This is a genomic window from Streptomyces neyagawaensis (genome assembly GCF_023516595.1).
GTDB lineage: Bacteria > Actinomycetota > Actinomycetes > Streptomycetales > Streptomycetaceae > Streptomyces > Streptomyces neyagawaensis.
In genome coordinates, this window is record NZ_JAMGBG010000109.1 from 1 (window position 1) to 44,802 (window position 44,802).

The window sequence follows — 44,802 nt, forward strand, 5'->3', positions numbered from 1 at the left end:
GCGGCCGGGGTAGCCCTCGGCGTACTTGTTGGTGAGGACGGAGCCCTGGGCCTCGATGACGGCGAGCGGAGCGAAGTTCTCCGACGCGATCATCTCCAGGGTGGACTGCTGGCGGTGCAGCTCGGCGTCGACCGCGGCCGCGACCTCCGGGTCCAGCTCGTGCAGGGGCGTGTTCAGAAGCGACATGGTGCTACGACCTCTCAGCCGGCGATGAAGGCGGTGTACTCGTCGGCGGAGAGCAGCTCGCCCGGCTCGTCCGTGATCCGCACCTTGAACAGCCAGCCACCCTCGAAGGGGGCGGTGTTCACCAGCGACGGGTCGTTCACCACGTCCTCGTTGACCTCGGTGATCTCACCGCTCACCGGGGAGTACAGGTCGCTGACGGACTTCGTCGACTCCAGCTCGCCGCAGGACTCGCCCGCGGTCACCGTGGAGCCCACCTCGGGAAGCTGGGTGTAGACGACATCGCCGAGCGCGTTGGCCGCGTGCTCCGTGATGCCCACCGTCGAGACGCCGTCCTCGGCGGCCGACAGCCACTCGTGCTCCTTGCTGTAGCGCAGCTGCTGGGGGTTGCTCATGGCCTGAATTCTCCTGTACGCGGGGGAGTGGTGATGAATGAGGGACTGCTGGAACCGCTGTTGAACAGGGCGGATGTGCCCTTTGTCACGCTCGGGCGCACTGCCGTGCCGTTCCGCACGACGACGCCATGCCGCTTCTGAACGACGGTGAGCCGACTACGACGGTGTCACCTGGGCCGCTTGTAGAACGGCAGCGCCACGACCTCGAACGGCTCGTGGCTGCCGCGGATGTCCACAGCGACCCCGGTGGTGCCCGGGGCGGCGTACAGGGCGTCGACGTACGCCATCGCGATCGGCTTGCCCAGGGTGGGGGAGGGGGCGCCGGAGGTGACCTCGCCGATCACCTTGCCCTCGGCGACGACGGGGTACCCGGCGCGGGGGACCCGACGGCCCTCGGCGATCAGGCCGACGAGGACCGACGGGTCGTGGTGGGCGTTCTCGGCGGCCTCGCGCAGGGCCGCGCGGCCCACGAAGTCGCCCTCCTTCTCGAACTTCACCACCCGGCCGAGCCCGGCGTCGAACGGCGTCAGTTCGGTGGTCAGCTCGTGCCCGTACAGGGGCATGCCCGCCTCCAGGCGCAGCGTGTCCCGGCAGGACAGGCCGCACGGCACCAGGCCGACGCCCTCGCCCGCCTCGGTCAGCGCCTGCCACAGTTCCACGGCGTGCTCCGGCTTCACGAACAGCTCGAAGCCGTCCTCGCCGGTGTACCCGGTCCGCGCGATCAGCGCCGGGACGCCGGCGACCGTGCCGGGCAGGCCCGCGTAGTACTTCAGGCCGTCCAGGTCGGCGTCGGTCAGCCCCTTCACGATGCCGGGAGACTCGGGTCCCTGGACCGCGATCAGCGCATACGCGTCCCGGTCGTCGCGGACCTCGGCGTCGAACCCGGCCGCCCGCTCGACCAGGGCGTCCAGCACCACCTGGGCGTTGGAGGCGTTCGCGACGACCATGTACTCGGTGTCCCCGAGGCGGTAGACGATCAGGTCGTCGAGGATGCCGCCGTCCTCGCGGCAGATCATGGTGTAGCGGGCGCGGCCCGTCTTCACGCCGCCGATGTTCCCGACGAGGGCGTAGTCGAGGAGCGCGGCCGCCTGGGGGCCGGTGACGGTGATCTCGCCCATGTGGGAGAGGTCGAACAGCCCGGCACGGGTCCGTACGGCGTTGTGCTCGTCGCGCTCGGAGCCGTAGCGCAGGGGCATGTCCCAGCCCGCGAAATCGGTCATCGTCGCGCCGAGCGAGCGATGCAGGGCATCGAGCGCGGTACGGCGCGGTCCGGCGGTGGGGCTACTGCTCATCGGTTCTGCTCCCAGGGCGATGGGGTCCCTCTCGCGCGGGCGAAGCCGGGCGTGGGGGAAGGCGAGGACGTTCCTCCCCATCTGTCATCGGAACCTGAGAGGTTCACCACGACCGTACGTCCTGATGACGCGGCGATGGTCGCGGTTTGCACCTTGGGTGGAGCCACTGGCACAGCGGCTCGCTTTTCAGATGTGCCTCGCCCGCGCGGTATCTGGGCCTGAGAGATTCAAGGGAGGGACTTGCTCCTTCGGCGCCCCAGCGAAGACTGCTGGGAGCTCTCCCGCGCGGATTCAAGCGGCCGGTATGCAGTTGGCGCGCACATCATTGCACGCATCGGCGCGGCACGGCAGGGGGAGGTTCCGGGGCGGGGGAGGTGTCGGGCCGGGCGCCCCGGTCCCGGGCGGTGCATCAATTCGGGGGACAGACACAGCGGTCCGTTGCACTCTTGTGGCAATACGAGGACTGAATCAGGAGGGATCGGGCATTACCTTCTCTTTACAGTCTGTGGGGATGGGTCTCCCGACCCCTGGGGAGGACGATCACGGTGAACAGGACCACGGCGTACGCGACGACCTCGGGCCTCGCCCTGCCCGAGCAGCCCGCCGGCCCGGCCGCCGCGGCCTGCGGCCCCTTCCCGAGGGCGGTCGTCCGCGACCTCAGGGAGCGCTCCGGACGCAGTCCGCGCGTGCTCTCGTTCGCGCCGGTCGACCTCGTGGTCGTCACCGGGCTCCCGGGCAGCGGCAAGTCGACCCTGATGCGGCGCACGGTGCCGGGACCGCGGATCGACTCCCAGGACACGCGTGACCGCTTCGACGCGCGTCTGGCGCGCGTCCTGCCGTACGCCGTGTACCGGCCGTTCGTGCGCCTCGCGCACTACGCCGGGCTCCGGCGTGCGCTGCGCTCCGGCGAGGGCGTCGTCGTGCACGACTGCGGGGCCCAGGCGTGGGTGCGGCGCTGGCTCGCCCGGGAGGCCGTCCGCAGGGGCGGCACCCTCCATCTGCTGCTGCTCGACGTCACCCCCGGCGAGGCGCGGGACGGACAGCGGGAGCGGGGACGCGGGGTGTCCCGGTACGCCTTCGCCCGGCACCGGGGGGCGATGACCCGGCTGCTGCGGTCCGTGGAGGAGGGGCGCCTGCCGGAGGGCTGCGGTTCGGCGGTGCTGATCGACCGGGCCGCGGCGGACGCGCTCAGCCGGATCGGCTTCGACGGCTGAGAATCGGCTTTCCACGGCTGGGAGCGGGCCCGCCCGCGGAGGCGGGCAGGGCCGTGACCCGAGGGCGGCCGCCGGGCCGTCCCCTTTGTCGGCGGGGGGCATTAAGGTGCAGGGACAACAGCATCACGGAGTAAAGCGGTAGGCGGCAGATGGACTTCCCGGCGGACTTCCCGGCACAGGCACACCCCCATGGACACGGCGGGTGGCCCGGCAATGAGCTGGAGGAGGTGCTGTCCGCCTCCCTCGGGGTGCCGGGGGCCGGCCCGCGCATCGTCGAGGTGCTGGCCCGCAGCTTCGTGTGGGTGCCGCTGCCCGAGGGCGGGGGACGGCACAGCCGCGAGCTGGATCTGCCGACGATGGAGCTGGACGGCCAGGTGTACGTGCCGGTGTTCAGCTCCGAGGAGCAGTTCCGCCAGGTCGTCGGCAGCCACATGTCGTTCACGATCGCCCCGGCCGTCGAGTTCGCCCGCGGGCTGCCCCCGCAGGTCGGCCTCGCCCTGAACCCGGACGGCGTCGTGGGCATCCCGCTGCCGCCGCCCGCCGTGGCCGAGCTGTGCCGGGCCGCCCGGACCCCGCTGGACGGGTCGGCGAGCGGCGCCCGGGTCCGCCTGTTCGAACCGGACTGGCAGGACGACCCGGTGGACTTCCTCGCCGCGGCCTCCGCCGAGTTCGCCGCGACCGGCGTCGTCCTCAGCGCCCGCCGCTGCCTCGCCGCCATCGAGACCGCCGACCCCGTCATGTTCATCGGCGTCGACCTGGTCTCCTGGGAGGCGGACCGGACCCTCCCGCTGGACGCCCTCGGCCGCGCCCTCGGCAAACAACCGGTGGCCTGGCCGGTCAACATGGTCTTCCTGGACGTGGCCCAGGACCCGGTGGGCGACTGGCTCCGCGAGAAGGTCCGCCCCTTCTACCAACAGGGCTACTGACACCCGCCCCCGACAGGGCGCGGGGCGGCGGCGTCGGCGGCTCCGCCGCGGGGCGCGACCAGCCACGACGACACCGGGGCCCGCGACGTACAGCAAGCCCCGAGCCCTGACCGGCTCGACCCGCACACCACCTAAGCTGGTTTTCCACAACCAGGGTCCGACACCACCAGCTCCAAACCGAAGGGCGGCTGACGTGAGCGCGAGCGGCACGGCGACCGGGCAGGTCGAGCACATGCTGCGCCAGGTGACGCCGGGGCGTTACGACGCCTACGAGGCGTTGCTGCGTGCCCTCGCGACCCCCGCCACCGGCCAGGTCTGGATGCTCCTGTGGCACGGCCAGGCCGGCTCCCCCGACGCCCAGTACGGGAACATGGAGGTGGACGGGTTCAACTACGCGCCCTGCGTCACCTCCGCCCAGGAGCTCTCCGCCAGCGGCTGGAACCGCAGTTACGAGGTCGTCGACGGCCTCGACGTGGCCCGCACGCTCTACCCCGACCACTACGGACTCTGGCTCAACCCGCACGCCCCGGGCGGCGGGGTCGGCATTCCCTGGCTGGATCTGCGCCGGATCGCGACGGGTCTGGAGCGGCAGCCCGCGGGCCCGCTGCGGCTGTCCGAGCCGGGCATCGAGCTCCCGCAGTTCTACGCCCTGCTCACGCAGAACGCCCACCGCACCCCGGCCGTGCGCTCGCTGCGCCGCGCCTGGGTGCAGCCCTCGCTCGGCGCGCCCTATCTGGCGATCGGCCTCGACGTGTACGACACCTCACCGCCCGCCGTCGACTCGGTGCGCGCGATGATGCAGCAGTCCATCGGTGCCGTCCCGGACGGGCTGCCCGTCTCCACGGTCGCCATGTCCGACGAGTACGACCCGGTCGCGATGTGGCTGCGGGCCGCCGCCCGCCCCTTCTACGACCGCGAGGCCCACGGCGCCCCGGCCCAGGCCCCGGCCGCCGGCGGCTACGGCTACCCGGGCGGCTACTGACCCGGTACGGCGGGAGCCCCCGGCCCCGGTCCGGTTCGAACACGAACCTTCCCGGAGCCGGGGGCTCCGTCATGCGCTCACCTGCCCCCGTGCCGGTGAACGCCGCTCATTTATTCTTTTGCGCGTTTTCCTTGGTGGCGCACTTTCGTTCACGGGCCCGGGAACGGAGGCGCGCTTTTCCGGAAAGCCGCCGGAATTACGGCTTCGGCGTGCAGGAGGCCTGCCGCGTCTGGCATTCCGCGAAGTGCAGGGAAGAAGTGATTCCCTTCAGAATGCCGACGATCTCGATACGGTCGTGCTTGCAGTTGCCGAGCTCGCGCCAGCGCTCGACCTGGAACTTCTGGTACTCGACCATCGGCTGGGTGTAACCCCGCTTGCCCGGGTCGACCGTCATACGGTTGGTGACGGTGCGGCCCTTGGCGACGGACTTGGCCACCTCGTACTTGGTCTTGGCCTCGACCTGGGCGATGCCCCAGCCCACGCTGGCGCTGGCCTCGCCGCCCCAGGTCGTCGTACGGGTCTTGGTGGTCTTGACCGAGTAGACCAGGGTGGACTTGCTGGAGCTGCTGTTGCGCTTGCTGACCACCGGTCCGCGGGAGGCGTACCACGGCGTGCCGAGCTTGATCACCTTGGAGTAGGTGTAGCCCTCGCAGCGCATGGGGGCCTGGTCGGCGGCGCTCGCCGTGGCCGGCAGGGCCGTGAACGCACCGGTGACGAGCGCGGTCGTCGCGAACGTCGCGGAAAGAGCACGCTTGTTGCGCAGATTCATTTGTATCCCCGTTTTCCCCGTTGACCCGGTCAATTCATTTCGATGTCCGGGGGAGTGGGTCGGTCCGCCCCGGCGGATATGAAGTTAGTGGGCCGTCGAGACGGCTCGCAATGGGCCGGGGATTCTGTTACGAAGCAACACTCAGACGAACCTCAAATACCTGGAAAATGATCGGTCGAGTGGCCGACGGCATGTGTTCTTCGCCCGAATTGCCACACACTCGAAGGGGGTGATTGCGGGTGATCTGGACATGGCGAACTCGTTCTGTGACCTGGGTCACTTGTAACAGTCCGTCCGGTGTCGCTCACCCGCATGCGATGTTCGGATTCCGGAACCCTGCTGGCCACATCACGGTTACGCATACATTCGCCGCCGGGTCTGGTGCCTGATCGCGCCACCGTTGAAGACTCCCCCAGAGCGGTGGGGGGTCGGCCGAACGTGCTGTTCATATGGTGGGGTTCAGTGTCGTATTCGCCTCTCCCCCCGAACGGCCCGACGAGACAGCGACGTTGACACCGGGTCATGGGCAGGAACCAACGCGAGAGAACGACGGCAGTAGTGGCAACGGACCGCACCGCAGACCCGGGCGGCCGCCAAGCACAGTCGGCAACCACCGGCACGGGCAAGCACGAGGGACGATGACCGCACCCATTGAGACGACCGGATCGCAGGCCGAGGCACAGCCCGAGGCCGTGCTGGAAGGTGTCGAGGCCAAGAGGATCGAGGGCCGTTCGCTCGGCCAGATCGCCTGGACCCGCTTCAAGCGCGACAAGGTGGCGGTGGCCGGCGGAGTCGTCGTGGTCCTGCTGATCCTGATCGCGGCCCTCTCCCGGCCGCTGCAGTCGCTGCTCGGACTCGACCCCAACGCCTTCAACCAGGACCTGATCGACCCCAACACCTCCCTGCCGAAGGGTGACTTCGGCGGGATGAGCTGGGACCACCCGCTCGGTGTCGAGCCGAAGTTCGGCCGCGACATCCTTGCGCGCATCCTGGAGGGCTCCTGGGTCTCCCTGGTCGTCGCCTTCGGCGCGACGGTTCTCTCCAACGCCATCGGCACCGTGCTCGGCCTCCTCGCCGGCTACTACGGCGGCCGGGTCGACTCGATCATCAGCCGGCTGATGGACACCTTCCTGGCGTTCCCGCTGCTGCTGTTCGCCATCGCCATCTCCGCCACGCTCCAGGGCGGCGCCTTCGGCCTCGAAGGACTCCCCCTGCACATCTCGGTGCTCATCTTCGTGATCGGCTTCTTCAACTGGCCGTACATGGGGCGCATCGTCCGTGCCCAGACCTTGGCGCTGAGGGAACGTGAGTTCGTCGACGCCTCCCGGGGGATGGGGGCCGCCGGGCCGTACATCCTCTTCAAGGAACTGCTGCCGAACCTCGTCGCGCCGATCATCGTCTACTCGACGCTGCTGATCCCGACCAACATCATCTTCGAGGCCTCCCTGAGCTTCCTCGGTGTCGGTATCCGCCCGCCTCAGGCCTCCTGGGGCGGAATGCTCGACGACGCGAAGGACTTCTTCGAAGTCGACCCGCAGTTCATGGTCGTTCCCGGCCTCGCGATCTTCATCACGGTGCTGGCCTTCAACCTCCTCGGTGACGGCCTCAGGGACGCCCTCGACCCCCGCAGCCGCTGACGTCCGCGGTCGCGGGCACCCGTCGCGTCCTGCTCAACTGTCCAACTACGAAGGGGAAACAGACCATCATGCGAAGGTCAGCAATGGCCGCGATCGCGGCCGTCAGCAGTGCCGGCTTGCTCCTGTCGGCCTGCAGCAAGGCCGATGACAGCTCGGACGACACCACCAAGAGCGCGGGTGCCAACGCCGCGACCAAGGAGGTCGTGAACGCGTCCACCAAGAAGGGCGGCACGGTCACCTACGCGAGCTCCGACGCTCCCGAGTCCCTCGACCCGGGCAACATGTACTACGCGTACGGGTTCAACTTCAGCCGCCTCTACGCGCGTCCGCTGATGACCTTCAAGCCCGGCCCCGGCGAGAAGGGCAACGAGCTCGTCCCGGACCTCGCCGAGGCCGCGGGCGTGCCCAGCGACGGCGGCAAGACCTGGACGTACAAGATCCGCCAGGGCGTGAAGTTCGAGGACGGCACGGTCGTCACCTCGAAGGACGTCAAGTACGCGGTCGAGCGCTCCAACTTCGCGCGTGACGTGCTCTCCTCCGGCCCCAACTACTTCCAGCAGCTGCTGGACGGCGGGGACAAGTACAAGGGCCCGTACAAGGACAAGAGCGAGAAGGGCATAGCGTCCATCGAGACGCCGGACGACAACACCATCGTCTTCAAGCTCAACAAGCCCTTCGCCGACTTCGACTTCCTGGCGAGCCAGCCCCAGACGGCCCCGGTGCCGCGCGCCAAGGACACCGGCGTCGACTACACCAAGAAGGTCGTGTCGACCGGCTCGTACAAGTTCGAGAAGTACGACGAGGGCAGGCAGATCGTCCTGACCCGCAACCCCGAGTGGGACGCGAAGACGGACCCGCTGCGCAAGCAGTACCCGGACAAGATCGTCGTGAACCTGAAGGTCAACAAGGCCACCATCGACAAGGATGTGATGGCCGGCGACACGATGATCGACATCCAGGGCACGGGTGTCGACGCCCAGACCCAGGCGCAGCTCGTCAACGACAAGGACAAGCTCGCCAACACGGACAACGCGCTCGGTGGCCGCCTCATCTACACGGCGATCAACACGCAGCAGAAGCCGTTCGACAACGTCGAGTGCCGCAAGGCCGTGCAGTACGCGATCAACAAGGTCGCCGTGCAGACCGCCATGGGCGGCCCGATCCGCGGTGACATCGCCTCCACGGTCCTGCCGACCGACGTCCCGGGCTACGAGAAGTACGACCTCTACGCCACCAAGGGCAACAAGGGCGACGAGGCCAAGGCCAAGGAGCACCTGAAGGCCTGTGGCCAGGAGAAGGGCTTCAAGACCGCCATCTCCGCCCGTACCGACCGCCAGGGTGAGGTCGACGCGGCCACCGCGATCGTCGGCGCGCTGAAGAAGGTCGGCATCGACGCCGAGATCAAGCAGTTCCCGTCGGGCAAGTACTTCTCCGACTACGCGGGCGTGCCGAAGTTCAACAAGAAGCAGAACATCGGCCTGATCATGATGCAGTGGGGCTCCGACTGGCCGACCGGCTACGGCTTCCTGCAGCAGATCGTCCACGGCAAGGCCATCGGCCAGTCCGGCAACACCAACCTGTCGGAGCTGAACGACCCGGAGATCAACAAGCTGCTCGACGACGCGATCGGCAACACCGACGAGGCCGCCCGCACCGCCGCGTACACCCAGGTCGACAAGAAGGTCATGGAGCAGGCCGCCATCGTGCCGCTGACCTACTTCAAGGTCCTGCTGTACCGCTCGCCGTACGCCACCAACGTGGTGTCGTCGTCCGCCTTCAGCGGCCAGTACGACTACCTCAACATCGGTACCACCAAGCAGTAGCCCCGGAAGGCAGGTGAAGGCATTGGCGCCCGCGGGTTCGTCACCCGCGGGCGCCGGCGCCGGTCCTCGTGATCTCGTACATCATCCGCCGGACGATCGCAGCGGTGATCCTGCTGCTGGTCGTCACCGCGGTCACCTTCGGCATCTTCTTCATCCTGCCGAAGCTCGCAGGGCAGACCGCCGACCAGCTGGCGCAGCAGTACATCGGCAAGAACCCCACGCCCGCGGACATCGCCGCCGTCAAGGCGAACCTGGGCCTGGACCAGCCGGTGTACGTCCAGTACTGGGAGTTCATCAAGGGGATCGTCTCCGGCGCCACCTACGACCTCGGTCCGACCACGGTCCAGTGCAACGCCCCCTGCTTCGGCTACTCCTTCAAGGACCACCTGGAGGTCTGGCCCCAACTGACCCAGCGGCTTCCGGTCACCCTGTCGCTGGCCGTCGGCGCCGCCGTGCTGTGGCTGCTGGGCGGTATCGCCGCCGGTGTGGTCTCCGCGCTCAAACCGGGCTCGTTCTTCGACCGCTCCGCCATGGGCGTGGCGCTCGCGGGCGTGTCCCTGCCCATGTTCTTCACCGGTCAGCTGGCGCTGCTGCTGTTCAGCTACAAGCTGGAGATCTTCGGCAGGACGTACGTCCCCTTCACGGAGAACCCCTCGCAGTGGGCCAACACCCTCTTCCTCCCCTGGTGTTCGCTGGCCCTCCTCTACTCCGCCATCTACGCCCGGCTCACCCGCTCGGGCATGCTGGAGACGATGAACGAGGACTTCATCCGCACCGCGCGGGCCAAGGGCCTGCGGGAGCGCAAGGTGGTCGTCCGGCACGGTCTGCGGGCCGCGCTGACCCCGCTGGTGACGGTCTTCGGCATGGACATCGGTCTGCTGCTCGGCGGTGCCGTCATCACCGAGACCGTGTTCTCCCTGCACGGCATCGGCGAGTACGCGGTCCAGTCGATCACCACCAACGACCTGCCCCCGATCCTCGGGGTGACCCTGCTCGCGGCGTTCTTCGTCGTCTTCATGAACCTTGTGGTGGACCTGCTGTACGCCACGATCGACCCGCGGGTGAGGCTCTCGTGACCGAACTGTCCAAGACCGGGGCCGCCGTCGGCGAGCCCGTACGCAGCGGGGACGCCCCCGACGCGTTCCTCGAGGTGCGCGACCTCAAGGTGCACTTCCCGACCGACGACGGCCTGGTCAAGTCCGTCGACGGCCTCTCCTTCCAGCTGGAGAAGGGCAAGACCCTCGGCATCGTGGGCGAGTCCGGCTCCGGCAAGTCGGTGACCTCGCTGGCCATCATGGGTCTGCACCGGCTCGGCGCGCGCGGCAAGAACGTGCGGATGTCCGGCGAGATCTGGCTCGACGGCAAGGAACTGGTCTCCGCCTCACCCGACGAGGTCCGCCGGCTGCGCGGCCGCGAGATGGCGATGATCTTCCAGGACCCGCTGTCCGCGATGCACCCGTACTACACGGTCGGCAACCAGATCGTGGAGGCGTACCGCGTCCACCACGACGTCGACAAGAAGACCGCCCGCAGGCGCGCCGTCGAACTCCTCGACCGCGTCGGCATCCCGGAGCCGCACAAGCGGGTCAACGCCTACCCGCACGAGTTCTCCGGCGGTATGCGCCAGCGCGCCATGATCGCCATGGCCCTGGTCAACAACCCCGAACTGCTGATCGCCGACGAGCCCACCACCGCCCTGGACGTGACCGTCCAGGCGCAGATCCTGGACCTCATCCGCGACCTGCAGAAGGAGTTCGGCTCCGCGGTCATCATCATCACGCACGACCTCGGCGTGGTCGCCGAGATCGCCGACGACATCCTCGTGATGTACGGCGGCCGCTGCGTCGAGCGCGGACCGGTCGACGACATCTTCTACCAGCCGCAGCACCCCTACACCTGGGGCCTGCTCGGCTCGATGCCCCGCATCGACCGCGAGCAGACCGACCGGCTCATCCCGGTCAAGGGCCAGCCGCCCAGCCTCATCAATGTCCCCTCGGGCTGCGCCTTCAACCCGCGCTGCCCCTACGCGGACGTCCCCAAGGACAACGTCACCCGCACCGAGCGCCCCGAACTGCGTGAGGTCGGCGGCAGGCACTTCACCGCCTGCCACCTGTCGCAGGAGGACCGCACGCGGATCTGGAACGAAGAGATTGCGCCGAAGCTGTGAGCGAGACTGAGACCCGGGCCGCCGTGCCGGCCCCGCGCGCCGAAGAGAAGCCGCTGCTCAAGGTCGAGGGCCTGGTCAAGCACTTCCCCCTCAAGAAGGGCCTGCTCCAGCGGCAGGTCGGGGCGGTCAAGGCCGTCGACGGCATCGACTTCGAGGTGCGCCGGGGCGAGACCCTCGGTGTCGTCGGCGAGTCCGGCTGCGGCAAGTCGACCATGGGCCGGCTCATCACCCGGCTCCTGGAGCCCTCCGGCGGGCGGATCGAGTTCGACGGCCAGGACATCACGCACCTCAACACGTCGGGCATGCGTCCGCTGCGCCGCGACGTGCAGATGATCTTCCAGGACCCGTACGGCTCGCTGAACCCCCGGCACACCATCGGCACGATCGTCTCGGCGCCGTTCAAGCTCCAGGGCGTCGAGCCCGAGGGCGGTGTGAAGAAGGAGGTCCAGCGCCTCCTGGAGCTGGTGGGCCTCAGCCCCGAGCACTACAACCGCTACCCGCACGAGTTCTCCGGCGGTCAGCGCCAGCGCATCGGCATCGCCCGCGCCCTCGCTCTCAAGCCCCGTATGGTCGTGGCCGACGAGCCGGTCTCCGCACTCGACGTGTCCATCCAGGCACAGGTCGTCAACCTCATGGACGACCTCCAGGACGAGCTGGGTCTCACGTACGTGATCATCGCGCACGACCTCTCCGTCGTCCGCCATGTCTCGGACCGCATCGCGGTGATGTACCTCGGCAAGATCGTCGAGCTCGCCGACCGGGACGCGCTCTACCAGTCGCCGATGCACCCGTACACCAAGGCCCTGCTGTCGGCGGTGCCGATCCCGGACCCGAGGCGGCGCGGCGCCAAGAGCGAGCGCATCCTGCTCAAGGGCGATGTGCCCTCGCCCATCTCGCCGCCGAGCGGCTGCCGCTTCCACACCCGGTGCTGGAAGGCCACGGAGGTCTGCCGGACCACCGAGCCGCCGCTCGCCGAGCTGAAGCCGGGCCAGCGGGTCGCCTGCCACCACCCGGAGAACTTCGACGACCAGCAGCCCCAGGACGTCGTCCTGCTGGCCGCCGCCAAGGAGGCGGGCGAGCTGGTGCCCGACGAGGTACTGGCCCAGTCGGCGGAGACGTCCGCGGCGGTCGCGGCGGAGGTGGAGGCCGCGGCCGGCGCTGAGGCCGCAGCCGGCGGGGAGGCCGCAGCCGGCGCTGAGGCCACGGAGACGGCTGAGGCTCCGGCTGAGGGGCCCGCTGAGACCGAGGTCGCCAAGGAGCCCGGCGACAAGTAGCAAGTAAGAAGTAAGACCAGATCGAGCCCCCGCCTTGCAATGTAAGGCGGGGGCTCGTTGTTGCGTCACAATATATGGGTGCTCCAGCAACTGTTCACCCCGTCCGTCCAGCATGCGCTCGATCTGATCGGCATCTTCGTCTTCGCGATCTCCGGCGCGCTGTTGGCCGTGCGCAAGAACTTCGACGTCTTCGGCATCGCCGTCCTCGCCGAGGTCACCGCGCTCGGCGGCGGTCTCTTCCGGGACCTGGTCATCGGGGCCGTGCCGCCGGCCGCCTTCACCGACCTCGGCTACTTCATCACCCCGCTGTTCGCCGCCCTGCTGGTGTTCTTCCTCCATCCGGAGGTCGAGCGCATCCAGAACGGGGTGAACGTCTTCGACGCGGCCGGTCTCGGCCTGTTCTGTGTCACCGGCACGACGAAGGCGTACGAGTACGGGCTGGGTCTCACCGCCTCGGCGGCCCTCGGCCTCGCCACGGCGGTCGGCGGCGGTGTGCTGCGGGACGTGCTCGCCAACGAGGTGCCCTCGCTGCTGCGCTGGGACCGTGATCTGTACGCGGTGCCCGCGATGGTCGGCGCCTGCCTGGTCGTCCTCTGCATCCGCTATGACGCGCTCAACCCCTTCACCTCCGGCTTCGCGGTGGTCACGGCCTTCGTGCTGCGGCTGCTGGCGATGCGGTACCACTGGCGGGCGCCGCGCGCGTGGAACCGGCGCTCGGCGGCGGTGGAGGAGGGATGAGCGGAAACGTCGCCGCAACAAGAAAAGCTACCGCTTAGTAATGGGCTGTTGTACGGTTCACCCATGCCCGAAGCAGCTTCCGTACAGGCCACCGTCGGCGACAGCGAGTTCGACCGCGACACCGCGGTCCGCCGACGGGAACCCGGCGTCTACGACGCGGACCTCTCCGCCGGCTGGACGATCATCAGTGCCGTCAACGGCGGCTACCTGCTGGCCATGCTGGGCCGCGCCCTCGCGGACACGCTCCCGCACGCCGACCCGTTCACGGTCTCCGCGCACTACCTGACCGCCTCCCAGCCCGGCCCCGCCGTCATCCGCACGGACGTCGTCCGCACCGGCCGGACCCTGTCGACCGGCCAGGCGTCCCTCCTCCAGTACGACGACGAGGGCCGCGAGATCGAGCGGATCCGCGTCCTCGCCTCCTACGGCGACCTCGGCTCCCTCCCGGACGACGTCCGTACGACGGCGAAGCCGCCCGCGATCCCGCCGATCGAGCAGTGCTTCGGCCCGGACGACGCGCCCGCCCCGGTCCCCGGCAGCTCCGCCATCACCGACCGGCTGTTCCTCAAGCTGGACCCGTCGACCCTCGGCTGGGCCCTCGGCGCACCGTCGGGGAACGGCGAGATGCGTGCCTGGTTCGGACTCGCCGACGGTCGTGACCCGGACCCCCTGTCGCTGCTCCTCGCGGTGGACGCGCTGCCGCCGACCGCCTTCGAGCTGGGCATCTCCGGCTGGGTCCCGACGGTCGAACTGACCGTGCACGTGCGGTGCCGCCCGGCGCCCGGACCGCTGCGGGTCTCCATCACCACCCGCAATCTCGCCGGTGGCTTCCTGGAGGAGGACGCCGAGGTCTGGGACAGCGCCGACCGCCTGGTAGCGCAGTCACGGCAACTGGCCCGCGCACGGCTCACGGGCTGAGCGCGCGGCTCACGGGCTGAGCGCGCGGCCGGTCGGGGGGCCGGCCGCGCGCAAAGGGCCGGGGCCCCGTCGGAAGCCCTTTCGGCGCGTCCAAGGGCGCGCCCGGCGGCTGTGGCGGACCGGCGGCTGTAGCGGCCCCCCGGCGGCGCCTCGTCCGTTCCTCAGTCGAGCCAGTGGCGGCAGCCGATGCTGATCAGCCGCATCCGGCGGCCCGCGAGGCGGGTCACGCGTTCACGCTCCGCCTCGGGGCCGTCGTGGGTCTCCAGGAACAGGGAGGCCGTCGCCAGCATCTGATCGACGTACAGACCGGCGAGCATCAACCGGTCGTCGTCGCTCCAGCCGGCGGTCTCGGGCCGCTTGGCCAGATCGTCGCCCACCTCCTCGGCGAACCGGGCCAGTTGCCCCTGGATCGCCTCCCGCACCGGCTGGACACCTCCGTGCCGCTCGCGCGCGATAAAGCGGACGTGAGCGGGGTACGCGTCCACATGACGGGCGATCAGCTCGACGGCGCGCCGGATCAGTTCGTCACTGTCGCCGACCGCCGACATCAGATCCCCGAGGACGAGGTGCAGGCTCCCCAGCGCCTCCTCGACCAGCGCGACACCGAGGTCCGCGGTCGAGCGGAAGTGCCGGTAGAACGCGGTCGGCGCCACCCCCACGGCCCGGGTGACCTCGCGAAGGCCCAGGCTGCTGAGGCTCTGCTCCTCCAGCAGGGCGAGCGCGGCGTCCATGAGCGCCTGCCGGGTCCGCTGTTTCTGCGCCTGCCGGACGCCGAAAGTGTGACTCATGCCATGCAGTTAACAACTGTTCTCTGTAATTGCAAAGCCGGGCAACGCGTTAGACTTTGGAGTCAGTGAACAATTGTAACCACAACCGTTCACCGAAATGTCACGTCGAACCGCCCCACCCGAAACGAGAGGCACTCAAGCCATGTTGTTCCTCGTCGCCGCACTTCTGCTGCTGGGGATCGTCCTGGGCACCGTGGCCCACGTTCCGCTCTCCGTCTCCCTGGCCGCCGCGGTCGTCATCGGCGCCTGGCTGGCGGTCTTCGCCTACCGCGAGCGCCACGCCCGCCGTGGCCGGACCACCGACTGACCATCTGCGGACTTCCGTTGGAGCCCGTCCATCCCTAGGGAGCTGACCGCACCATGCAACTGACCGCCGCACCTCACACCCGTCCCGCCGCCCGCCGCCGGGGCCGCGACGCCGACGGCATGGCCGTCGCGTCCTTCGTCCTCGGCCTGCTCGGCCTCCTCGTGCTCAACCTCTTCCTCGGCCCCATCGCCATCGTCCTCGCCGCCCTCGCCCTGAAGCGCGGCACCACGAGGCGGGGCCGGGCGTTCCTCGGCCTCGGCCTGGGCGTGGCCGACCTGGTGATCCTGGCCGTTCTCACCCAGACGACGAACACGGTGTCCTGGAGCTTCTGAGCCGCACAGGACCGCCCGGACCGGGAGGGGCACCCCACACCCCGACCGCCGCGGCACCGTCGCCGTGAACGCCCTCATGGCCGGAGGTCGACCCCACCGTCGGAGCGGCCGAGGCCGGCGCGCGGCGCCCCCGTAGAATCGGGCACACCATGGCTTACCTCGACCACGCGGCGACGACCCCGATGCTCCCGGAGGCGGCGGAGGCGCTGACCGCCCAGCTGAGCGTCACCGGCAACGCCTCCTCGCTGCACGCATCCGGCCGCAGAGCCCGCCGCACCGTCGAGGAGGCCCGCGAGACCCTCGCGGAGGCCCTCGGAGCCCGCCCCAGCGAGGTCGTGTTCACCTCCGGCGGCACCGAGGCCGACAACCTCGCCGTGAAGGGGCTGTACTGGTCCCGCCGCGCCGCCGACCCCGCCCGCACCCGGGTCCTCGCGAGCCCCGTCGAGCACCACGCCGTCCTCGACGCCGTCCACTGGCTCGGCGAACACGAGGGTGCCACCGTCGAGTACCTCCCCGTCGACACCTACGGCCGCGTCCACCCCGACGCCCTGCGCGAGGCCATCGCCCGCGACCCCGACGACGTGGCGCTCGCCACCGTGATGTGGGCCAACAACGAGATCGGCACCCTCATGCCGGTCCGTGAACTCGCCGACGTCGCCGCGGAGTTCGGTGTCCCCCTGCACGCCGACGCCGTCCAGGCCTTCGGTCAGGTCCCCGTCGGCTTCGGGGACTCCGGGCTCGCCGCGATGACCGTCTCCGGCCACAAGATCGGCGGCCCGTACGGCATCGGCGCGCTCCTGCTGGGCCGCGAGTACAGCCCCGTACCGGTGCTGCACGGCGGCGGCCAGGAACGCCATGTCCGCTCCGGCACCCTCGACGTCCCGGCCGTCGCCTCCTTCGCCGTCGCCGGCCGGCTCGCCGCCGAACAACAGGAGTGGTTCGCCCGGGAGATCGGCTCCCTGCGCGACGGTCTGGTCGACGCGATCCGTACGGCCGTCCCGGACGCCCTCCTCGGCGGTGACCCGGTGGACCGCCTGCCCGCCAACGCGCACTTCTCCTTCCCCGGCTGCGAGGGCGACTCCCTGCTGCTGCTCCTCGACGCCCAGGGCATCGAGTGCTCCACCGGTTCGGCCTGCACCGCCGGTATCGCCCAGCCCAGCCATGTCCTCCTCGCCACCGGCGCCGACCCGGACCTCGCCCGCGGCACCCTCCGCTTCTCTCTCGGCCACACCTCCACGGAGGCCGACGTCGAGGCGGTCGCCAAGGCGATCGGCCCCGCGGTGGAACGAGCCCGCAACGCGGGCCTGACCTGAGGCCCGAGCCCGCGACGAGGAAGGGACGGTCACGGGTCAGGCCGGCGCCGCGCCCGAGCCCTTCGCCGCCGCGGCGCGCACCAGCTTCATGTAGCGGTCCCAGTCCCAGTGCTCGCCGGGGTCGGTGTGGTCGGTGCCCGGCACCTCGACATGGCCGATGATGTGCTCGCGGTCGAGCGGGATGTCGTAGCGCGCGCAGATCCGGGCCGTGAGACGGGCGGACGCCTCGTACATCTCGTCCGTGAAGTCCTGCGGACGGTCGACGAAGCCCTCGTGCTCGATGCCGACGCTCCGCTCGTTGTAGTCGCGGTTGCCCGCGTGGTACGCCACGTCCAGCTCGCGGATCATCTGGGTGACATGGCCGTCCTTGCGGACGATGTAGTGCGCCGCCGCCCCGTGCTTCGGATCCTGGAAGACCTTCACGGCACTGGCGAAGCTCCCCTGGGTGACATGGATGACCACCATGTCTATCCCGAAGTCGTCCGGCCGGTCCGCCAGCCGCCAGTTCGCGTCCGAGGCCGCCACCCACCTCGCGCCCGCGTAGTCGACCTCGCCCTCCTTGCGCGGCTTCGAGACGCCCGGCAACCGCCACCACGCGCGCGTCAACTCGTCACGTGCCACGACGGCCGTACCCACGGCGGCCACCGCCGTGCCGATCAGCAGGGCCCGGCGGCCCACGCGCCGGTCCCCGTCCTTGCTCCTGCTCCGGGAAGCACCGCCCCCGGACGCCGCTCTGGTGCCCACGAGCCGACAACGGATACTCGCGGGCTCCGGTTCCCGGCGCCCCGTACCCTGGATGCGTTATGACTGACACCTCGCAGCGCCCCCGCCCCCTCCGTGTCCTCGCCGCCATGTCCGGCGGGGTCGACTCCGCCGTGGCCGCCGCCCGAGCCGCGGAAGCCGGGCACGACGTGACGGGCGTCCACCTGGCGCTCTCCGCGAACCCGCAGTCGTTCCGCACGGGCGCCCGGGGCTGCTGCACCATCGAGGACTCCCGCGACGCCCGCCGCGCCGCCGACGTCATCGGCATCCCGTTCTACGTGTGGGACCTCGCCGACCGCTTCCGCGAGGACGTGGTCGAGGACTTCATCGCCGAGTACGAGGCCGGCCGCACCCCCAACCCGTGCCTGCGCTGCAACGAGAAGATCAAGTTCGCGGCCCTGCTCGACAAGGCGCTCGCCCTCGGCTTCGACGCCGTCTGCACGGGCCACTACGCCAAGGTGATCGTCCACGACGACGGCACGCGCGAGCTGCACCGCGCCTCCGACATGGCCAAGGACCAGTCGTACGTCCTCGGCGTGCTCGACGAGAAGCAGCTCGCCCACGCCCTGTTCCCGCTGGGCGACACGGTCACGACCAAGGACGAGATCCGCGCGGAGGCCGAGCGCCGGGGCCTGTCCGTCGCCAAGAAGCCCGACTCGCACGACATCTGCTTCATCGCCGACGGCGACACCCAGGGCTTCCTCGCGAGCCGCCTCGGCAAGGCGGAGGGCGACATCGTCGACGAGTCCGGCACCGTCCTCGGCACTCACGAGGGCGCGTACGGCTACACCATCGGTCAGCGCAAGGGGCTCCGCATCGGCACCCCGGCGCCCGACGGCAAGCCGCGCTACGTCCTCGACATCTCCCCGGTGAACAACACCGTCACCGTCGGCCCCGCGGCCGCCCTCGACGTCGACGGCCTCACCGCGATCAAGCCCCGCTGGTGCGGCGCCGCGCCCACCGGCCCCGGCACCTACACCGCCCAGCTGCGCGCCCACGGCGGCGAGACCGAGGTGACGGCGGAGCTGGTGGACGGCGAGCTTCGGGTCCTGTTCGGGGAGCCGGTGCGCGGCGTCGCCCCCGGCCAGGCGATCGTCCTGTACGACGGCACGCGCGTGGTGGGCTCGGCGACGATCGCGACGACCACACGCGCGAAGGCGGGCGCCGTCTGAGGGACGCCGGTGCCGTGCCGGGTGTCGCGAGCCGGTGAACCTCTCCAGCCACGGCACTGGCCTCGGCCCGGGCGTCCGCCCGTCACGAACGACTCCCTCCGGGTAGCCATCCGTCCGCGGACGGCGCAGGCTGCTGGTGAGTTCTCCCTACGGGCCGCAGGAGGCCCAGGAGGTCGCCGTGACAGCCACAGACCCGGCCGGAAGGCCGTCCGGGAAGCCGACGGCGGATCCGTCGAGGAACCGCCGCAGCCTCACCCACCGGGTCCGCTACGCCCTGCGTCACCCCAAGCGCGTGCCGGCGCACGCCCGTCGGGTGGCGCGCGACACCTGGCTGCGGCTCAAACACCGCGACCACGTCGCCTACTACCGGGCCGTGATGGCCGCCGACACCGCCCGCAGCCCCGAGGCCGCCGTCGGGCACAACCCCTCGGTCGAGAAGTGGGAACGCGTCGGCCGCATGCAGTTCGACTACCTCCTGCGGCACGGTCTGGAGCCCCGGCACCGGATGCTGGAGATCGGCTGCGGGAACCTGCGCGCCGGGCGGCTGTTCATCGACCACCTGGACGCCGGGAACTACTACGGGATCGACATCTCACCGGCCATCCTCCTGGAGGCCCAGCGCACCCTCGTCCGACAGGGCCTCCAGGCCAAACTGCCCCATCTGACGCTCGTCGCCGACCTGACCTTCGAGTTCCTGCCCGAGGCCCACTTCGACGTCGTCCACGCGCACAGCGTCTTCTCGCACTCACCGGCGCACGTCATAGAGCAGTGCTTCGCCCATGTCGGCCGCGTCCTCGCCCCCGGCGGCTTCTTCGACTTCACCTACGGCCGCACCGAGGGCAAGGAGCACCAGGTGCTGCACGAGGACTTCTACTACCGCACCGACACCCTGGTGGACCTCGCCGCGCAGTACGGCCTGACCGCCCGCTTCATGGACGACTGGGAGGAGCTCCCGCACCGCCAGTCCAAGATCCGCCTGAGCCGCCCCGCGGAGCCCGGTGACCGTCCGGGCCCCGATGTCGGTGGCACGTCCTAACGTGGAGCCATGAACATCTGCGTCTTCCTCTCCGCCGCCGACCTCGACGACCGCTACACCCGCCCCGCTCGGGAGTTCGCGAAGCTCATCGGCAAGGGGGGCCACACCCTCGTGTGGGGCGGCTCGGACGTCGGACTGATGAAGGTGGTCGCCGACGGCGTGCAGGAGGCGGGCGGCAGACTCCTCGGCGTCTCCGTGGAGTTCTTGGCGGCCAAGGCGCGGCCCGGCACCGACGAGATGGTCATCGCCCACGACCTCGCCGAGCGCAAGCGGCTCCTCCTGGAGAAGGCCGACGCGGTCGTGATCATGGTGGGCGGCACCGGCACGCTCGACGAGGCCACCGAGATCCTGGAACTGAAGAAGCACGGCCACACCGACAAGCCGGTGGTCCTCCTCAACACGGCGGGCTTCTACGACGGCCTCAAGGAGCAGTTCCGCCGCATGGAGGACGAGGGCTTCCTGCCCCGCCCCCTCACCGACCTGGTGTTCTTCGCGGAGGAGCCGGTGGGGGCGCTGGCGTACCTGGAGGAGAGCCAGGGAGTGGAGTAAGCGGGGGACGGACACCGGCCGCCCCGGGGTGATGCGAGCATGACCGCATGGCTACTCATGTGATCACCGGAGCGGGTTCCGGCATCGGCGAGGCCGTGGCCCGCCGTCTGCACGAGCGCGGCGACGAACTCGTGCTGCACGCGCGCGACGCGGGCCGCGCGAAGGAACTGGCGGCGCGGTTCCCGGGGGCGAAAACCCTGGTCGGCGATCTCGCGGACCCCGACAAGCTCTCCTGGGCGTTCTCCCACCAGACCCTGCCCGACCGGGTGGACTCCCTGCTGCACATCGCCGGGGTGATCGACCTCGGCCGGGTCGGCGACCTCACTCCCAAGTCCTGGCGCCACCAGCTCAACGTCAACCTCATCGCCCCCGCCGAGCTGACCCGGCACTTCCTGCCGCAGCTGCGCGCCGCCCGGGGCCAGGTGGTGTTCGTCAACTCCGGCTCGGGACTGCACGCCTACGCCGACTGGTCGGCCTACGCCGCCTCCAAGCACGGCCTGAAGGCCCTCGCCGACTCCCTGCGCCACGAGGAGCACGGCAACGGGGTCCGGGTCACCACGGTCTATCCCGGCCGCACGGCCAGCCCCATGCAGGCGAAGGTCCACCAGCAGGAGGGCAAGGAGTACGACCCGTCCCGGTGGATCGCGCCCGAGTCCGTCGCGACGACGATCCTCATGGCGCTGGACCTCCCCCGGGACGCCGAGGTCAACGACCTGACGGTCCGCCCCGGCCGCTGACGTGTTGCCGCCGGGCGCCCAGCGCTCGGGGGTGCGGCTTCGTCGGCGGGTGCGGGTCCTTTGTGGCTGGTCGCGCAGTTCCCCGCGCCCCTGAAAAGCACCCGGGGCTGCGCCCCGTGCTCTTCAACGGCGCCACGGGGGACGAGGGCCGGGCCGCAGGCCCAAGCCCTTCAGGGGCGCGGGGAACTGCGCGACCAGCCCCCACTCACCCGCACGAACCCACACAGCCGAAGCAGCCCTCGCCCCCCGCGGGGGTCTGGGGGCGGCAGCCCCCAGAGAACCTCGGCCCACGAACACCTACGCTTCGACGTGTGAACGAACTCTTCGACTTCGGCCCCGCCACCGGTATCGGCTCCATGCCCGGCGGCGACGCCAGAGAGGCCGCCAAGACCGTCACCGGCACCTTCGCGTGGCCGGACACGGGCATGCCGTTCCTGCCCGAACTCCCCGCCCGCGGCCCCGGCGCGGACATGATCGGCCGCACCGCCGGTCTGCTCGTCGAGCTGTACGCGCGCGTGGAGCCCAGCGGCTGGCGGCTCGGCGACCGGCCCGGACGGGACACCAGGCGGGCCGTCTCCTGGCTCGGCGAGGACCTGGACGCGCTGGAGGAGTTCACACAGGGCTACGAAGGCCCGCTCAAGGTGCAGGCCGTCGGCCCGTGGACCCTCGCCGCCGCGCTGGAGCTGAAGAACGGCGAGGCGGCCCTCTCCGACCCCGGCGCCTGCCGCGACCTCGCCGGCTCGCTCGCCGAGGGCCTGCGTCTGCACCTCGCGGAGATACGGCGCCGCGTACCCGGCGCCCGCGTCGTCCTCCAACTCGACGAGCCCTCCCTGATCGCCGTCCTGCGCGGCCAGGTGAAGACCGCCAGCGGCTACCGCACCCACCGCGCCGTCGACCGCCAGCTCATCGAGGCCACCCTCCGTGACGTCATCGGCGTCCACACCGAACCCGGGGCGGTCGTCGTGCACTCCTGCGCCCCCGACGTACCGTTCGCGCTCCTCCGCAGGGCCGGCGCCGCCGCGATCTCCTTCGACTTCTCACTGCTCACCGAGCGTGACGACGACGCGATCGGGGAAGCCGTGGAGGGCGGCACCAGGCTGCTGGCCGGTGTCGTGCCGACCACGGAGGGCCCATTGTCGGACCCTGCCGGTAGCGTCATGGGGGTCAGGACGTTGTGGCGCAGGCTGGGGCTGCATCCGGGGCTTCTCGCGGACGCCGTCACGGTCACTCCGTCGTGCGGCCTCGCCGGGGTCTCCCCGGCGTACGCGCGCCGGGCGCTCGCCCACTGCGCCCAGGCGGCGAGATCCCTCGCGGACAACCCAGAGTAACGGGAGGACAACACGGTGGCCGGCGACAAGGACGCTCAGACTGCCCCGACCGCAGCATCCGTACCCAGCGAGGCACCGGTGCCGGCCGAGGCACGGGAGAAGCACGCGCGCCTCGCCGAAGAGATCGAGGAGCACCGCTTCCGGTACTACGTGAAGGACGCCCCCGTCGTCAGCGACGCGGAGTTCGACCGGCTGCTGCGCTCCCTGGAGGCACTGGAGGAGGAACACCCCGAGCTGCGCACCCCCGACTCGCCGACCCAGAAGGTCGCGGGCGCGTACGCCACGGAGTTCACCGCCGTCCAGCACCGCGAGCGCATGCTCTCCCTGGACAACGCCTTCACCGACGAGGAGCTGGCGGCCTGGGCCGAGCGCGTCGCCAAGGACGTCGGCACCTCCGACTACCACCTGCTGTGCGAGCTCAAGGTGGACGGCCTCGCCGTCAACCTCACCTACGAGCACGGCCGTCTCACCCGCGCCGCCACCCGCGGCGACGGCCGCACCGGCGAGGACATCACGCCGAACGTCCGCACGATCGCCGAGATCCCGGACCGGCTGAAGGGCGACCGGGTCCCCGACCTCGTGGAGATCCGCGGCGAGGTCTACTTCCCGATGGACAAGTTCGCCGAGCTCAACGAGCGGCTGCTGGCGGCCGGGGACAAGCCCTTCGCCAACCCGCGCAACGCGGCCGCCGGTTCGCTGCGCCAGAAGGACCCGCGCGTCACCGCCACCCGCCCCCTGCACATGGTGGTGCACGGAATCGGCGCCCTGGAGGGCTTCGAGGGCGGCCTCAGCCGCCTCTCCCAGGCCTACGACCTGCTCAAGTCCTGGGGCCTGCCCACCGCCCGCCACAACCGTGTGGTCGACGACCTCGACGGCGTACGGGAGTTCATCGCCCACTTCGGCGAGAACCGCCACTCCGTGGAGCACGAGATCGACGGCGCGGTCGTCAAGCTCGACGAGATCCCCCTCCAGGGCCGCCTCGGCTCCACCTCCCGCGCCCCCCGCTGGGCCATCGCGTACAAGTACGCGCCGGAGGAGGTCAACACCAAGCTCGTCAACATCCGTGTGGGTGTGGGACGTACGGGCCGGGTGACGCCGTACGCCCAGGTCGAGCCGGTGACGGTCGCGGGCTCCGAGGTCGAGTTCGCCACCCTCCACAACCAGGACGTCGTCAAGGCCAAGGGCGTCCTCATCGGCGACACGGTCGTGCTGCGCAAGGCCGGTGACGTCATCCCCGAGATCCTCGGCCCGGTCGTCGACCTGCGCGACGGCACCGAGCGCGCGTTCGTGATGCCCGCCGAGTGCCCCGAGTGCGGTACGCCCCTGGCGCCCGCCAAGGAGGGCGACGTCGACCTGCGCTGCCCCAACTCCCGCAGCTGCCCGGCCCAGTTGCGTGAGCGGCTGTTCTATCTCGCCGGACGCAAGTGCCTGGACATCGAGCACTTCGGCTATGTCGCCGCCGCCGCGCTCACCAAGCCGCTGGAGCCGTCAGACCCGCCGCTGATCGACGAGGGCGACCTGTTCGACCTCACCGTCGAGCAGTTGCTGCCCATCAAGGCGTACGTCCTCGACCAGGACAGCGGTCTGCCCAAGCGCGACCCGAAGACCGGCGAGGAGAAGGTCGCCACGGTCTTCGCCAACCAGGAGGGCGCGCCCCGGAAGAACGCGGTCGCGATGCTGGAGAACATCCAGGCGGCCAAGGAGCGCCCGCTCGCGAGAATCCTCACCGGGCTGTCCATCCGGCATGTCGGACCGGTGGCCGCCGAGGCGCTCGCCCGCGCGTTCCGTTCGATCGACCGCATCGAGCAGGCCACCGAGGAGGAACTGAAGAACACCGACGGCGTCGGCCCGATCGTCGCCGCCGCGGTCAAGCAGTGGTTCGCCGAGGACTGGCACCGCGAGATCATTCGCAAATGGAAGGCGGCCGGCGTCCGGATGGAGGACGAGGGCGCCGGCGAGGACCAAGGACCCCGCCCCCTCGAAGGGCTCACCGTCGTCGTGACAGGCACGCTCGAACACCACACGCGGGACGGCGCGAAGGAGGCCCTGCAGAGCCGGGGAGCGAAAGTGACCGGCTCGGTTTCGAAGAAGACTTCGTTCGTCGTGGTCGGCGACAACCCGGGGTCCAAGTACGACAAGGCGATGCAGCTCAAGGTTCCGGTCCTGAACGAGGACGGTTTCGCGGTTCTGCTCGAACAGGGACCGGAAGCGGCGTCGGAAGTGGCGCTTTCGACCGAGGAGTAGGGGTTGAAGGCCACCCGTTCGGCGCATACCAGATGCATATGGGTGGCCGGTCGCATTCGGGCAACCGTCGTCGACCGCTGCCCGTGAAAGCCTTGTGCGGCCTACTGTTGAGGTGTGCGCCTGCCGTGCCCGGACGCGTGGCGGGTTCTCGGACGCGGTGCCGCCCCGGGGTTGTCGGGAGCAACGGGCCGCGTGGCGTGGGCACCGCCGGCTGTGAGAGGGACGGGAATGGAACCGACCGAGAGCGTCGCCCCGGACTCGCGGCTGCGCCTGCGCCGGGTGTCCGGGGCCTGGCGATGGGGGCGCTCCCTGCTCATGGGGGGACGCCCGATCGAGGGAACCCGGGAGCGGATCGGTGACCAGGAACCGACGGCGGACCCCCGATCGGAGCAGCGGCCGGGCCCAACGGCCACCCCCGGCCTTCTCGTTCCCGCCCCGGCACAGCTCACCACCGGCATCGGCACCGCCCCACCCGTCACGGGCACGCTCGGTGACAGCCGCGGCCACGGCCTGCCGGGCCACGACAGCGAACGCCACGCGTCCTGGCCCGCCCTGCCCGCCGCGATCGTGGGCCTCGCCGGAGCGATCCTGGGCGCCGGGTTCTACCGGGCGTTCGCCGGACAGCACGCGCTCTTCCCGTCCGGCGCGGTCGGCTGGGCCCTCGCCCTGCTCACCGGCATCATCGTCGGCCACCTCGTCGCCATGGGCCGCGCCCGGTGGTGGGGCGGCACCGGCTCCGGCGCGGCCCTCACCCTCGCCGTCCTGATCCTCTACGGCTGGCTGCCGGCCGGCATGGTCAGCCTCACCGTCGTCGTCCTCGTCGGCATCGCCCGCCGGGGCCGCTGGCGGCAGGGCGTGCTGCACGGCGCGGTCGACATCCTCGGCATCGGCGCCGGAGCCCTCGTCCTGCGCGTCTTCGGCCGCGTCCCCTCGGTCGAGCAGCCCTGGGACCCGGAGACCTGGAACCTGTACGCGGCGCCCCAAGTGGCGCTCGTCGCCGTCGCCTACCTCGCCGTCACCCGCGCCCTGCTCTGGTACCTGGCAGCGCCGCGCGGCGGCGTCCCCACGGTCGCCCGCACCGCCCTGGTCCGGCAGGGCCTCGTCGCCGTCGCACTGTTCGGCATCGCGCCCCTGATCTGCGTCGTCGCCACGGCCCAGCCCCTGCTGCTGCCGCTGTTCGCCATCCCGCTCATCGCGCTCGACTCCACCCTGTGGATCGCCCGCGCCCGGGCGGAGGAGCAGCTCCGCGACCCGCTCACCGGCCTGCCCAACCGCCAGTGGCTGCTGGAACGGACCTGGACCGCCCTGGACGACGCCGAGCGCATCGGCGCGCGCTCCGCCCTGATGCTGATCGACCTCGACCGCTTCCGGTCCGTCAACGACACCCTCGGGCACCTCGCGGGCGACCGGCTGCTGCTGCAGATAGCCGACCGGCTGCGGGTCGCGCTGCCGCGCGGAGCGGAGGCCGCACGGCTCGGCGGCGACGAGTTCGCCGTCCTGCTGCCCGTCGCCGACTCCACGACCTCCGCCTCACGGGTCGCCCGCAACCTCGTCGCCGCGCTCGGCTCCCCGCTCGACCTCGACGGGCTCACCCTCGTCCTGGAGGCCAGCGCCGGGCTCGCCGTCTTCCCCGACCACGCGCTCGACGCGGAGGGGCTGCTCAGGCGGGCGGACGTCGCGATGTACCAGGCGAAGCGGGACCGCACCGGCGTCGAGGTCTACGAGTCCAAGCGGGACTCCAACACCCCGGACCGGCTCGGCCTCCTCGGCGACCTGCGGCGCGCGCTCGACGCGCAGGAGGTCGAACTGCACTACCAGCCGAAGGTCCGCTTCGACGGACAGGTGGCCGGGCTGGAGGCGCTCGTACGGTGGGTGCACCCCGAACGGGGGAAGGTGCCGCCGGACGAGTTCATAGCGATCGCCGAGTCGTCCGGGCTGATGCCGCACCTCACCGAGTACGTCCTGGAGACGGCCCTCGGGCAGGTGGCCCGCTGGCGCGCCCAGGGACTGTACGTACCGGTCGCGGTGAACGTGTCGCCCCGCGACGTCCACACCCCCGGCTTCGCGGGCGCGGTGGCCGCGCGGCTGGCCCGTCACGGAGTTCCCGCGGGAGCGCTCCAACTGGAGATAACGGAACACGTCCTCCTGGAGGACCCGCAGCGGGCCGCGGACACGCTGGCCGGGCTGACCGGGCACGGCGTGAAGATGTCCCTCGACGACTTCGGGACCGGGTACTCCTCACTGGTCCACCTGCGGCGGCTGCCCGTGAGCGAGCTGAAGATCGACCGTTCGTTCGTGGCACGGCTCGCCGTCGACACGGAGGACGCGGAGATCGTGCGCTGCACCGTCGACCTCGCGCACTCCCTGGGTCTGCTCGTCGTGGCCGAAGGGGTCGAGGACGACGAGACGTGGGAGCGGTTGCGCGACCTGGGCTGCGACGCCGTCCAGGGGTGGCTGGTCGCCGCGGCGATGCCGCCGGAGGAGACCACGGCGTGGCTCCGGGCCCGTGGCTCCCGAGGCTGGCAGCGCCCCGCGGCGGCCCTGCCGGCGGCGACGGCGGACGAAAAGTAGCGGGCCGGGCGCGCACGGGGGAGGGGCCGAGGGCGCGTAGGCGACTGCGGGTGGGTGGGGGTTGTTCGCGCAGTTCCCCGCGCCCCTGAAAAGCGACCGGGGCTGCGCCCCGTGCTTTTCAGGCTGAAGGCCGGGCCGCAGGCCCAAGCCTTCAGGGGCGGGGAACTGCGCGAGAAACCACAACCCACCCGCACCCGCCGACGCACCCGTACCCCCACCCCCATAGGCGCCCGGCCAAGCCCGCGCAGCAAACCCGTGCACGGTCACACCGGCCCGCCCCATAGGATTGGCGCCAAACCACATCGCACTCACCCCAGAGGATCGCTGCATGCCTGGCATCACGCGCGAGGAGGTCGCCCACCTCGCCCGGCTGGCGCGTCTGGAGCTGAAGCCCGAAGAGCTCGACCACTTCGCGGGCCAGCTGGACGACATCATCGGCGCGGTCGCCCGCGTCAGCGAGGTCGCCGACCAAGACGTCCCGCCGACCTCGCACCCGCTGCCGCTGACGAACGTCATGCGCGCGGACGAGGTCCGTCCGTCGCTCACCCCCGAGCAGGCGCTGTCCGGCGCCCCGGCCCAGGAGCAGCAGCGTTTCAAGGTGCCGCAGATCCTGGGGGAGGACTGATCACGTCATGACCGACGCCATCATCAAGCTCACTGCGGCCGAGATCGCCGCGAAGATCGCCTCCGGCGAACTCACCGCCGTGCAGGTCACCGAGGCCCATCTGGCCCGGATCGAGGCCGTCGACGAGAAGGTGCACGCCTTCCTGCACGTCGACCGCGAGGGCGCGCTCGCCCAGGCCCGTGCCGTCGACGAGAAGCGGGAGCGGGGCGAGAAGCTCGGCCCCCTCGCCGGTGTGCCCCTCGCGCTGAAGGACATCTTCACCACGGTCGGCGTTCCGACCACCGTGGGCTCGAAGATCCTCGAAGGGTGGATCCCGCCCTACGACGCCACCCTCACCAAGCGGCTGAAGGACGCGGACGTCGTCATCCTCGGCAAGACCAACATGGACGAGTTCGCCATGGGGTCCAGCACCGAGAACAGCGCGTACGGCCCGACCGGCAACCCCTGGGACCTCACCCGGATCCCCGGCGGCTCCGGCGGTGGTTCCTCCGCCTCCCTCGCCTCCTTCCAGGCGCCCCTCGCCATCGGCACCGACACCGGCGGCTCCATCCGCCAGCCGGCCGCCGTCACCGGCACGGTCGGTGTGAAGCCGACGTACGGGGCCGTCTCCCGGTACGGCATGGTCGCCTTCTCGTCCTCCCTCGACCAGGGCGGGCCCTGCGCCCGTACGGTCCTGGACGCGGCGCTCCTGCACGAGGTCATCGCCGGTCACGACCCGATGGACTCCACGTCCATCGACGCGCCGGTCCCGCCGGTCGTCGAGGCCGCCCGCAACGGCTCGGTCGCCGGGATGCGCGTGGGCGTCGTCAAGCAGTTCCGCGGCGAGGGCTACCAGGCCGGTGTGATCCAGCGGTTCGACGAGTCCGTCGAGCTGCTGCGGGAGCTGGGCGCCGAGATCGTCGAGCTGGACTGCCCGTCGTTCGACCTGGCGCTGGCCGCGTACTACCTGATCGCGCCGAGCGAGTGCTCGTCGAACCTCGCCCGTTTCGACGGCCTCCGCTACGGCCTGCGGACCGGCGACGACGGCTCGCACTCCGCCGAGGAGGTCACCTCCCTCACCCGTGAGGCGGGCTTCGGCCCCGAGGTGAAGCGCCGCATCATGCTCGGCACGTACGCGCTCAGCTCCGGCTACTACGACGCGTACTACGGCAGCGCCCAGAAGGTCCGGACGCTCATCACCCGCGACTTCGAGAAGTCGTTCGAGAAGGTGGATGTCATCGTCTCCCCGACGACGCCGACCACCGCCTTCCCGATCGGTGAGCGCGCCGACGACCCGATGGCGATGTACCTCGCCGACCTGTGCACCATCCCGACCAACCTCGCGGGCAACGCCGCGATGTCCCTGCCCTGCGGTCTCGCGCCGGAGGACGGGCTGCCGGTCGGACTCCAGATCATCGCCCCGGCCCTGAAGGACGACCGTCTCTACAAGGTCGGCGCCGCTGTCGAGGCCGCCTTCGTGGAAAGGTGGGGGCACCCGCTGCTCGAGGAGGCTCCGTCGCTGTGAGTGCACTGACCAAGGCCAAGGGCTTCAAGAAGTCCAAGTCCGGCACGTATCTGTCCATGGCCGCCACGGCGTTCGGCGCGATCGGTGTCGCCAAGCGGCTCAAGAGCGCCCGTGCCGAGAAGGACACCCTGGTCCTGATCGACGCCACCGTGTCCGCCGTAGCCATCGTCACCGGCCTCGCCATCCTCTACCGCGAGCTGAAGCGGCTGGGCGACGACGACGTCCTGCTGGGCTGAGAGGGAAGTTTCACCGTGACCACCACGACCGACCTGGTGTCGTACGAGGACGCACTCGCGTCGTACGACCCCGTCATGGGCCTTGAGGTCCATGTCGAACTCGGCACCAAGACGAAGATGTTCTGCGGCTGCTCGACCGAACTCGGTCAGGGCCCCAACACGCAGACCTGCCCCGTCTGCCTCGGCCTGCCCGGCGCGCTCCCCGTCGTCAACGCGACCGGCGTGGAGTCCGCCATCAAGATCGGTCTCGCGCTGAACTGCGAGATCGCCGAGTGGTGTCGTTTCGCCCGGAAGAACTACTTCTATCCGGACATGCCGAAGAACTTCCAGACCTCCCAGTACGACGAGCCGATCGCCTTCAACGGTTACCTCGACGTGCAGCTGGAGGACGGCGAGGTCTTCCGCGTGGAGATCGAGCGCGCCCACATGGAGGAGGACACCGGCAAGTCGACCCACGTCGGCGGTGCCACCGGCCGTATCCACGGCGCCTCCCACTCGCTCCTCGACTACAACCGCGCCGGCATCCCGCTCATCGAGATCGTCACCAAGCCGATCGTCGGTGCCGGGGAGCGCGCGCCGGAGGTCGCCAAGGCGTACGTCCGTGAGCTGCGCGAGGTCATCAGGGCGCTCGGCGTCTCCGAGGCCCGTATGGAGATGGGCCAGATGCGCTGCGACGTGAACCTGTCGCTGCGCCCGAACGGCACCGAGAAGTTCGGCACCCGTTCGGAGACGAAGAACGTGAACTCGCTGCGGTCCGTGGAGCGCGCGGCCCGCTTCGAGATCCAGCGGCACGCGGCCGTGCTGAGCAGTGGCGGGACGATCATTCAGGAGACCCGGCACTTCCACGAGGACACGGGGTCCACGACCTCGGGCCGGGTGAAGGAGGAGGCCGAGGACTACCGGTACTTCCCGGAGCCCGACCTGGTGCCGGTGGCGCCCTCGCGCGAGTGGGTCGAGGAGATCCGGTCCGCGCTGCCCGAGCTGCCGCTGGTCCGCCGTACCCGGCTCCTCGCGGAGTGGGGCATCTCGGGCACCGAGATGCAGGCGATCCTCAACGCCGGCGCGCTGGACCTCATCGTCGCCACCATCGAGGCCGGGGCGGACGCCGCCTCCGCCCGCAAGTGGTGGATGGGCGAGCTGGCCCGCAGCGCCAACGAGTCGGGCAAGGCGCTCGACGAGCTGGCGATCACGCCGGCGGAGGTCGCCCGGGTCACCGAGCTGGTCGCGAAGGGTGACCTGAACGACAAGCTGGCACGTCAGGTCATCGAGGGCGTCCTCGCGGGCGAAGGCACCCCGGACGAGGTCGTCGACAAGCGCGGTCTGAAGGTCGTCTCCGACGAGGGCGCCCTGACCACCGCCGTCGAGGAGGCCATCGCCGGCAACCCGGCCATCGCGGACAAGATCCGCGGCGGCAAGGTCGCCGCGGCCGGTGCGCTGGTCGGCGCGGTCATGAAGGCCACCCGCGGCCAGGCCGACGCGGCCCGCGTCAAGGAGCTGATCCTGGAGAAGCTGGGCGTCAGCGAGGGCTGAACGAGCACACGGCGAAGGGCGGTGCGTCGCTCCGACGCACCGCCCTTCGCCGTGTGCACGGCCGTGACGCAGGGCGACAGAGTGCCGTCATCTGTCCTGTGAGGTGCCTCGCATCTCGTGTGAGGAGACCCTCAAACGTCCCAAACGATCAAATTCGGGTGCAACAGTTGCCAGGGATTGCTCATGCGTTCTTTGCATGGTGTTCAGTTCGAAAAGGCTGTACACGGTCAAAGATCCCCAAATCCCCCCAGGAGCATGATCCGTGGCAGCCCTAGCACGTTGGTGCGTCCGGCACCGTCTCGTCGCCGTCCTTCTGTGGCTCCTCGCCTTCGCCGGCACCGCCGCCGGCGCCGTGGCGGCGGGCGCCGCGTACTCGAACGACTACAAGACGCCCGGCACCGAGTCCAGCCGCGCCACGGAACTCCTGAGCGAAGGCTTCCCCGGCCTGAGCGGTGACAACGCCACCGTCGTCTGGCACACCGACGACGGCACCGTACGGTCCGCCGCCGTCGAACAGACGATGACCCGGACCCTCGACGAGATCGCCGGCCTGCCGGGTGTCGCCGCCGTGACCGACCCGTACGACGGGGCGGGCGCCGGCCGGATCAGCCAGGACGGGCACACTGCGTACGCGAGCGTGACCTTCGACAAGCCGGCCGGTGACGTGGACAAGGCGCAGGCCGAGGCCGTCGTCGACACCGCCAAGGCCGCCGAGTCGCACGGGCTCCAGGTGGAGCTGGGCGGCGAGACGATCGGGCTCACCGAGACCTCCGGGGGCCACCTCGCCGAGATCGTCGGCGTGCTCGTCGCCGCCGTGGTGCTCTTCCTCGCCTTCGGCTCGCTCGCCGCCAGCGTCCTGCCGATCGCCACCGCCCTGGTCAGCGTCGGCACCGCCTACGCGGGCATCACGCTGCTCGGCCACGTCATGACCGTCGCCGACTTCGCCCCCATGCTGGGCACCCTCATCGGCCTCGGCGTCGGCATCGACTACGCGCTGTTCATCGTCACCCGGCACCGACGCGGGCTGAAACGCGGACTGCCCGTCGAGGAGGCCGCGCGGAACGCGGTCGCCACCACCGGGCGGGCCGTGGTGTTCGCGGGTGCCACCGTGTGCATAGCCCTCCTGGGCATGCTGATCCTGCGGCTCGGCTTCCTCAACGGTGTCGCGATCGCCGCCTCGCTGACCGTGGTCCTCACTGTCGCCGCCTCCGTGACGCTGCTGCCGGCCCTGCTGTCCTTCATCGGCATGCGGGCGCTCAGCCGCCGCGAACGCCGCCGACTGGCGGAGCACGGGCCCGAGCCCGAACTGCCCACGGGCTTCGCCGCCCGCTGGTCCGCGTTCGTCGAACGGCACCCCAAGAAGCTCGGCGCGATCGCCCTCGTCGTCATGACCCTGCTGGCCCTGCCCACCCTGGGCCTGCGGCTGGGCACCTCCGACCAGGGCAACGACCCGAAGGCGACGACCACCCGCGCGGCCTACGACCTCCTCGCCGACGGATTCGGGCCCGGTGTGAACGGCCCGCTCACCCTGGTCACCCAGGTCGACGGCGCCGCCGACAAGCTGGCCCTCGACAACCTCGACACCACCCTCCGCACCACCGAGGGTGTCTCCGCGGTCACCCCGGTCACCTACAACACCGGCGGCGACACCGCGTACCTCACCGTCGTCCCCGACTCCTCCCCACAGTCCGAGAAAACGAGCGACCTGGTCGAACGGCTGCGCGACGAGGTGCTGCCGCGGGCCGAGAGCGGTACCTCCCTCGATCTGCACGTCGGCGGGGTGACCGCCGGTTACGACGACTTCGCCGACGTCATCGTCGGCAAGCTCCCGCTGTTCGTGGGTGCCGTGATCGGCCTCGGCTGTCTGCTGCTCCTGCTCGCCTTCCGGTCGATCGGCATCCCGCTGAAGGCCGCCGCGATGAACGTGGCCGCCGTCGCCGCCGCGTTCGGCGTGGTCGTCGCGATCTTCCAGTGGGGCTGGGGGAGCGAACTGCTCGGCCTCGGCCGGGCGGGCCCCATCGAGCCCTTCCTGCCGGTGATCATGGTCTCGGTCCTCTTCGGGCTCTCCATGGACTACCAGGTCTTCCTGGTCAGCCGGATGTACGAGGAGTGGCTGGAGACCGGCGACAACCGGCGCGCGGTCCGTGTCGGCCTCGCCGAGACCAGCCGGGTGATCAACTCCGCGGCGGTCATCATGATCTCCGTCTTCCTCGCCTTCGTGCTCAGCGGCGACCGGGTGATCGCCATGTTCGGCATCGCGCTCGCCGCCGCCGTCGCCCTCGACGCGTTCGTCCTCCGCACGCTCCTCGTCCCCGCCCTGATGCACCTGCTCGGCGGCGCCAACTGGTGGCTGCCCCGCTGGCTCGACCGGCGCATGCCCCGCATCAGCATCGAGCCGCCCGAGTCCCGCGCCGCCCATGAGAGGCTGGCCGCCGCGACGGACGCCGAGGCGGCGGACGTACTGGCGGGGGACGCCGGAGAGGTACCGGGGCCACGGGCCGCCGACGCGACGGACGTACGGGTGAAGGAGCGACCGCAGGATGTACGCGATATCCCTGGGTGACGACGGGGCCGAACTGCGCCCGCTGGACCCCTGGCACGCCGAGGAGTTCCTCGCGCACCTGGAGCGGGGGCGGGAGTTCATCAACCAGTACGTCCCCTTCGGCTCGACCGCCACGGACGTCCCCTCCGCGCGTGCCGTCCTCCAGCGGTACGCCGACATGCGTGCCGCCGACACGGGCTCCCTGCACGGCATCTGGCTCGACGGGAAGCTCGTCGGCGGGGTCCTGTTCCTCAACTTCGACGCCGACAACGCCAACTGCGAGGTCGGCTGCTGGCTCGAACCCGCCGGCACGGGGCGCGGGCTCGTCACCCGCGCCATGCGCGTCCTCATCGACTGGGCGGTCGATGTCCGCGGCATCCACCGGGTGGAGTGGATCGCCGCCTCCGGGAACGAACCGAGCCTGAACGTGGCCCGGCGGCTGGGAATGTCGCGGGACGGCGTGCAGCGCGAGCGCTATCCCCACCGGGGGGTCCGGCACGACCTGGAGATATGGTCCGTCCTGGCGCCCGAGTGGCGCACGGCACGCGCGCGTGGCGTTCACAGGGATCGTTAAGAGACCTCTCAGACAACATTCGTACGGTGCGAGGTATGGGAACCAAGACAGTGGACGAGGCCGGAGCCGGGACGGGCACCGAGACGAAGACCGACGAGAAGTCGGTGGACGTGACCAAGCACGACCCCGCGGCGGAGGCCGAGGAGCGGGACGCCGACCTCGACGAGACCGGCGAGACCGAGGAGACCGGTCAGGCCGGTGACTCCGGTGCGGCGGACGAGAAGCTCTTGCCGGTCGCCGCCAGGGCACAACCGGGCGTCGGACAGGGCGCCGCGGGCATCGTCGCCGTGGTGCTCGGCCTCGTCTCGCTGACCGGCAGCTGGGTCGGCACCGTGGCCCAGGCCCGCAACCAGATGTTCGGGCAGCTGGAGACCGCGCAGAACGCCGACGTCGCCACGATGCTCCAGCAGTACTACGGCGACTCGTGGAACGCCAACGCGCTCGTGTCCGGGATCTTCGCCCTGATCGCGATGCTCGTCGGCGTCGCCGTCCTGGTCCGGCCCGCGTTCGGCGACCCCGACCAGGTGCAGGCGCCGTGGATCAAGTCGGTCGCGTGGGCCGGTGTCTCGGTCGGCTTCATCGGACTGGTCCTCGCCGCCCTGAAGTACTCCGACATCCTGCTGGGCCTGCCGAACACCTGACGTACCCGCCCGAAGAGGGCGGCATCCTGAGGGGCCTTAGACCCGTCGTGGGGATCCTTACGACGGACCTGAGGCCCCTCACCCGTTCCGGGCGCCGATCTAAGGCCCCCGGCCCGGCGAAGATGCGGAACTCTCCCGATGTGGCGGACCCACCTCGGAGACGAAGGTTGAGGCATCGCACCAAGCGAACCCGACCGACTCTCATGAGGGGCACGACATGTTCGAGTACGAGCAGCGGATCCGCACCGAGGAACTGATCCGTGACGCGGAGACCTACCGCAGGGCGCGCGACGCCCGCCGCGCCGGCCGCGAGGCCGCACGCGACGCCCGGACGACACGGAGATCCGCGTCCCGGCCGGGCCCCGAGGAAGCCGAGATCGAGGACCACGGCACGCGCCACCGCGCACGCCGGTTCCGGCTGCCGCGCACCGCGTGAGCCGCGGACCCCGGACGCCCGGCACCGAACCCCGCGAGGTGCGGATATTCGGTGCCGGAGCGCCGGACACGCGTGCGATGCTCGGCGGTGTGGAGACCAGGTCCGTCAGTCCGGTGTTCGTCGGCCGCGCCGAGGAGTTGGAGGTGCTGCGCGACGCCCTCGCCCGCGCCGCCGGCCATGCCTCACGCACACCCAGGAGCGGGGGTGGGGGAGCGGGCGAACCGCAGGCACTGCTGCTGTGCGGCGAGGCCGGCGTCGGCAAGACCCGGCTGGTGGAGGAGTTCGCCACCGAGGCGGCACGCGGGGGCGCGGTCGTCGCGCTCGGCGGCTGCGTCGAGATCGGCGCCGACGGACTGCCCTACGCGCCCTTCTCCACCGCCCTGCGCGCCCTGCACCGCCGACTCCCCGCCGAACTGATCTCCGCGGCCGCCGGCCAGGAACCCGAACTGGCCCGCCTGCTGCCCGAACTGGGGGAGACACCCCCCACCCGGCACGACGAGGAGGGCACCGCCCGCCTCTTCGAGCTCACCGCCCGCCTCCTGGAACGCCTCGCCGCCGACCGCACCGTCGTCCTCGTCCTGGAGGACCTGCACTGGGCCGACGCCTCCACCCGCCACCTCCTCGCCTACCTGCTGCGCACCCTGCGCACCGGCCGCCTCGTCGTCCTCGCCACCTACCGCTCCGACGACATCCACCGCCGTCACCCCCTGCGCCCCCTCCTCGCCGAACTCGACCGCCTCCGCACGGTCCGCCGCATCGAACTGCGCCGCTTCAACCGAGCCGAGGTCGGCCACCAGCTCACCGGGATCCTCGCCGCCGAACCCGACCAGGCCCAGGCCGACGAGATCTTCGAACGCTCCGACGGCAACGCCTTCTTCGTCGAGGAACTCGCCGTGGCCGCGCACGACGGTGGCTGCGCCTCCCTCACCGACTCCCTGCGGGACCTCCTCCTCGTCCGCGTCGAACGGCTTCCCGAGGACGCCCAGCGGGTCGCCCGCATCGTCGCCGAGGGCGGCTCCACCGTGGAGTACGCCCTGCTCGCGGCCGTCGCCGGACTCCCCGAGGACGACCTCATCGAGGCCCTGCGCGCAGCCGTCGGCGCCAACATCCTGCTCGCCGCGCCCGGCGGCGACGGCTACCGCTTCCGCCACTCCCTCGTCCGCGAGGCCGTCAGCGACGACCTCCTCCCCGGTGAACGCTCCCGCCTCAACCGCCGCTTCGCCGAAGCCCTGGAGGCCGACCCGACGCTCGTCCCCGCCGACGGGCGCGCCACCCGCCTGGCCACCTACTGGTACCACGCCCATGACGCGGCCAAGGCCCTGCCCGCCGTCCTCGACGCCGCCGTCGAGGCCCGCTCCCGCCACGCCCACTCAGAGCAACTGCGGCTCCTGGAGCGGGCCATGGAGCTGTGGGACGCCGCCCCCGACACCGTGCGCTCCGCGCTGCGCCCCATCGACTACACCGAGGTCTACCCGCCCTGCGGCTGCGACCCCGCCACCACCCCCCTGCGCTACCTCGACCTCATGGCAGAGGCGGCCGTCGCCGGCCGGCTCTGCGGCGAGCGGGAACGGGCCATGCGCATCACCCGGCGGGCTCTGGACCTGCTGGCGGACGGGGGAGACCCGGCGCGCACCGCCTGGTTCTGGGTGCAGCGCTCCCTGCTGACCGAGGGCCTCTCCCGGGGCGACGGCTGGAAGGAACTCGCCACCGCCCAGGACCTCATGCGTGGTCTGCCCCCGTCGGAGATGCACGCCGAGGTGCTCTCCCGCGTGGCCGGCTGGGCCATGCTCCACGCCCCCGGCCCCGACGCCCTTTCCGACGCCCAGCGCGCCGTCGAGTACGCCCGCATGGTGGGCGCCGAGGACATCGAACTCAACGCCCGCCTCACCCTCGGTGGCCTGATGGTCGACGCGGGCGACATCGACGCGGGCATCGCCGAGATGGAAGCGGTACGCCGCCGGGTCCTCGAACGCGGCCCCGCCGCCGTCGTGGGCCGCAGCCATGTCAACCTGCCCTCCGGCCTGGAGAGCGTCGGCCGCTCCCGCGACGCCGTCCGCATCCTGCGCGAGGGACTCGACCTCACCCGGCGGATGGGCCTGTCGGACTCCGAGGCGTGGGTGTGGGGCAACCTCGCCGAGTCGCTCCTCTCCCTCGGCCAGTGGGACGAGGCAGTCGACGCCGCGACCAGGTCACGGGACATCGGCCCGAGCGCCAAGCGACTCGGCGGCAGCGCCCTCTCCGTCGCCGCCATCGCCCTCGCCCGCGGTGACATAGCCGAGGCCCGGCGCCAGCACTCCGCCGCGCACGGCCACTTCGGCACCCACAACCCCATGCCGCAGAACAACCTGCCGCTCTCCCTCCTCACCATCGGTATCGCCGCCGCCGAGGGCCGCCTCCTCGACGCCCGCGCCGAACTCACCCGCGTCCTCGACGCCGGCTTCCCCACCGGCACCCAGCGGTACGCCTGGCCGCTGCTGCTCACCGCCGCCGTCGCCGAGGCCGACGCCCGGGGGCTGCCCACCGCCGACCAGGGCCGCCCCGAAGTCCTCGCCCGGATCCTCGCGGCGGTCAAGAAGCTCACCACCGGAGCACCGGTCTGGCTCGCCCACGACCAGTGGGTACGCGCCGAACTCCGGCGTGCCGAGGGCCTGATGACCCCCGACACCTGGTCCGAGGTCGTCACCGCCTTCGAGCCCCTCGAACGCCCCTACGACCTCGCCCGTGTCCGGCACCGGCTCGCCGAGGCCCTGCTGGCGGACGGCGCCGACGACGAGGCCCGACACCGGGCGACGGAACTGCTGCGGTTGTCCGCCGCCGTCGCCGACCATCTCGGCGCCCGCCCGCTCACCGAGAGCGTCGCCCTCCTCGCCCGGCGTGCCCGCCTGCCCCTCGGCCATACCGCCGAGCCCGCGCTCGCACCGGCCGACCCCGTCGCCGCCCTCGGCCTCACCGGACGTGAGCACGACGTCCTGCGCCTGGTCGCCGCGGGCCGCACCAACCGCCAGATCGCCGAGGAACTCTTCATCTCCCCGAAGACGGCCAGCGTCCACGTCTCCAACATCCTCGCCAAGCTGAGCGTCGCAGGCCGCGGCGAGGCGGCGGCCCTGGCCCATCGGCTGGGGCTGTTCCCGGAAGGGGTGGGGGCGGGGCCGACACCGAGGTGACCGGGTGCGGGGCGGGGTCCGGACCGGGGTGACCGGGGGCGGGGTCCGGACGGGGGTGACCGGGTGCGGGGCGGGGTCCGGACCGGGGTGACCGGGTGCAGGGCAGGTCGGGATCACCGGGGCGGGGCAGGGGTCGGCTACTTCACCTGCAGTTCCAGGATCTTGTCGTCGCCCTTCTCCGGGGAGCCCCGGCCGTCCGTCTCGCTGGTGGTCAGCCAGAGTTTGTCGCCGCCGGCGGAGACGACCGTGCGCAGGCGGCCGTACTCGCCCTCCAGGAAGGGCTGGGGGTCGGCCGAGACCTTGGTGCCCCGCAGGGGGATGCGCCACAGACGCTGACCCTTCAGGCCCGCCATCCACACGGAGCCCTCCGCTATCGCGATGCCGCTCGGGGAGGCGTCGTCCACGCTCCACACGGCCACCGGGTCGATAAAGCCGGGCTTGCCCTCCTTGCCCTCCACCTCCGGCCAGCCGTAGTTCCCGCCCGGGCGGATCTGGTTCAGCTCGTCCCAGGTGTTCTGGCCGAATTCCGACGCCCACAGGCGCTGCTTGCTGTCCCAGGCGAGGCCCTGGACGTTGCGGTGGCCGTAGGAATACACCAGGGAGTTCTCGAAGGGGTTGCCCGGGGCGGGCTCGCCTTCCGGGGTCATCCGGAGGATCTTGCCGCCGAGGGACTTCTTGTCCTGCGCCAGGGGGCCCTCGTAGCGCTCGCCCGTGCTGGCGTACAGCATCTGGTCGGGGCCGAAGGCGATACGGCCGCCGTTGTGGTTGGTGCCCTTGGGGATGCCGCGGAGGATCGTGTCGGGGGCGCCGAGCTGCTCGCCCTCGGGTTTCTGGGGGTCGTACAGCATGCGGACGATGCGGTTGTCGGACTCCGAGGTGAAGTAGGCGTAGATCATGTGGTCGGAGGCGTAGTCGGGGGAGACGGCGAGGCCGAGGAGGCCGCCCTCGCCGGCCGCGGCCACGCCGGGGACCTCGCCGAGCTCCGTCTTCTTGCCCGACTCGGTGTCGATTCTGGTGATCGTGCCCTGGTCGCGGGAGGACACGAGGAGGCCGCCCTCGGGGAGGGGGGCCAGGCCCCAGGGGGTGTCCAGGTCCTCGGCGACGGTGCGGACCACTTCGACGGAGCCCTTGGCGGGGGGTGCGGGTTCTTTCGGGGTGCCCTTGGAGGGGGAGGTGGAAGGGGTGGAGGTGGTGGGGGAGCTGGTGGGGGTGGTCGGCTGCGGTCCGTCGTCGGAGGAACAGCCGGCCGTCAGCAGGAGCGCGGATACGGCCAAGGTGGCCGTCACCGCTCGACGTTGCACCATCACGATCCCTTCGACGCGGAGCTTCTACTTTTCTTACACCGCGAGTGCCCTGCGGGTTCCACCTCCGGCCGATCAAGATGCTTTTTCCGTTGCCGGGCCGGGTTTTCTCGCCCCCTCCGCCCCTACCCGTCCCTCCCCCAGGCTCTCGGCTTCGCTCGAGCAGGGGGACCCCCATCCAGGGGCTGCCGCCCCTTCGACCCCGCGTCGGCGCCTTCCAGCTCGGGGGTGCGTGTGGTTCTGGCGGGTGCGGGTGCGGGTGCGGGTGCGGGTGCGTTGTGGTTTGTCGCGCAGTTCCCGCGCCCCTGAAGGGGCCTGCGGCCCTTCAGCCGCCGAGCCCCCACCTACCGAGCCCGCATCCACCACGCCTCATCCACCACGCCCTCATCCACCACGCCCTCATCCACCACACGCTCACCTACCGAGTCCCCCACCGCGCCCCCGCCACGTGCCCCCCGGTTCTCAGTCCCAGGAACCCCGGGCCGGGGGGAGTGCGGCGATCTCTGCCAGGTCCTTCGGGGTGAGGGTCAGGGTGGTGGACGTCGCGTTCTCCGTGGCCCAGCGTTCGTGTTTCGTGCCGGGTATCGGGACCACGTGGGGGCCCAGGGTGAGGAGCCAGGCCAGGGCCACCTGGGCGGGGGTGGTCGACTCCCCGTGGCGGGCCGCTATGCGGCGCAGGCCGGCGACTATCGGCTGGTTCGCGGCCATCATCTCGGCGGTGAAGCGGGGGTGGCGGGCGCGGACGTCGTCGGGTTCGAAGCCCTGGCCCGGTGTGAGCGTGCCGCTGAGGAAGCCGTTGCCCAGGGGCATCGCGGCGAGGAAGCCGATGCCGCGGGCCGCGCACCAGGGGAGGAGGTCGGCCAGGGCCTCCCGCGACCAGACCGACAGCTCGGCCTGCACCGCGCTCACCGGGAACACCTGCTGGACGCGCCGCAGCCGGCGGATCGTCGCGTCGTACAGCCTGGTTCCCGGCCGGCGCCCGGCCCGCGCGCCCACCGCGCACAGGCCCAACGACCGTACCTTTCCGGCCTGGACGAGTTCCGCCATCGCGCCCCACGTCTCCTCGACGGGCACCTCGGGATCCTCGCGGTGCAACTGGTAGAGGTCGATCACGTCGGTCTGGAGCCGCCGCAACGAGGCGTCGCAGGCCCGCTTCACATAGCCGGGGCGGCCGTTGGCGACGATGTGCTGCTCGCCCACCAGCAGGCCCACCTTCGTGGAGACGAACGCCTCCGCGCGGCGCTCCTTCAACACCCGCCCCACCAGCAACTCATTGGTGAACGGGCCGTACATGTCGGCCGTGTCCAGCAGGGTCGTGCCGAGGTCGAGCGCCCGGTGCACGGTCCGCGTCGACTCGTCGCCCCGCCGTCGCGACCCGGTGTACGCCCAGCTCATCGGCATGCATCCGAGTCCGACGGCCCCCACCTCGAGCGTCGCCGCGCCGATCGTCCTGCGCTCCACCTGGTCGTGACCCTCCCTCTCCTGGCCCCCCAACCTAACCTCTGCCGTACCGGGCGCCTGACATAGCCTCCGGAGCATGACTGCTGACCTCACCGCTGCCAGGACCGCCGACGTGACCGGCGACGTGTGGCTCCCCATCCCCCCGGACGAGATCGAGGGCCTGCCGCGGGGGCTCGACTATCTGTTCTACGACGGGGGTGAGGACGGCACCCAGGAGTACCCGGGCGACCCGGCCGACTGCGTCCTGTACGTCGTGCCGTACATGAAGCGGCTGTCGGTGCGCGTCGGACCGCTGGAGCACATGCGGAACGTGAAGGTCGTCCAGACGCTGACCGCGGGCGTCGACGACGTCCTGTCACGGCTGTCCGTGGTCGCTCCCGGTGTCCAGCTGTGCAACGCGCGCGGTGTGCACGAGGCCAGCACGGCGGAGCTGGCACTGACCCTCACCCTCGCCTCCCTGCGGGGTGTGCCCGACTTCGTGCGGGCCCAGCAACAGGGGCTCTGGGAGGGCGGGTTCCGGCCCGCGCTCGCCGACAGGAACGTCCTGATCGTCGGCTACGGCGCGATCGGCGCCGCCATCGAGGACCGGCTCACACCCTTCGAGGTGGCGCGGGTGGCGCGCGTCGCGCGCTCCGAGCGCACCACGGCGCGCGGACCGGTGCACCCGCTCACCGATCTGCCCGCCCTGTTGCCCGAGGCGGATGTCGTGATCCTGTCCACGCCGCTCACCGAGCAGACCAAGGGGCTGGTCAACGCCGATTTCCTGGCCCGGATGAAGGACGGCGCCCTGCTGGTGAACGTGGCCCGCGGAGCCGTCGTCGACACCAAGGCACTTCTCACGGAACTGGAGAACAGACGCATCACCGCGGCCCTCGATGTCACCGACCCCGAGCCGCTGCCGCCCGGTCACCCCCTGTGGCAGGCGCCCGGCGTCCTCATCAGCCCACACGTCGGCGGCCCCAGCACGGCCTTCCTGCCGCGTGCGAAAAGGCTGTTGGTGGATCAGTTGGCACGGTTCGTGAACCACGAGCCGTTGCGCAACGTGGTCCTTACGACAGGCGCGACGGCAGACGCGTAATCCACTTTGGGCACCCTCCGCATTCCTTCGGAAGCGGTACGTGCTCGTATTGCCGCAGGTGGTCACGGAGCGTAGAGAGACTATGTCCCTGAGTGACGAGACTGGTGTATCGTCCCCGACAGGGGCTGCGCCGCACACCGTTCGGCGCCGGGGACGGACTTGAGACAGCGAGGGGGGCGACGGGCGATGCACGGCCTATGGACGAACGATCCGACGCGACGGACCCGCCGACGGCGGCCCTGGCGAGCTGTGACGTCGAGGCACCCGCGCGGGAGCCACGACGACCACGGCTGTCACGGCCGTTGCCACAGGGACGTCAGCCGCAGAAAGCACACCCACCCCACGCCCCGCGACCGGCGGGACCCGGGAGCGGTGATCACCGGGGAGCTCCAGTGAGCCCCCGCCCGTCCACGATCTCCACGCTGAACCCCACGCTCCGCTCGACCAAGTCGCTGTCAGGCTCCCTCCTGCCCGGAGAGCCGGCCTCCGACCGCGGTGGAGCGAGCCTGCGGGCACAGCTCGTGCTCGCCCTGCTGTGCGCGGGCTACGCCATCGGCGCCGCGTTCGGCTGGGGCGATGAACAAGTCGGCCTCGTCATGGGTGACTTCGGGCTGGCCGCCGCCGCGGCCGCCGCCGCCGTCTCCTGCTTCCGCTACGCGCGCGGCCGCCGCGGCGGCCTCCGCCCGGCCTGGCTGCTGTTCGCCCTCTCGTCCGCCATGGCGGCCCTGGGCAACGGCGTCTGGGGGTGGTACGAGGTCGTCCTGGAGCGGCCCGTCCCGAACCCGAGCTACGCCGACCTGTTCTTCCTCTGCTTCGCGCCGCCCGCCATCGTCGGGCTGCTGGTCCTGGCGAAGCGGCCCGTGACCAAGGCCGGCTGGGTCTGCCTGGCGCTGGACGCCTGGCTCATCGGCGGCTCCCTGGTCACCCTCTCCTGGAGCCTCGCGCTCGCCCAGACCGCCCAGCTCGGCGGTTCGACCACGGCGCACACCGCGCTCTCGCTGGCCTACCCGCTGCTCGACATCGCACTGGTCAGCATGGTGCTCGCCCTTCACTTCCGCCGCACCTCGATGCACCGCTCCGCGGTGAACACCGCGATCGGCGCGCTCGCGCTCACGGTGGTGTGCGACGCCCTGTTCACCTCGCCGCTGCTGCACAACAGCTACCGCTCGGGTCAGCTCCTCGACGCCGGCTGGTTCGCGGGCTCCCTGCTCCTCGCCTACGCCCCCTGGTCCGGGCAGCGGCACGGACAGCCCGACGACGGTACGCACACGCGCGTGGTGCACGAACACATCCCGGGCCAGCGGCACGACGCCTCGCAACGGTACGACGGCCCCCAGGCCGCCCAGATCCACGCGCTCCTCCAGGGCGGAGACCACAGTCGGTATCCGGCCACCCGCCCCATCGCGGGATCCCTGGCCGCGCTCACCCCGTACCTGGCCGCGGCGGTCTGCACCCTGGGCATCCTCTACAACGTCCTCAACGGCCGCAGCGTCGACCGCGTGGTGCTGATCACCGCCTGCACCGTCGTGCTCGCCCTCGTGGTCCGCCAGGGCATCATGCTGCTCGACAACATCACGCTCACCCAGGAACTGGCCCAGAAGGAGAACCACTTCCGCTCCCTGGTCCAGGGCTCCAGCGACGTGATCATGATCGCCGCGCCCAGCGGCATCCTCCGCTACGTCAGCCCGGCCGCCGCCGGCGTCTACGGACGCCCCGCGGAGGAACTGGTCGGCAAGGAGCTGGCCTCGATCATCCACCCCGAGGACCTCGGCTGCGTGGTGCACGAAGTGCGCCGCTTCCTCGCCGCGAACCCGGCCGAGGAGCCCACCACCCGGATCGAGTGCCGCTTCAAGTCCGGCGACGGCGGCTGGCTGAACGTGGAGTCCACGGTCAACCGCCACCACGGCGGCCTCATCTTCAACAGCCGCGACGTGACCGAAAGAGTGCGCCTCCAGGCCCAGCTGCAACACAACGCCGAGCACGACCCCCTGACCGACCTGCCCAACCGCGCGCTGTTCACCAAGCGCGTCCAGCAGGCACTGTCCGGCCGCCGCTCCACCGACCGGGGCCTCGCCCTGCGCAACACGGCGGTCCTCTTCATCGACCTCGACGGCTTCAAGGCCGTCAACGACACGATCGGGCACCAGGCCGGCGACGAACTCCTCGTCCAGGCCGCCCGCAGGCTCCAGGAAGCGGTCCGCCACGGGGACACCGCCTCCCGCCTCGGCGGTGACGAGTTCGCGGCCCTCATCG

At 71.0% G+C, this 44,802-nt stretch carries 38 protein-coding genes, 1 pseudogene and 2 riboswitches; of the genes and pseudogenes, 31 read left to right on the plus strand and 8 right to left on the minus strand.

The window, feature by feature from the left end; translation table 11 throughout:
* The 3 genes and pseudogenes from M8J73_RS33865 to gcvT all read right to left on the minus strand — a co-directional run.
* A pseudogene (locus tag M8J73_RS33865) lies at window positions 1-186 on the minus strand (serine hydroxymethyltransferase); the annotation flags it as partial.
* Window positions 187-200: 14 nt separating this feature from the next.
* A complete protein-coding gene (gcvH, locus tag M8J73_RS33870; RefSeq protein ID WP_055537832.1) occupies window positions 201-578 on the minus strand; it encodes a glycine cleavage system protein GcvH in 378 nt (125 codons plus the stop codon).
* A 167-nt stretch (window positions 579-745) separates the two neighbouring features.
* Complete coding sequence (gene gcvT / locus M8J73_RS33875; protein WP_055537831.1) at window positions 746-1,870, minus strand: glycine cleavage system aminomethyltransferase GcvT; 1,125 nt, start codon at window positions 1,868-1,870, stop codon at window positions 746-748.
* Window positions 1,871-1,941: 71 nt separating this feature from the next.
* A riboswitch (glycine riboswitch) is annotated at window positions 1,942-2,066 on the minus strand.
* A riboswitch (glycine riboswitch) is annotated at window positions 2,067-2,164 on the minus strand.
* A 245-nt stretch (window positions 2,165-2,409) separates the two neighbouring features.
* Between gcvT and M8J73_RS33880 the strand changes: the two genes are divergently transcribed.
* The 3 genes from M8J73_RS33880 to M8J73_RS33890 all read left to right on the plus strand — a co-directional run bounded on the left by M8J73_RS33880 (window position 2,410) and on the right by M8J73_RS33890 (window position 4,992).
* The gene (locus M8J73_RS33880; protein WP_055537830.1) at window positions 2,410-3,084 is read left to right on the plus strand and encodes an AAA family ATPase; all 675 of its coding nucleotides are present in this window, start codon (window positions 2,410-2,412) and stop codon (window positions 3,082-3,084) included.
* A 149-nt stretch (window positions 3,085-3,233) separates the two neighbouring features.
* The gene (locus tag M8J73_RS33885) at window positions 3,234-4,010 is read left to right on the plus strand and encodes an enhanced serine sensitivity protein SseB (protein ID WP_055537829.1); all 777 of its coding nucleotides are present in this window, start codon (window positions 3,234-3,236) and stop codon (window positions 4,008-4,010) included.
* Window positions 4,011-4,203: 193 nt separating this feature from the next.
* Complete coding sequence (locus tag M8J73_RS33890; RefSeq protein ID WP_055537828.1) at window positions 4,204-4,992, plus strand: enhanced serine sensitivity protein SseB C-terminal domain-containing protein; 789 nt, start codon at window positions 4,204-4,206, stop codon at window positions 4,990-4,992.
* A 196-nt stretch (window positions 4,993-5,188) separates the two neighbouring features.
* Here the strand turns inward: M8J73_RS33890 and M8J73_RS33895 are convergent, their stop codons facing one another.
* Window positions 5,189-5,761, minus strand: a complete 573-nt coding sequence (locus M8J73_RS33895; protein ID WP_055537827.1) for a hypothetical protein — start codon at window positions 5,759-5,761, stop codon at window positions 5,189-5,191.
* Window positions 5,762-6,399: 638 nt separating this feature from the next.
* Here M8J73_RS33895 and M8J73_RS33900 point away from each other — a divergent pair.
* The 7 genes from M8J73_RS33900 (at window position 6,400) to M8J73_RS33930 (ending at window position 14,318) form a co-directional block, all read left to right on the plus strand.
* A complete protein-coding gene (locus tag M8J73_RS33900; protein WP_055537826.1) occupies window positions 6,400-7,398 on the plus strand; it encodes an ABC transporter permease in 999 nt (332 codons plus the stop codon).
* Between the two features lie 68 nt (window positions 7,399-7,466).
* Entirely contained in the window at window positions 7,467-9,221 is a 1,755-nt protein-coding gene (locus M8J73_RS33905; protein WP_240501112.1) for an ABC transporter substrate-binding protein, read from the plus strand.
* Window positions 9,222-9,289: 68 nt separating this feature from the next.
* Window positions 9,290-10,297 (plus strand): ABC transporter permease, encoded by a 1,008-nt coding sequence (locus tag M8J73_RS33910; protein ID WP_055537824.1) that lies wholly within the window; start codon window positions 9,290-9,292, stop codon window positions 10,295-10,297.
* The gene (locus M8J73_RS33915) at window positions 10,294-11,388 is read left to right on the plus strand and encodes an ABC transporter ATP-binding protein (protein WP_055537823.1); all 1,095 of its coding nucleotides are present in this window, start codon (window positions 10,294-10,296) and stop codon (window positions 11,386-11,388) included. The genes M8J73_RS33910 and M8J73_RS33915 overlap by 4 nt, the downstream gene beginning before the upstream one ends.
* On the plus strand, window positions 11,385-12,662 hold the full coding sequence (locus M8J73_RS33920) for an ABC transporter ATP-binding protein (RefSeq protein WP_249829462.1): 1,278 nt from the start codon (window positions 11,385-11,387) through the stop codon (window positions 12,660-12,662). The genes M8J73_RS33915 and M8J73_RS33920 overlap by 4 nt, the downstream gene beginning before the upstream one ends.
* A gap of 78 nt (window positions 12,663-12,740) precedes the next feature.
* A complete protein-coding gene (locus M8J73_RS33925; protein WP_055538495.1) occupies window positions 12,741-13,400 on the plus strand; it encodes a trimeric intracellular cation channel family protein in 660 nt (219 codons plus the stop codon).
* A gap of 63 nt (window positions 13,401-13,463) precedes the next feature.
* Window positions 13,464-14,318, plus strand: coding sequence for a thioesterase family protein (locus tag M8J73_RS33930; protein ID WP_055538496.1), 855 nt, complete (start codon window positions 13,464-13,466; stop codon window positions 14,316-14,318).
* Window positions 14,319-14,479: 161 nt separating this feature from the next.
* On the opposite strand, the gene M8J73_RS33935 is transcribed toward M8J73_RS33930, so the two are convergent.
* Complete coding sequence (locus M8J73_RS33935; protein ID WP_055538497.1) at window positions 14,480-15,106, minus strand: TetR family transcriptional regulator; 627 nt, start codon at window positions 15,104-15,106, stop codon at window positions 14,480-14,482.
* Window positions 15,107-15,248: 142 nt separating this feature from the next.
* Between M8J73_RS33935 and M8J73_RS33940 the strand changes: the two genes are divergently transcribed.
* From M8J73_RS33940 to M8J73_RS33950, 3 genes are all read left to right on the plus strand, one after another.
* Window positions 15,249-15,413, plus strand: coding sequence for a hypothetical protein (locus tag M8J73_RS33940; protein WP_169797833.1), 165 nt, complete (start codon window positions 15,249-15,251; stop codon window positions 15,411-15,413).
* A gap of 53 nt (window positions 15,414-15,466) precedes the next feature.
* The gene (locus M8J73_RS33945) at window positions 15,467-15,745 is read left to right on the plus strand and encodes a hypothetical protein (RefSeq protein ID WP_055538498.1); all 279 of its coding nucleotides are present in this window, start codon (window positions 15,467-15,469) and stop codon (window positions 15,743-15,745) included.
* 149 nt (window positions 15,746-15,894) lie between these two features.
* A complete protein-coding gene (locus M8J73_RS33950; RefSeq protein WP_055538499.1) occupies window positions 15,895-17,058 on the plus strand; it encodes a cysteine desulfurase family protein in 1,164 nt (387 codons plus the stop codon).
* Window positions 17,059-17,094: 36 nt separating this feature from the next.
* On the opposite strand, the gene M8J73_RS33955 is transcribed toward M8J73_RS33950, so the two are convergent.
* Window positions 17,095-17,802, minus strand: coding sequence for an N-acetylmuramoyl-L-alanine amidase (locus M8J73_RS33955; protein ID WP_055538500.1), 708 nt, complete (start codon window positions 17,800-17,802; stop codon window positions 17,095-17,097).
* Between the two features lie 59 nt (window positions 17,803-17,861).
* Between M8J73_RS33955 and mnmA the strand changes: the two genes are divergently transcribed.
* The 16 genes from mnmA (at window position 17,862) to M8J73_RS34035 (ending at window position 38,709) form a co-directional block, all read left to right on the plus strand.
* Complete coding sequence (gene mnmA / locus M8J73_RS33960) at window positions 17,862-18,992, plus strand: tRNA 2-thiouridine(34) synthase MnmA (RefSeq protein WP_055538501.1); 1,131 nt, start codon at window positions 17,862-17,864, stop codon at window positions 18,990-18,992.
* A gap of 178 nt (window positions 18,993-19,170) precedes the next feature.
* Entirely contained in the window at window positions 19,171-20,028 is an 858-nt protein-coding gene (locus M8J73_RS33965) for a class I SAM-dependent DNA methyltransferase (protein WP_079054805.1), read from the plus strand.
* Between the two features lie 9 nt (window positions 20,029-20,037).
* Window positions 20,038-20,577 carry an LOG family protein gene (locus M8J73_RS33970; RefSeq protein ID WP_055538502.1) on the plus strand — a complete coding sequence of 180 codons (540 nt, stop codon included), beginning with the start codon at window positions 20,038-20,040 and terminating at the stop codon, window positions 20,575-20,577.
* A 47-nt stretch (window positions 20,578-20,624) separates the two neighbouring features.
* Window positions 20,625-21,314, plus strand: coding sequence for an SDR family oxidoreductase (locus tag M8J73_RS33975; protein ID WP_079054806.1), 690 nt, complete (start codon window positions 20,625-20,627; stop codon window positions 21,312-21,314).
* A gap of 311 nt (window positions 21,315-21,625) precedes the next feature.
* Window positions 21,626-22,642, plus strand: coding sequence for a methionine synthase (locus M8J73_RS33980; RefSeq protein WP_079054807.1), 1,017 nt, complete (start codon window positions 21,626-21,628; stop codon window positions 22,640-22,642).
* Window positions 22,643-22,657: 15 nt separating this feature from the next.
* On the plus strand, window positions 22,658-24,886 hold the full coding sequence (ligA, locus tag M8J73_RS33985) for an NAD-dependent DNA ligase LigA (RefSeq protein ID WP_372504067.1): 2,229 nt from the start codon (window positions 22,658-22,660) through the stop codon (window positions 24,884-24,886).
* A gap of 228 nt (window positions 24,887-25,114) precedes the next feature.
* Window positions 25,115-27,457, plus strand: coding sequence for a putative bifunctional diguanylate cyclase/phosphodiesterase (locus tag M8J73_RS33990; protein WP_055538505.1), 2,343 nt, complete (start codon window positions 25,115-25,117; stop codon window positions 27,455-27,457).
* Between the two features lie 328 nt (window positions 27,458-27,785).
* A complete protein-coding gene (gene gatC / locus M8J73_RS33995; protein ID WP_018531282.1) occupies window positions 27,786-28,082 on the plus strand; it encodes an Asp-tRNA(Asn)/Glu-tRNA(Gln) amidotransferase subunit GatC in 297 nt (98 codons plus the stop codon).
* 7 nt (window positions 28,083-28,089) lie between these two features.
* A complete protein-coding gene (gene gatA / locus M8J73_RS34000) occupies window positions 28,090-29,586 on the plus strand; it encodes an Asp-tRNA(Asn)/Glu-tRNA(Gln) amidotransferase subunit GatA (protein ID WP_055541509.1) in 1,497 nt (498 codons plus the stop codon).
* The gene (locus M8J73_RS34005; protein ID WP_055514656.1) at window positions 29,583-29,822 is read left to right on the plus strand and encodes a hypothetical protein; all 240 of its coding nucleotides are present in this window, start codon (window positions 29,583-29,585) and stop codon (window positions 29,820-29,822) included. The genes gatA and M8J73_RS34005 overlap by 4 nt, the downstream gene beginning before the upstream one ends.
* Window positions 29,823-29,837: 15 nt before the next feature.
* Window positions 29,838-31,352 (plus strand): Asp-tRNA(Asn)/Glu-tRNA(Gln) amidotransferase subunit GatB, encoded by a 1,515-nt coding sequence (gatB, locus tag M8J73_RS34010; RefSeq protein WP_055541510.1) that lies wholly within the window; start codon window positions 29,838-29,840, stop codon window positions 31,350-31,352.
* Window positions 31,353-31,614: 262 nt separating this feature from the next.
* A complete protein-coding gene (locus M8J73_RS34015; RefSeq protein ID WP_055541511.1) occupies window positions 31,615-33,915 on the plus strand; it encodes an MMPL family transporter in 2,301 nt (766 codons plus the stop codon).
* Window positions 33,893-34,468: a GNAT family N-acetyltransferase gene (locus tag M8J73_RS34020; RefSeq protein ID WP_055541512.1), complete on the plus strand. Its 576-nt coding sequence runs from the start codon at window positions 33,893-33,895 to the stop codon at window positions 34,466-34,468. The genes M8J73_RS34015 and M8J73_RS34020 overlap by 23 nt, the downstream gene beginning before the upstream one ends.
* 35 nt (window positions 34,469-34,503) lie before the next feature.
* Window positions 34,504-35,109 carry a hypothetical protein gene (locus tag M8J73_RS34025; protein ID WP_055541513.1) on the plus strand — a complete coding sequence of 202 codons (606 nt, stop codon included), beginning with the start codon at window positions 34,504-34,506 and terminating at the stop codon, window positions 35,107-35,109.
* Window positions 35,110-35,326: 217 nt separating this feature from the next.
* Window positions 35,327-35,545, plus strand: coding sequence for a hypothetical protein (locus tag M8J73_RS34030; RefSeq protein WP_055541514.1), 219 nt, complete (start codon window positions 35,327-35,329; stop codon window positions 35,543-35,545).
* Between the two features lie 77 nt (window positions 35,546-35,622).
* Entirely contained in the window at window positions 35,623-38,709 is a 3,087-nt protein-coding gene (locus M8J73_RS34035; protein WP_249829465.1) for a helix-turn-helix transcriptional regulator, read from the plus strand.
* Between the two features lie 137 nt (window positions 38,710-38,846).
* Here M8J73_RS34035 and M8J73_RS34040 read toward each other — a convergent pair whose 3' ends face one another.
* On the minus strand, window positions 38,847-40,013 hold the full coding sequence (locus M8J73_RS34040) for a PQQ-dependent sugar dehydrogenase (protein ID WP_249829463.1): 1,167 nt from the start codon (window positions 40,011-40,013) through the stop codon (window positions 38,847-38,849).
* A gap of 459 nt (window positions 40,014-40,472) precedes the next feature.
* Complete coding sequence (locus M8J73_RS34045; protein ID WP_055538921.1) at window positions 40,473-41,471, minus strand: aldo/keto reductase; 999 nt, start codon at window positions 41,469-41,471, stop codon at window positions 40,473-40,475.
* Between the two features lie 76 nt (window positions 41,472-41,547).
* On the opposite strand from M8J73_RS34045, the gene M8J73_RS34050 reads away from it, so the two are divergent.
* Window positions 41,548-42,549, plus strand: coding sequence for a 2-hydroxyacid dehydrogenase (locus M8J73_RS34050; protein WP_206187843.1), 1,002 nt, complete (start codon window positions 41,548-41,550; stop codon window positions 42,547-42,549).
* Window positions 42,550-42,941: 392 nt separating this feature from the next.
* The coding region (locus tag M8J73_RS34055; protein ID WP_249829464.1) for a diguanylate cyclase domain-containing protein at window positions 42,942-44,802 on the plus strand (1,861 nt) is incomplete at its 3' end.

What these genes read in the sequence shown, in the direction of transcription:
- gcvH (WP_055537832.1), bottom strand. Translation starts at nt 578, where the DNA reads ATGAGCAACCCCCAGCAGCTGCGCTACAGCAAGGAGCACGAGTGGCTG.
- gcvT (WP_055537831.1), bottom strand. Translation starts at nt 1,870, where the DNA reads ATGAGCAGTAGCCCCACCGCCGGACCGCGCCGTACCGCGCTCGATGCC.
- M8J73_RS33885 (WP_055537829.1), top strand. Translation starts at nt 3,234, where the DNA reads ATGGACTTCCCGGCGGACTTCCCGGCACAGGCACACCCCCATGGACAC.
- M8J73_RS33895 (WP_055537827.1), bottom strand. Translation starts at nt 5,761, where the DNA reads ATGAATCTGCGCAACAAGCGTGCTCTTTCCGCGACGTTCGCGACGACC.
- M8J73_RS33900 (WP_055537826.1), top strand. Translation starts at nt 6,400, where the DNA reads ATGACCGCACCCATTGAGACGACCGGATCGCAGGCCGAGGCACAGCCC.
- M8J73_RS33905 (WP_240501112.1), top strand. Translation starts at nt 7,467, where the DNA reads ATGCGAAGGTCAGCAATGGCCGCGATCGCGGCCGTCAGCAGTGCCGGC.
- M8J73_RS33930 (WP_055538496.1), top strand. Translation starts at nt 13,464, where the DNA reads ATGCCCGAAGCAGCTTCCGTACAGGCCACCGTCGGCGACAGCGAGTTC.
- M8J73_RS33935 (WP_055538497.1), bottom strand. Translation starts at nt 15,106, where the DNA reads ATGAGTCACACTTTCGGCGTCCGGCAGGCGCAGAAACAGCGGACCCGG.
- M8J73_RS33940 (WP_169797833.1), top strand. Translation starts at nt 15,249, where the DNA reads ATGTTGTTCCTCGTCGCCGCACTTCTGCTGCTGGGGATCGTCCTGGGC.
- M8J73_RS33945 (WP_055538498.1), top strand. Translation starts at nt 15,467, where the DNA reads ATGCAACTGACCGCCGCACCTCACACCCGTCCCGCCGCCCGCCGCCGG.
- M8J73_RS33950 (WP_055538499.1), top strand. Translation starts at nt 15,895, where the DNA reads ATGGCTTACCTCGACCACGCGGCGACGACCCCGATGCTCCCGGAGGCG.
- mnmA (WP_055538501.1), top strand. Translation starts at nt 17,862, where the DNA reads ATGACTGACACCTCGCAGCGCCCCCGCCCCCTCCGTGTCCTCGCCGCC.
- M8J73_RS33970 (WP_055538502.1), top strand. Translation starts at nt 20,038, where the DNA reads ATGAACATCTGCGTCTTCCTCTCCGCCGCCGACCTCGACGACCGCTAC.
- M8J73_RS33975 (WP_079054806.1), top strand. Translation starts at nt 20,625, where the DNA reads ATGGCTACTCATGTGATCACCGGAGCGGGTTCCGGCATCGGCGAGGCC.
- M8J73_RS33990 (WP_055538505.1), top strand. Translation starts at nt 25,115, where the DNA reads ATGGAACCGACCGAGAGCGTCGCCCCGGACTCGCGGCTGCGCCTGCGC.
- gatC (WP_018531282.1), top strand. Translation starts at nt 27,786, where the DNA reads ATGCCTGGCATCACGCGCGAGGAGGTCGCCCACCTCGCCCGGCTGGCG.
- gatA (WP_055541509.1), top strand. Translation starts at nt 28,090, where the DNA reads ATGACCGACGCCATCATCAAGCTCACTGCGGCCGAGATCGCCGCGAAG.
- M8J73_RS34020 (WP_055541512.1), top strand. Translation starts at nt 33,893, where the DNA reads ATGTACGCGATATCCCTGGGTGACGACGGGGCCGAACTGCGCCCGCTG.
- M8J73_RS34025 (WP_055541513.1), top strand. Translation starts at nt 34,504, where the DNA reads ATGGGAACCAAGACAGTGGACGAGGCCGGAGCCGGGACGGGCACCGAG.
- M8J73_RS34030 (WP_055541514.1), top strand. Translation starts at nt 35,327, where the DNA reads ATGTTCGAGTACGAGCAGCGGATCCGCACCGAGGAACTGATCCGTGAC.
- M8J73_RS34035 (WP_249829465.1), top strand. Translation starts at nt 35,623, where the DNA reads ATGCTCGGCGGTGTGGAGACCAGGTCCGTCAGTCCGGTGTTCGTCGGC.
- M8J73_RS34040 (WP_249829463.1), bottom strand. Translation starts at nt 40,013, where the DNA reads ATGGTGCAACGTCGAGCGGTGACGGCCACCTTGGCCGTATCCGCGCTC.
- M8J73_RS34050 (WP_206187843.1), top strand. Translation starts at nt 41,548, where the DNA reads ATGACTGCTGACCTCACCGCTGCCAGGACCGCCGACGTGACCGGCGAC.